Here is a 57,671-nt window from a genome sequence, read left to right as displayed (position 1 = left end):
TTTAATACAATTTTAATAATCAATTTACTGTTAAAGTGCTTTTTTTATGGTATTATAAACATGTAAATGAGAAAAATTTAATCTTTGGAGGCGCCTGTATGCTATTAAATACTTTAGTTAAACCGTTAAAAGAACTAACAACCGTTCGTGAAAGTGTCACACTCGAAGAAGCACTCACAATCTTAGAAGATTCTGGATTCCGTTGTGTCCCAATTTTGGATGAAACGGGCCAAATCTTCCGCGGTAATATCTATAAGATGCATATTTACCGTCATAAATCACAGGGTGGAGACATGTCACTTCCTGTCACTTATCTTTTAAAAAATGCGACTAAATTTATTTCATCTGATTCAGCATTTTTTAACGTTTTCTTTTCAATCAAAGATTTACCTTACATTGCTGTTCTAAATGAAAATAATTATTTTGAAGGCATTTTAACACATACACGCCTTCTTGATATGTTATCTCAATCATGGAATTTTGACGTTGGTAGTTACGTCTTAACTGTCGTCTCTGCCGGAGAACGTGGTGATTTAGTTGAAATGGCTAAGATCATTACCAAATATTCTTCAATCGCAAGTTGTATGACTTTAGACGTTAAAGAAGGCGAATTATTACGTCGTACATTATTCACATTACCAGCTGGTGTCACACAAGAAAAAGTTGATAAGATTGTTGATAACTTAGGACGCAAAGAATTTATTGTTTCCGAAATTGAAGATTTACGTAGCTAAACAAAAAACAGACCCTTTCAGGTCTGTTTTTTTAGTGCATTCTTTTATCAAAATGAATAGCGCGATCTAACACGAGCATAATTGGTGCTGTAATTGTCATAATGATAAATTCAGATAACGCTGTCGTACCATATGTAGGCCAGAATGGTAACTTCGCTGTAACGTTCAACATAATTGCAATTAAAAACATGGTAAATGAGAAAACCACAATATTTAAAAGCATTTTTTGCCACATTGATTTAAATTTTGGACTAACAAAAATGACAATCAGAAGACCCATGATTGTTTGCCCACCGCCAAAAAGAACGTCTAATGGTGAACTGTAAAAGAGATTAAATAAAATAACCCCTAATGAGACACCCCAGATATATTTCTTATTAAACAAAACAAGATGATTCAATCCTTCTGATATGCGAAATTGAATGGCCCCACTGGCCATACTGAACATACCTGGAACAACTGCCAATACGATATAAAGTGCAGCAATTAAACCATTAATAATTACCTGGTTTACACGATTATTTTTTGTCATTATTTATTCATAGACTCCCTTAGTTTTTTTGCGTGGGATGGTTACGAACCACGTTTTTTATTTTCCTATGTTATTTAATGCCTATTTTACTTTATGTATCGCTGAAACAAGCCCAATACTCGTTCTAAGCGCGTTATTAACCTCAAGCATACTTTCTTTCGATAAATGTGCAATACGGTCTTTCAAACGTTGCTTATCAATCGTACGAATTTGTTCCATTAGTATAACTGAATCTTTTTCAATACCTACTTTACTAGCTAAAAGACCAACATGGGTTGGCATTTTAGGCTTTTGGATACGTGTCGTAATAGCGGCAACGATGACCGTTGGACTATAGCGATTACCAATATTATTTTGGATAATGAGAACTGGTCTCATACCGCCTTGTTCAGAACCAACAACGGGAGATAAATCCGCATAGAAAATATCTCCACGAATAATACTATCAACCATTTTACCCCAACTCTCTACATAATTTGAAGATGCAATAACACTTCATCTTCAGATCCTTTAAAATCGTGACATATCTCACTGTTCAATTGCCCCATCTCTGAGTAACCACTGATTAACTCATCCATTGCCTCTTGATGGCTCAAAACCAAATTCAATATGTCTTTGTCCTTCAATAATGCCTCATTGGTGATCGAATAATACGCACAATAATCGGCTATATGATTCATAACTACTTTCTCATTTTTATCCATTTATACTTCCCCCATAAATGATACGCTACCGCCATTTTACCATAGCGACATAAGCAAATAAACATTAATTTAGGTACATACGTGGGATTCGTTCTGAAAGTGCACAAGTAACTTCATAATGAATCGTATCAATATACGTCGCAATCTCCTGAGCCGTGATTACTTTATCACCATCTTGACCAATTAAAGTTACTTTTGTCCCATTCATCATGTCATAGGGTAACCGAATCATTATTTGATCCATACAAATTCGACCAATTATTTCACAGAATTGACCATCGACCAATAATTTAAATCCTTGCATTTGACGCATTAAACCATCTGCATAACCGATTGGCACTGTACCAACCCACTCATCTTCTGTCGCCTGATAAGTAATGCCGTAACCAACAGAATCGCCTGCCTGAATTTTTTTCACGAAACTCAACTCAGAGGTTAAACTCATAGCGGGTTTCAAATCATAAGGCAATGTTAATTCGCCACCAGATGGGTTCAATCCATACATTGAAATGCCCATTCTAATCATGTTACCGTTACAAGCCGCATGCCATAAACTCGTTGCTGAATTGGAAACATGCACATAACGTGGCCTATTAACAACAACTGCCATTAACGCATTAAATTTTGCCAATTGTTTTTTAAAGTAAGTTTCATCAACAGAATCTGCTGTAGCAAAATGAGTGAAAATCCCTTCAAAATCAAACATTTTTTTATGACTTTCTAGAAAATCAATTGCCTCTAACAACGGATCTGTATTTCTAAATCCAATTCGACCCATACCAGTATCCAATGCCAAATGAATAGCTAACGGAGCCAATTTTTCTTGGTTGAGCAACGCATTCGCTTCCTGCAACCAACTCAGTTCTGACACAGTTGCAGATATTTTATTTTTAGCTAATAGTGGTGCATATTTACTTTCCGTTAAGCCCAAAATGAGAATAGGTTCGACAAATCCGGCTTTTCTTAAAGCTAAAGCCTCATCAATTATTGCAACACAAAATCCCCTTGCACCAGCTTCTTTAGCGGCTTTAGCAACTTCAACTAAGCCATGTCCATATGCATTAGCTTTAACAACAGCAAATATAACCGTTGCATCAGTTAATGTTCTTTTTTCAGCAGCAATATTATTCTTGATAGCTGCTCTATCCACTAAAATTTGAGTTGGGCGATGCTTTCCTACAACCATATTGTTATCTCCTAGTCTTTATTTTCTAAAATAACTTCAGTCATCACTAAATTATCTGTATGAGAAATGGAAATGAATCCATTACCCTTGAACGGTTGACGTGTGATAACTGGTTTCCCCGATTTATCATTCAATATTTCAATATTCAAAAAGCCAACTTTGTCACCTATTCCAGTTCCAAAAGCCTTGCTATACGATTCTTTCGCTGAAAATCTTCCAGCAATGAATTCATCTTTATGGCTCCCTTTTAATGCAGCCAATTGGTTACGCTCGTTTGTTGTAAGAATTTTAGTTATAAATTGTTCATGCTGTTTAGCCATCTCTGCTACTCGACTAATATCAGATAAATCAACACCAATTCCATAAATCACATTATCACCTATTTCTTATTTTCATTCATACTTTCAAATCCACTAATAAGTAATTATCATCAGCTCTACTTCTAATCAGTTTATCAAATTTCCGCACTAAAATCACTTATATTCCATCTATCAATATTGTAAGGTCTCTTTCACTGTTAATTAAAGACAAAAAAAGAGGCCTAAATAATTAGGTCTCTTTTCAATCTTCAAATTAATCTTTTGTTCTGATTGTAAAGTTACGTTTTGGTGCGCTGCTTCCGTTTGAACGATTGTCATTCGAACGTCCACCATTGCTACGGTTATCGCTTGAGCGGTTACCTTTATAACCTCCGCCACCATTACCATTGCTACGACGGTCTGAGCTTCCGCCATTACTACGGCGATCGCTACTACTTCCGTTACGACGATCTGAACTTCCACCGTTACTACGGCTTCCGCCACCATTACGGTTTCCTTGGTAGCCACCACCACGACGATTACCGCCGCCATTGCCGCCGCGACGGTTGTTACCGCCACCACCGCCACCCTTACGTCTAGGTAATGGGCGTTCTGGTGTAATCTTAACAGGTACTTGTGATGAATCATTCTTAATAACATCACTAAGCAATGCTGCAACTAAATCAGCAACATCAAACTTAGCCATTAATTCAGTAGCTTGTTTTGCATATTTTTTAGTATCAGTTTTGTTAACTAAGGCTGTAACATCAGCAATTGCTGTTTCAATTTGACCAGCAAATGCTTCGTCATCTGTAGGTGGTGTTAAAGCTACCATACGTTTCTTAGTTAATTTTTCGATTTGACGTAAGTAATCCATTTCATTTGGTGAAACAAATGTTAATGAAGTACCCTTATGTCCGGCACGACCAGTACGGCCAATACGATGGACATAACTTTCAGGATCTTGAGGAATATCGTAGTTAAAGACATGGGTAACCCCAGAAATATCTAAACCACGAGCAGCAACATCAGTTGCCACTAAAATATCAAGTTTACCTGATTTAAATTCACGTAAAATACTCATACGACGTTGTTGTGATAAATCACCATGAATTCCTTTAGCGTTGTATCCACGCATTTCGAAACCTTTAGCTAATTCATCAACACGACGTTTTGTACGACCAAAAACAATTGTTTGTGTTGGGTTTTGAGCATCATACATACGTGTCATAACATCAAATTTTTCGAAATCTTTTGAGATAACGTAGTATTGATCAACTAAGTCAGTTGTTAATTCTTTTGCTTTAACAGCTACCAAAGTTGGATCTGTCATGAATTTTTCACCAATGTGACGAATAGCATTTGGCATTGTAGCAGAGAATAACAATGTTTGACGTTCGTCAGGAACTGTTGTTAAGATACTTTCGATATCTTCAACGAATCCCATATCTAACATTTCATCAGCTTCATCTAAAACTAATGTTTTAACATGACCTAATTTAACGGTACGACGACGAATATGATCTAATAAACGTCCAGGTGTTCCAACTAAAATTTGAGGTGCGCGGCTAAGACTCTTGATTTGACGACGAATATCAGATCCACCATAAACAACTTGAACTTTAGCATGTTTTTCTTTACCTAAACGGTAAAGTTCTTCTTGCGTTTGGATAGCAAGTTCACGTGTTGGTGAAATGATAAGTGCTTGAACTTCATCCTTTGTTGTATCAATTGTATCTAAGATTGGTAAACCAAATGCAGCAGTTTTACCAGTACCTGTTTGTGCTTGCCCAATAACATCTTTTCCTTCTAAAGCCATGGGAATAGTTTGAGATTGGATAGGTGTTGCTTCTTCAAAACCGCTACGTTGAACGGCCTTTAGTAGTTCATCGGATAGTCCTAATTCTGTAAATTTCAAGTATAAATTCCTCCTAATGTGTTTGCAAACTAACATGCTTCACAACACAGTTAAGAGTTCGTCGTCAATTACTGTCTTGTAAAGTTAAATTAATTTAATTCTGACCCTTCATGAGTCACTATTTAAACTATAATAACACCTTAAATAATATTAAGCAAATGCCTAATGAGTTTGTAAAGCCGATAAAACGGTTTCTAAATGAACACCATGGCTTCCTTTAATCAAAATAGCATCTTTTTCGGTGCGTACTTCTAGTAAATCTTGAATCATAGCCTCTTTTTGATCTAAATCATAATAATGAATATGTTGATCATCATATTTTGATTTTAACGACTTTGCTAATGAATCAATTTGATTTCCATAGAGGTAAACACTTTGAATTTTTTTATTATCAAAACTATCAGCTAAACTGATGTGCATATCACTAGATTGCTTCCCTAATTCAAGCATATCGCCCAAGACAACAATTCGGTTACCAACAACATCACTATTTGAAAATGCTTTGATAACCGCTTTTGCAGCCGTTGGGTTTGAATTATAAACATCACTTAAAATAGCTTCGCCCAAATGACCTTTCAACCATTCCGTCCGATTTTTGGTTAAATCAAAATCACTGAGTGCTTTCACAATATTCTCAGTTGATACGCGGTAACGACGACCAACTGAAATAGCAGCCATCGCATTATCCACGTTATATGTACCAATCATTGGAATTGTAAAATTAGCATCAGGTATTTCTCTCACCTTAAAACTCGTCATTGTCTGATTACCAACAACATTTGTAACACTTAAATCGGCACTCTCACCATGACCAAAACCAAATGATTGTTGCTCAATGTTGGCAATCCGTTCTCTTAATAACGGTTCATCCGCATTATAAATTAATAAACCGTCTTCTTTTAAGCCATTCACAATTTCCATTTTTGCATCCGCAATTTTATCACGAGTACCAAAAAATTCAATATGCGCTTCACCAATCATTGTTATTACAGCGACATCAGGCTGTGCGATACGACTTAAAAAGTCTAACTCACCAGGATGATCCATCCCCATTTCGACAACAACCACTTCAGTATTAGGTTCCATACTTAATAACGTCATTGGCACGCCTAAATGATTATTGAAATTAGCTTCCGTTTTACAAACATTGTATTGTTGACTCAAAATTTCTGTAATCATATCTTTAGTCGTTGTTTTACCATTACTACCAGTAACTGCAACCACTTTGGGATTGATTTTATTCAAGTAATATTTTGCCAACTCTTGATAAGCTTTAAGGGTATCATCTACCAAAATAGCCGGAATTTCTGTCGGCATTGTCTCTTGGTGGTCAACTGCCCATAAAGTTGCCGTTGCACCATTATCTATCGCATCTTGGATATAATCATGACCGTCATTTTCGGCCACAATCGGCACAAACAAACTTCCAGCAGTTAATTGGCGACTATCAAATAAGACACTTGAGATATTAACTGGTTCACTACTCATTTCATTTTTGGCACCAACTGCACCTGCAATTTCAGTTAATTGCATTTTCATTATCTAAACCCTCACATTCGTATGACCATTAAATCAATTGTTGGCCTGATTCTTTTTCAACGCCAACTGTAATAATTCTTCAATTAAATTACTATAACTAAGCCCAACAGCTTCCCATAATCTTGGATACATTGCATTTTTATAAAAACCTGGCATAGTTGTGATTTCATTTATATAAATATCTTTATTGGCACTAATAAAGAAATCGCATCGTGCAAGCCCGGAACCATCAATAACTGCGAAAGCCCTTTTAGCAAAATCAACCACCTTAGCGAGCAATTCCTCATCAAGTTCAACCGGAATTTCAGCATCGTGATCTTCTCTCATTGTCAATTTACGATCGTAGATATGATCAAATGACAAGACTTCACCTGGAACACTTGTTGCGATTTCTTCATTACCCAATAATCCAATTTCAATTTCACGCGCAACAATGCCACGTTCTACAATCACACGCGACCCAAACTCAAAGGCTTTATCAATTGCTTTTCGCAATTCTAAACTATCAGTTGCTTTTGTCACACCAATTCCTGAGCCTAAGCTCGCTGGTTTCACATACATCGGGTAAAGTAATTCACCCTCACACCGTACAATCACACTAGATGCATTGTTTTTCCAAGCTTGTGCATCAATCGCTTCGAATGGCACAACAGGAATACCAGCTTGTTTAAAGAGTAATTTACTCATAATTTTATCATTACCAATAGCTGATGCTAGCACACTATTGCCAACATAAGGAATATCCAATGTTTCAAGTAACCCTTGAACCGTCCCATCTTCACCATTTGGACCATGTAAGACGGGAAAAACGACACTGTCTTCAGGATTAAATCCATTTGGTAAAAAGGCCGTTCCTTTTGAATTTTCATGTTCATTGGTTGCTTGATTTTTTTCATCTGCTTCTTCAAGGCGCAAATTATCAGCAAACTTAACAGGTTCTGTCAGCGTCTGACCTTTCAGCCATTTTCCTGTTCTCGTAATATAAACGGGAACCACTGAATAGTATTGGTAATAGATAGCTTGTGTTATTTGAAAAGCGGTCGAAAGCGAAACCTCATGTTCCGCACTCTTACCACCATAAAGTAAATAAACGCGCATTAGTATTATCCTCCATTTTTTGCAACTCTCATTGTATCATGCTTTTTAAATTCAACAAAAAAGATAACATGAATTAATCCCCGTTATCTTTTTAAAACGCTATGCTATCTTCAAAAGCAGCTTGATTTAAAATGACAAAGTGCCAACTTTGATCGACAAAGTAATAATCCAAACTAGCAACTAATTTTGATCCTTCAGTCACTAATGTTGGTTCATGCCATTTCATTTGGTACACGTTATCAATCATCACATAAATAGGCACTGATATTTTCGTGTTATTCACAGTCATTACTGAAAAATCCAATGCGACACCTTCAATAAACAATGGCATTAATTCTTCAATAATATGTTTCGACACTTTTTTTAACGTCATTGGACGCCTTCTAAACAAGCCATTTTTTTCGCGATATGATCGATTAACATGTCTAATAACTGATTTAGAAAAAACATTATAAAATTGGTTCAAATAACGATAATAGATTTTCAATGCATCATTTGGCAATGTCAAAAAAACATAATCATTTTGTAATTTGTAATAAAATGGTGATTGAATATGTGAAAAAGCGTGTCCTAAATATAAGAACTCTGATATTTCTCTTGGTGTGATTAATTCTAAATCGTCTTGACTGTCAAAATCAATCCAATTTTGTTTCACCCCGACAGTCCCCTTATTCAAGTAACGTGCAATATCTTCTTCCCCAGTAACCGTGTTAAATCCCGTCGCGATGTCAATCTCATTTTCATAATCCACTGGATTTAATGACAAAATATTGGTTGGCAATTTGGGAATGCTTGTTATGAAATCTGCCCTGGAAATCCCATAAGATAAAATCAAATGAGAAACCGTTTCAATATGAATATAGACTAAATTGTCTCTCATTAACTATCATCCCCATTTTATAAAATAGTGACTCTACTTACATTGCTTCTAGTCGTGCAATTCTATCTGCCATTGGTGGATGCGTCTGAAATAATCCAGACGTTTTTTTCTTCAATGGATTTGAAATATAAAGTGCGGCACTACTTGGATCAGCACGCTTCATTGGTTCACTATCAGAGATTTTTTCCAAAGCATGGATGAGCCCTAATGGATTACGAGTCAATTCCACAGCTGAAGCGTCAGCTAAATATTCTCTATTTCGAGAAAGTGCAAGCTGAGCAATAGTTGCCGCAATTGGCCCTAAAATAACCAATAGTAAAGATAAAACCATCAAAATAATTTCTAATGATCCGCCACCTTCTCGATCATTACTACTGCGACGACGACCGCCACCCCACCAAAATGAGTTCATCCCAATATTAACTAGCAGTGAAATAGCTGCTGATAACGCTAAAGCAATTGTTGATAACCGAATATCATAGTTACGCACATGCGAAATTTCATGGGCCATAACGCCTTCTAATTCTTCTCGGTTTAACCGGTTAAGTAACCCAGTTGTTGCAGCGACAGCCGCATGTTCTGGGTTATTCCCAGTCGCAAATGCATTAGGACTAGCATCTTCAATAATAAAGACTTTTGGCATAGGAACTTCTCCAACAAGCGCCATATCTTCAACAACATGCCATAATTCTGGCGCATCATCGACTGATTTAATTTCAGTCGCATGGTTCATGCTCATGACCACACTGGTTGACTGTGAAATCATCAAGCCCATATAAACACCAGCAATGACCACAGCCATGATTAATCCAGAAAGCGCACTATTAAAAAAGGCGTAACCAACCGCACTACCAATCGCAATCATTAATAATACAAAGCCAATTAAAACGTAAATCGTTTTGCGCTTATTTTGCGCGATTTGATCATATAACATAGTTATCTCCTAATTCCTTAATCAAATGAAACGTTAGGTACAGCCTTTTCAGCTTCTGGCACTTCAAGATAAGTCACTTTTGTAAAGTGATGAATGCCTGCAACAATATTTGATGGGAATGATTGAATTTTAGCATTCAAACTTGCAGCAGTTGAGTTGAAAAGTTGACGTGAATAAGAAATTTTATTTTCTGTATTTGATAATTCTTCCATTAACTTAGTGAATTCTGTATTAGCTTTCAAATCTGGGTAACTTTCAGATAATGCAAAGATACTCTTCAATGATTGACTTAATTGATTAGAAACTTCCATGGTTGTTTCATGTGAATCAGTTGGCGTTTGTGTCAATTGATTCCGTAATTCAACAACTTTAGCGAAAGTTTCTTTTTCATGAGTAGCGTACCCTTTAACTGTTGAAACCAAATTAGGAATTAAATCATTACGACGTTTTAATTGCACATCGATTTGACTCCATGACTCCTCAGTGCGAACCTTTGCTTTAACCAAACCGTTGTATCCAGTAACGTACATAATAATTAAAACAACTACGATAATACCAATAATAATCATTGTCATAAATTTCAGTCTCCTCTTTAATATAAGCTATCTAATTTTTGTTCTTATCCTCATTCATCATACCAAAGTTAGTCCCTTTTAGAAAGCAACTAAGCTAACGTTTTCATCAATTCAATCAACTGATTTTATTTAATCTGAATATTATGGCATAATAGCCTTATTGAGAAGTTTGTAAAGGAGAGTGTTAAATGATGAACGTATTATTTGTATGTATGGGAAACATCTGTCGATCACCTATGGCTGAGGCTATGTTAAGAAATGAATTAGATAAATTGGGACTTTCTGATCAAGTGACGGTTGATTCTGCTGGGACAAGTTCTGCACAAGAGGGTAATGGTGCCCACGAAGGGACTATCGCAAAATTAGTTGAACATAATATTCCAACTGATGGCCTCATTTCACGTCCAGTTAGTTATTTAGATTTCATCAACAGTGATTTAATTATTGCCATGGATGATATCAATGTTGAACGCCTTGAAAAAGGCGCACCAGCATCTAAGAAAAAAAATATTGTTAACTTTCTTTCTATCGTCCCTGGTAAAGAAAATGACTCCGTACCTGATCCTTGGATTACAGGCGACTTTGACGAAACATATGATTTAATTAGTCTTGGTATGCCTTACTGGGTTGCTAAAATTAAAGCTCAAGTTCAATAAAAAAAGGACCAACAATTTAATTGTTGGTCCTTTTTTGCTAAACATTATTATGAATCATTTTAAAATACGCTTGAACTGTTTTTGGTGCAGATTTATATGTCCATTTTTGTAGATACTTTCCCTGAACCATTAAACGTCCAGCACCAGTATCATCACAAGTAATTAAGGTAACTAGCGTTTTGCCCGGAACATCATCAATCACTTGAACATCTGTTGCTTTAATATATTTCATTTTTGATGTGGTATATTCATAAATATTTTTTGCATCCGTTAAATAGATTTTTTGCCCAATCTCCATTCGAACTAACGGACTAAATAATAAGTCTTTGCGAATCATATGATGTCCAGCAAGGGCATAATTGCCCTCGCCCATTTTCTCATCTTCTTTTAAAGTCCCAGCTGAAAGTGCTAGTGTATTGGTACTAACACCTTTAGCGATAGGTAAATTCAATGAGACGCTTGGAATACTAATTTCACCAAGCAAGACTAAACTTTTTTCATTCGCTTTAGCTTTCAAAACATCCGCAGTATTTAAACTTTTAACTTCACTAAAATCAAAAGATGCTTTTTTATTCTTATTTTTATCAACCAGTGCAGTATCAATATTAGGCTTGGTTTTACCAACCAAGAAATCTTTAATTTGTTCATTAAAAATTAACGAAAGACCTAACAATAATAACAATATTAATAATAGAGTCGTTAGCCGCTTCTTCCAACGACCTTTTTTAGCTTCTTTATTTTTTTTCATCATTACCCCACTTTTCCATTAACCATATTTTACCATATAACTTTTATTCTTGTTTAGTGTTATGATTGTAATTATCGAAACTATTTTTAGGAGGACTTTTTAATTTGTTGACTTCACTAAAATCGACATTTTTCCGTCCTAGACAACCTTGGGAACAAAATTTATTTGTATTATGGTTTGGTACATTCATGGCCGGCGTCGCATTTAGTTTAATCATGCCGTTCATGTCACTCTACATTGATACGTTAGGTGACTTCAGTAAAACCCAATTAAATTTTTATAGTGGTATTACCTACTCATCTACATTTTTAATTACCGCCATTGTTTCCCCACTATGGGGTCGTTTAGCTGATCGAAAAGGTCGTAAATTAATGATTCTAAGAGCTTCATTCGGAATGGCCATCGTCATTGGCTTAATGGGACTTGTCAGTAACGTTTATCAATTAATTGCGTTACGTTTATTACAAGGTGTTTTTTCTGGTTACATTAGTAACTCGCAAGCACTGATTGCAACAGAAACACCTAAGCGGCAAAGTGGTAAAGCACTTGGCATTTTAGTTACAGGTAGCGTGACCGGAACTTTATTCGGGCCACTTATCGGAGGCGCAATAGCTGGTATTTTCGGTTATCGAATCACGTTCTTCATTACAGCTATCATTTTATTCATTGTTTTCTTACTCAGTTATTTCTTTGTTCATGAACATTTCACGCCTATTGAAAAGGGTGACATGCAGACATCAAAAGAAATTTTCAAAGGTCTACATCATCCTAAATTAATTATTGGGATGTTCGTAACCACCTTAATCATTCAAGCGTCAAATTACTCAATCAGTCCTATTCTAAGTTTGTACGTTCGTGAGCTCCTTCACGACGTCGGAAACATCACGTTCATTAGTGGCTGTGTAGCTTCCATTCCAGGAATAGCGACATTGATTGCAGCCCCTCGCTTAGGTACTTTAGGCGATAAAATTGGTACAGAACGCATTTTAAAGATTGCATTAGTTGCTGCCATCTTTATTTTCATTCCAATGTCGTTAGTTACCAACGTTTGGCAGCTTGGTGGCTTACGTTTCCTTATTGGGATAACCGACGCCGCGATGCTACCCGCCGTTCAAACGATTTTAACGAAAAATACCCCTGCAGCATTTACAGGCCGTGTCTTCAGTTATAATCAGTCGTTCCAAGCCATGGGATCCGTTGTTGGTCCTATGATTGGGTCAACCGTTTCTGGTGTCTTTGATTACAAAGGTGTGTTCGTTTCAACTGCTATTTTGGTAGGTATCAACCTTATCTGGGTGATATATGTGACAAAAGGCATGTATATAAAGAAAGCAAAATAGGAACGCTCACAATCAAATGAGCGCTCCTATTTTTTTGCATAAAAAAAGGAACGAAACTTAATAGCTTCATCCCTTTTGAAATAGTTCTTATTTTGCAGCGTTTGCGTCTGTAAGACCATATTTCTTGTTGAAACGATCCACACGGCCATCGGCTTGTGTAAATTTTTGACGTCCAGTATAGAATGGATGTGAATCCGATGAAATTTCGACACGAATCAATGGGTATGATTTGCCATCTTCCATTTCAATTGTTTCTTCTGAATGTTTTGTTGAACCTGAGATAAATTTGTAACCTGAAGTAGTATCCATAAATACAACTTCATGGTAATCTGGATGGATTTCTTTTTTCATAAGTAAGTACTCTCCTTTGCCCTAATCCATCTGCTGGATTAGAGTTATTCTTTATATTACAACATGCACAAGCTTACCACGAATACGTTAATTTTACAATTAAATTTTATTTGCTTGCTTTTGTTAAACCCTTTAAAAATTCGACATTATTTTTAGTTTTCTTCATTTTTTGAATGACTCGTTCTGTGGCAGCAAGTGAATCACCAGACATTGTCTTTCTAATCTGCCATAGTTCCTCAATTGTTTTTTTAGGTAGAAGGAGTTCTTCCTTCCGTGTACTTGATTTTTTCAAATCAACGGCAGGGAAAATACGGCGTTCAGCAAGGTCTCTTGAAAGTTGCAATTCCATATTTCCAGTTCCTTTGAATTCTTCATAAATAACATCATCCATTCGACTACCCGTATCAACCAAAGCAGTCCCTAAAATTGTTAGACTTCCGCCTTCTTCAATGTTACGTGCTGCACCAAAGAATTTTTTAGGACGATAAAAGGCAGCTGGATCAATCCCACCTGACAATGTCCGTCCACTTGGCGGAATCGTTAAATTATAGGCCCTAGCCAATCGTGTAATTGAATCCATTAAAATAACAACATCTTGCTTATCTTCAACTAGTCGCATTGCACGTTCCAAAACCAATTCAGAAACACGCGCATGATTCTCAGGTTGTTGGTCAAATGTCGATGACACAACATCCCCTTTAATTGAACGTTCTAAGTCAGTCACTTCTTCAGGACGTTCATCAATCAATAACACAATTAATTTTACTTCAGGATGATTTTCAGTAATTCCTTGCGCAATTTCCTTAAGCAAAGTTGTTTTCCCTGCTTTAGGTGGTGCTACAATCATCCCTCGCTGTCCAAACCCAATGGGTGCAAATAAATCAGTCAACCGTGTTGATAAATTTTGGCTAGTTGTTTCTAATTTTAATTGTCGATCAGGATATAACGGCGTAAGCGCTGGAAAATGCGGACGTTCTTTGGCTTCTTCCGGATTCTTACCATTAACCGTATCCACATGCATCAGTCCATAATAACGTTCATTAGGCTTAGGTGGTCGGGCTTTCCCGCCAACTAAATCACCATTCCTCAAATTAAACCGATTGATTTGAGAAGCTGAAATATAAATATCTTCTTGTGATGGTCCATAGTTAATTGAACGCAAAAAGCCGAACCCATCCTGATTGGGAATGATGTCTAAGACACCTTCCATCAAAATAAAGCCTTGTTTCTTTGCTTGTGTTCTTAAAATTGCCAAAGACAATTCTTTTTTATTCATTTGGCTATAATATTTTATTTTATACTCTTGTGCATAACCATAAATTTCTTTAAGCGTTTTATCTTTTAATTCATCCATTGTTAAAAAATCGCTCATTTGATCACCTAATCTTCATCGATAATTTCAACATCAGCAGATAAGTTTGTCATTTTTTGGACAACACAATCATACCCACGCAAAATATTCTCAGCTTTCTCAATTATGGTTGTTCCATTAGTCATCAGCGCAACTTCTAATAATGCGGCACCAGCCCGAATTTCATCAGCGTAAACCGTTTGACCGGTTAGTTCAGTTGATTGGTTAATTCGAATAATGCCCTCTTTTGATTCAATTTTAACGCCCATTCGTTGCATTTCGGGAATGTGCTTAACGCGTTCAGGATAGAGCGTGTCAATGATGCGACTTTCTCCTGCTGCTTTAAGCATCACTGCAGTAATAGGTTGTTGTAAATCAGTTGCAAAACCAGGATAAGGTGAGGTTGTCACTTCAATTGGCACAATCTTATCGCCACCAGGAACAAAAATACTATCTTCATTGACTGTAAAAGTAACACCCATTTCACTGAGTTTAGCTAAAAATGAATCTAAATGTTCAGTGATGACATTTTTAACCAATACGCCTTCACCCATTGCAGCTGCCAATGATAAATAAGTGCCCGCTTCGATACGATCTGGAATAATCGTATGCGTATTAACGGCCTTCAAACTATCAACACCTTGAATTCTAATTTCACCGGTACCCGCACCACGAATATGTGCACCCATGTTATTTAAGAACGTCGCAATATCTATAATTTCAGGTTCTTTGGCAGCATTTTCAATAACGGTTGTTCCTTTTGCACGAACAGCGGCCAATAAAATATTGATTGTTGCCCCCACTGAAACAAGGTCCATAAAAATACGGGCACCCTTTAATCCTTCAGGGCCACTCGTGATAATGACGGCATCATCTTCTTCAATCACTTCAGCTCCAAGCGCTTTAAATCCCTTAATGTGTTGATCAATCGGACGTGGCCCAATATTATCACCACCAGGAAATCCGACAACTGCACGACCAAATCGACCTAATAAGGCACCCATAAAGTAATAAGAAGCTCTTAAACTTTTAATTGCACCACCAGGTAATGGTTCGTCTTTAATCATTGTTGGATCTACCATTAAGTTGCCTGCATTAAATTCAGATTTAACATTCATTTGATCTAATATTTTCATTAAGTTATGCACATCTAAAATATCGGGGACACTGTCAAAATGCACAGGTGTATCCGCAAGAATAGCTGCAGGAATCAATGCAACCGTGCTATTCTTTGCGCCACCGATTATTACTTCGCCGGACAGTTTTTTACCGCCTCGAATAATCATCTTTTTCATTTATTATTTCCTCACTTAAAATACTCTCACAAATTAATTATAACTATAATTAATAATAAAGAAAAAGCTTGCGAAATACAATACATATTCATCACTTTATCCAAATAATCAATCTTACATTACTATTTTAGTAAACGTGCCATGTCTTCTGGAAGTTCTGACTCAAAAGCTAATTTTTTACCAGTAAATGGATCTTCAAAACTTAACTTAGCTGCATGCAAGGCTTGTCTTTCAATGCCTTTGTCCATAGGGCCGTCATATAAAGCATCCCCCACCAAAGCATGGTGAATAAAATCAAAATGAACACGAATCTGGTGCGTCCGTCCCGTCACTAATTTTACATCAACTAATGTGTACTCTGGGAATCTCGTCACAACTTTATAGGTTGTTTCTGATGGTTTCCCTTCAGCCATAACAGAACGACGAATTTCGCCTTCCTTTTTACCGATTGGTTCTTTAATGTCGCCTTGATCACTTTTAACATTACCTGTAACAATTGCCAAGTATGATTTTTCTAACTGACCATTGCTCAACTGAGTCGCAATTAAGCTGTGAGCAAAACCATGTTTAGCTAATAAAACTAATCCGCTTGTAAAGCGGTCTAAACGCGTAATGACATGTGGCACCAAGCTACTTGAGCCCGTTGCAATCAAATGGCCCTTAACTCGGTTAACTAATGTTGTGTCTTCATTTGATGGACCTGGCACAGTTACCATCCCAGCCGGTTTATCAATAACTAACCAGTTTTCATCTTCAAAAACAATCGTTAGTGGCTCATTACTTGTATGAATAACATCATTGTTGGGTTCTTCTGGTAACGTCAACACAACTTCATCACCATCAATCAGTTGATAATCCCAATATTCATTCTTTTGATTAACGCGCACTTGGCCTTCGCCTTGTTTAATTCTAGCGATTAATCGTTTACTAACGCCAACCTCAATTAAAAATTTTTTTAAACTAATTGTACCTTCACCATTATTTGTCAGCGTAAATTGCATGTTGTCATCCTTCATTTCTCGTCATAGCGTTTATTCTCTATCTTATCATACTTAGCAGCACATAAAAAAAGGTGATTATAATCGTTAAATTATAATCGCCTTTTTATTTTGTAATAAATAATTGTTTTACCACTTTTCGACACTGTGTAACAACGTTCCAAAAAGAAATCCCCCACGAATATCTCTTATTAATACTCTATGTTATATATTATACCGAAAATACCGTGGGTTGTACTATCAAAAAAAAACATACCATCATTTTTAATGATTGTGCTTTCTAGTCATGTCTAATAATTTTTTTTCAATCTCCAATGTATCACTGTCCCGACCTAATGCTGTAATCACATACTTATCAAGTGCATTATTTTTATAGCTTTTATCCATAAAATTAGTCACAACCATATCGTATTGATGCATAGAGTCATAAGTGCTTACATTAACGCGTAAATTAACGTTCAAATTCTGACTGGTATTTCTAACAAATAACTCTTTAATTCGTTCATTCGCATTTAAATCAATACCAACCGTTAACATTCTTTCTTTTTCGAGTAATTTGGCACTAAAGATTTCAACAATTTCTTCAATAAATTCCTGACGGTAACGTCGATAAAAATCAGACCACTTTTTATCTAATTCTACGTTATCAATCAATTCATCCATAGCTGTTTCAACACGGTGTCGAACCAAATCATTAGAATATTTTTTCCGGAAACTATTCATCATATAGGTTCCTACCGTATCCATGATGCCCCGAAAACAAAATGCTTCGGTACAGAGTGGGTATAATGATTCACTAACGTCTCCACCAATAATTTTAATATCTAATTTAGATTCAAGGCCTTGTTCTAAATATTCAACAACTTGTTGAAGTTCCGTATTATTCGCACGGTTAACTGCAATGAAATCACGAGATAGGTATGCACTTGAAGGAATTGGAATAAACGCCGTCGTCCAAGCGTAGAACGCCGCACTCTCAAAATAAATATCAATTTTATTGGTAAATTGTGCATAAATATCAGTCATTTTTTCTTCTACTTGATCAAATAATGGATTATTTATAATCATGTTTGCTAAAACTTCAGGCACTGTCAGATTATCTTGCGGCTTACTTGTCATTCGATGGACGCTGACTTTCACCCAGATTTTTGCTCTCATCAAATTACCATCATTCGCATTAAAATCAAAATAGTCTTCAAACATTTTGATAAAATCAAGAATAACGCCTGCTTCTGCTGCGTCATCATATTTAAAATCAGTTGCTAAAAACAACGAATAATAAAAGAATCTAATTTGCATTTCAGCGCCAACTATCTCACCATGTGCGATTTGAATATCAAACTCAGACAATAAATTATTTAATTGTTTAATTCGTCTAAAGATAGAAGATTCACTAACATTTAAACTCAGACTTAAACGTTCAACACTATTACTTTCATTATGATAAAAAGCCATCAGGATTTGGTAATTAATTGATTTTTTAACGTACCGATAAACAGCCTCGTAAAAATTCATTTTACCTCTACCCACAAATTGAACACTATTCTTTTTTATAATCATAAATGCTTCGTCGCCTGAATTGAATTCATTATCTAATTGTTGCAACGCGAATCGTAGCGCTGTATCCGAGACATTTAATTGGTCACAAATTGCTTTTCTTGATAAACCACGTTCATTTAACGATAACAATTCAATAATTTCACATATTAAAAGCTCTTGTCGATCTAATATATCTTTTTTGTACATTTATGCCTCCGAGAATTTTCCAGCAATATTAACATGTCAGCTTTTAGTTAGAATAACATACCTCTTATTTTAACATAAAACCCCCAACATAGAATTTCCCCTTTTATCCCCAAGAATTAATCTTAATCCATTAGAATAGCTTAACAAACATAATTTTATTTGTCACTGAATTATTAAATTAAGATTAAAAAATTTATCTTAATTTAATAATTCATTCTTTAAATGCCTTTTTCAATTAATTGCCACATTTGCTCAAAACGTGCTTGATAATTAGGTGAATTCCACGTTTCCTTGAAGTTAGGTAACATAAAAACAGAGAATGCCGCAAGAATGGTTTCCGCTCTTTCCAAATGAGCATCATGATAATCCATCAGCTCATCAATCATTTCCAAGATATCAAAAAGAACCTCTCGAAGAACTAGCGGATTTGAATCTACATAGCGTGTGTTTATTTCAAACATATGCGGATTTTCATTAAATGCTGTCTTTTTAGCATTTGTAAAAGCCCATAACTTGTCATGTAAGACTTGTTTCTTATCCATTCCAGTTTCGATATCAAGCGTCATTTGACTTAAAATAGTTCGTTTAAACCAAGCTTTTGCCACAGCTACCAACAAGTCTTCCTTATTATTAAAATGTTTATATAAGGCACTATGAGAAACACTCAGTGCATCTGCAATTTGTGTCAATTTAATTTCTGATGTATCCATTTGTGCCACTAAAAGTTCAGTCATATTCACAATCATGTCATTGGTTAATTTAGCCATTTGAACTACCTCCATTATGTTTTTATTATATCCTAACATAGCCATAAGTTACATTAATTGATTTTTGTTACTTATTATTTTATACTCAGTTTATTAAAATAGACAAAGGAGACGAATAATTATGAAAGCCGCTCAAATCAACCAATATTCAAAAGAAATAAAAGCAGAAGTGACTAACATCCCAGTTCCAACTATTAACGAAAACGAAGTCTTAATTAAAGTTAAAACAGCTGCCGTTAACCCATTAGAACTACTCATTATGACAGGTAGCGTCAAATTAATTCAAGCTTATAAATTCCCCTTAACAATCGGTAATGAATTAACTGGAACTATCGAATCAGTGGGCGCAAATGTTACTAATTTTAAACCCGGGGATGCCGTTTATTCACGACTTCCACTTGAAAAAATTGGCGCAATCGCTGAATATGCTGCAGTAGCTTCTAACGCAATTGCACCATTACCCACAAATCTTGATTTTGATCACGGTGCAGCTGCGCCACTAACCGGTCTTACGGCTTACCAAGGATTGCATGAAGAATTAGACGCACAACCTGGTGAAACACTTTTCATCCCTGGTGGCTCTGGTTCATTTGGTCAAATGGCAATTCCAATTGCTAAAGCAGCCGGCTTAACCGTTATCGTCAGTGGTGGCTCACGTTCAAAAGAAGCAACATTAGCAATCGGTGCCGATCAATACTTAGATTATAAAACAGAAGATTACTGGAAAGTTCTATCAAATGTCGATTATGTTATCGATACACTTGGTCCAAATGAGTTCGAACACGAATTAGCAATCATTAAACCAGGTGGCCGTTTATTATCACTTGTATCCGGACCTAACAAGAGATTTGCCGTTGACCGCCACTTACCTTACTGGAAACAATTATTATTCACACTAGCTGGTGCTAAATTGGATCGATTAGCAAAGGCAAAAGACGTCGAATATCACTTCATCTTTGTCCGCTCAGATGCTGAACAATTAAGAGAATTGACAAAAATTATTGAAACAAATAACATCGTCCCACAAGTTAACCCAACAGTTTTCTCAATTGATGCTATCAATGAAGCGTTACAACTCGTTTCATCAGGTCATCCTACCGGCAAAGTATTAATTAAATTTTAACTTAAAATTATAGAATGGAGATTGATTCATTATGACTAATTATTCATATATTGATGCGCCAAACCTATCCGTAACGGCACAAGATGGCACGACATTTGCTTATCGAGAAATGGGCGAAAAAACAGGTATTCCCGTTGTCCTATTAACTCATTTATCAGCAAACTTAGATAACTGGGATCCTCGTTTAATGGATTCATTAGCTAAGAAACACTGGCTAGTTGCCTTTGACAATAAAGGTGTGGGTCTATCTAGTGGGAAAGTCCCTGATACCATTCAAGAAATGGCAACGGATGCTCTCACATTTATCCATGCGATGGGCTTCTCAAAAGTTGATATCTTATCACTTTCAATGGGTGGCATGGTTGCTCAAGAATTAGTTGCACAAGAACCTGGATTAGTTAGAAAATTAGCCTTAACCGGCACAGGTCCTCGTGGTGGAAAAGGTATCGATCAAGTCAGCAAGCTAACAAATATCGATATATTGCACGGATTAGTAACCTTTAAAGATAGTAAAACTTATCTTTTCTTCACACGTACAAAAAACGGTAAAATGGCTGCTAAAACTTTCTTAAAACAACTTAAATTACGTAAAGTTGATCGCGATAAATCAATTAGTATTTCTGCCTACCTTCCACAGTTAAAAGCAATTAACCGTTGGGGCAAAGAGGCTCCAGCTGATTTATCTCAAATTACACAACCAACGTTAATCGCAAATGGTGATAATGATCGAATGGTTCCAACACCTAATTCATACGACTTAGCTGCGCGTATTCCTGGCAGCAAATTAGTTATTTATAAAGATGCTGGTCACGTTGGTATCTTCCAACATTATGCTGAATTCAGTGACACACTAACTGCATTCTTAGAAAAATAGTTGTCCCCTATCCTTATTGTAGAAACTAAAAAAAGAGTACCGGAATTGGCTTTTAATCGCCAATTTCGATACTCTTTTTTAGTTTTAAACTTGTTCCATAAATTTAACGAAGGCTTGTTGTCCGTGGTCATCTTGCTTATAGACCCCAGCATCTTCAAGTACTCGCATGAAGACTTTCCCAACTTCATTTTTCACAAGCGCGTTGACTGTCTCTTTAGAGATTGTCCCGTTATCTCGCTTAATCTTATCAGCCCAAGTTTGATGATAAGCTGCTATTGTATTCGGTTGATCAATCAAATAATTCTCAACCTCTGCCATTTCAGTTTTCAAACGGGGTGGTAAGATGGCTAATCCCATGACTTCAATGAGCCCAATGTTTTCTTTTTTGATATGTTGAACATCAGCATGTGGATGATAAATCCCATCTGGAAATTCAGCAGAAGTTTGATTATCACGTAACACTAAATCTAATTCATAGCGCCCATCATGCATTCGAGCAATTGGCGTTACCGTGTGATGTGGTGTGCCATCAGCGTCTTTCGCTAAAATTTGGGCATCAGCATCACTGTAATCTTGCCATGACGTCAAAATCTTGGCTGCTAAATCAACTAATCGTTCTGAGTCTTCACCGTTCAATCGAATAACGGACATTGGCCATTTCACAATTCCCGCTTGAATATCATCAAACCCGACAAAATGCATTTCTTGACTGATTGGTGCTTTAGCCATTGGAAAATCATGACGACCACCTTGATAATGTTCATGCGTTAAAATTGACCCACCAACAATCGGTAAATCAGCGTTACTCCCAGCAAAGTAGCCTGGAAATTGCTTTACAATTTGTAGTAAATCTTCGAATGTTTTTTTATTAATGACCATAGGTTCATGCTTTTCATCCAAGAAAATTGAATGTTCATTGAAATAAGCATATGGCGAATATTGGAAACCCCATGTTGCTTCGCCCAAATTAAATCGGATAATACGATGGTTGCGACGAGCTGGAAAATCTAAACGTCCAGCATAACCTTCGTTTTCCATACATAATTGGCATTTAGGATAACCCGTTTGTTTCATTGTTTTAGCTAGCGCAATTTGTTTTGGATCCTTCTCAGGTTTAGATAAATTAATGGTAATCTCTAAATCACCATAATTAGTTGGCACCTGATAAGCAATATTTTTCGCAATTGCGGCAACCTTAATATAGTCGTTAGCTTGACTCAATTCATAAAAATAAGCTAATGCGCGCTCTGGATTTTTGGCGTACAAATCCCAAAATCTTTTATTAACATGACTTGGAAGCGGCGTAACTAAATCCATTAATTTAGCACCCAAAATATCTTGTTCTGCGACTAAATCATTAATTTTTTCAGTCTTAACTGCTAAATCAAGTAAGGCATCTTTAGCAGCAATCACCGTATTGTCAACTGGTTCAGAAACTTTCATCTCTGACTCGCCAACCAAGTCTAAAACAACGTTCACTAAATAATTTTTATCATCTGTCGAATAAGTTGTTGGATCAAATTGAATGACTTTATCGACAAACTTGGCAATTAATTGATTAGAATCCATATTTTTCCCTCTATCTCTTTATGCTTAATCTAATTTTTTGGCGCCATCAGAAATTTCTGCTAAATAGAAACTTGGTGCATACCCAATTTTTTCTTCGTAAATTTTACCAACTTCTTTTTCAAATGCGTCAACTTGATCTTTAGCAACGATGGCAATCGCACATCCACCAAATCCAGCACCAGTCATTCGTGCACCAAGTACCCCAGGTTGTTTCCAAGCTGCATGAGCAAGTGTATCCAATTCAATCCCAGTTACTTCATAATCAAATTGTAATGACACATGTGATGCGTTGACTAACTTACCAAAACGAACTAAATCTTCATCTTTCAAAGCTTCTTGAGCCATGATTGTTCGTTGATTTTCTGAAACCGCATGACGTGCACGTTTTAAGAGATTTTCTTTTTGAATTAAGTAAGTTTGTAAATCGAAACTTGCATTATCTAAATCACCTAATGACTTAATATCGTTTTTCTCTTGTAATAATGCTAATGCTGCTTCACATTCACTACGACGTTCGTTATATTTAGAGTCTGCCAATTCACGACGTTTATTCGTATTCATAATAATAATAACATTATCTTTTAAATCAATTGGCACTAACTCATAATCAAGCGTATTCGTATCTAACAGGATCGCATGATTTGCTTTACTCATACCAACAGCAAATTGATCCATAATTCCTGAATTGACACCAATAAATTTATTTTCTACCATCATCCCTGTTTTAACAAGGTCTACACGGTCAATCTCTAAGTTAAATTGATCTTCTAAAATAACCCCCATCAACAATTCAATTGATGCAGATGATGATAAGCCAGCACCATTAGGAATATTACCTTCAAGGCAAATATCTAGACCCTTATCAATCACATAGCCTTGTTCTTGCAAATAAACAATCATCCCTTTTGGATAATTTGCCCAATTATGTTCTTTTTGGTATGATAAATCACTTAAATCAAATGAGACAACACCATCATCTTTAAAATTATTAGACATGATATTAATGGTTGTATCGTCACGTTTTGTTGCAACTGCATATGTTCCCAAAGTAATTGCTGTTGGAAAGACATGTCCACCATTGTAATCTGTATGTTCACCAATTAAATTAATCCGACCTGGTGAGAAGTAACTTGCATTTGCATCGACACCATAGACATCTTTAAATTCACTCTTTAAATTATTAATATTCATTATATTTTTCCTCCAATTTATTAACCGCTTTCATTTTACTAAATATTTACTAAAATTACAATCTTTTTACGTTATTCTTTTTTATTATGTTAAACTAATAAGCATAATCACCTATTTAGGAGGCAATTATGGCAACACTTAAAGACATTGCACAGCTCGCTAAAGTTTCCAATGCAACGGTTTCTCGTGTGTTAAATTACGATCAAACATTATCCGTTGGTAATGAAACACGTAAACGCATTTTCGAGGCAGCTGAACGGTTAAATTACTCAAAAAATAAAAAAAAATCACATACAGCCCAAGGTAAAATTGCTATTATTGAATGGTATACCGAAAAAGAAGAACTAGATGATTTATACTATCTTTCTATTCGAATTGGGATTGAACGTAAATTACTTGAGCTCGGTTATGAAATTACACGCTTTTTTCAAAATGATCAATTTGATTCACTAACTGACGCACTTGGCGCCATCATTATTGGTAAATACAGTCCTGCTCAAATTAATGAACTCAAACAAATGAATTCAAACTTAGTTTTTGTTGATATGAATACACTAGACGCTGGTATTAGTTGCGTTATGACTGATTTCAAAACGCCTGTTAAAGCCGTTATTGACCATTTCAACGCACAAGGTCTAACAAAAATCGGGATGATTACAGGGGAAGAAAGTACGTTTGACGCTGTTAATCTAGGCCCTGATTCTCGCTTCACTCATTTTAAAACGTACTTAGAAAGTGCTCATAATTATCATCCTGAATGGGTTTACACGGGCGATTTCACACCAGAATCCGGTTACCAATTAGCTTTAAAATTATTAGCTGAACAATCAGACAGTCTGCCAAACGCCTTATTCATCGCCAACGATGCAATGGCTGTTGGTGCCCTACGTGCCTTGAATGAATCTACAATTAAAGTCCCTGAGCAACTGAGTTTAATTAGTTTTAATGATACCTCGATTGCTGAATACACCTTCCCAACACTCAGTTCCGTCAAAGTATATACCGAACAAATGGGAAAATCTGCTGCAGAATTATTAATCAATCAACTGGCAATGACTGATATTATCCCTCAGGTCATTACGATTGGGACAACCTTAACGCTTAGAAATAGTTCTAAATAAAAATAGGCCATTTCAGAAATAAATTCTGAGATGGCCTATTTTTGCTCTCTTTTAACTGTTGTTTGTGAACACTACAATGTCTAGAACTATTAGAACTATTGAATGAAAGAGTTGGGCTCGCTATATTTAATAAAATAGAATTATTAAGTATGATACAATGCACAAGAAGCGGTTACATAGTTTTTAAATAAGGTCTAAATTAGTATTAAAAATTAAAAGAAGGTGACAATATTGACTAAATTAGCAGCTTTAAATTTAGGAGTACGATTTCTTATAGAGGTAATGACTTTTATTATTATAGTATGTGTTGGCTTTTCTGAATTTAGTATGCCTTTTAATATTTTATTAGGTATAGTTTTACCATTAATATTTGTTGTTTTATGGGCATTTTTTGTTGCCCCAAAATCTTCATATAAATCAAATATAATTGTTAGACTTATAATTGAGTTAGTTATTTTTTCGACAACTACGATATTAATCTACCAAACTGTTTCTATAAAATTAGGAATAATCTATTGTATTTTAGTTCTTATAAACGATATAGCATTTCATCTTTATGATATTAATAATGTATATTTCAATTAAATATTTCTGATTTCCTAGTAATAATGAATTAGTGTTTAGATAACTAAGCATATTTATCTAGACGCAATTATGCTATAAAATAACCGTTATTGGTGACAGACTACTCTGTTCCAATAACGGTTTATTTAGACCTATTTATTTACCTATTTTTATTACGACCAATTAACCAGGCTATCAATCCAACGACAACCATGATTAAACTACCCATTAGCATTGTATTGAATGTCGCACTAATATAGTTATTCACAATATCAGTAAAGACTGATGCTCGATCAGAAACGAGCCCAATCAAGCCACTATATAAAGCAATTGCTGCTCCAATTGCAACTAAGATACCACTCCAAATTGCGCTAGATCCCACATATTTAAGAGGAATAAAGAACGCACGATTAATAACTAATAAAAGTAACACGAAAATAACTGACGCAATTAAACTATCTAAAAAGAATGTTTGAACCGTTGCTTTCGTAGAACTAAACATTGCGGAAACCTTTGATAGATAGGGTGTTTGAATTTGATTCGTTAAATACCGACTGAGATTACTTTTAAATACAGCAATAAGATTAGTGGCTTCTGCCTTAGCCGTTAGATTTGATGTATCTGTTTTTTTCATAACGTTACTAGCAACTTGTTGCGTAATCTCATTTGCATTAATGATTGTTTTTTTACCCGCATAAACATTGCTAATACTTGTTTTTGCGATATCTTTAGCCTGTTGATCCGTTAACGCATTTTTCACAGTTGACGCTGGTATATTATTGTAAGCTGCGATATTTGAAATTTCATCATTCATCTCTGTTGCCACAAGTGAAACATTGGCATCCGTTAAAACTTTATCCTCCGTATATTTTTGATTCAAAACTGTCATTTTCAAGACACTTGTCACAAACAAAATGATAAGACTAAGACTTAAGAAAAACGATAACCAACTATTAAGACCTCTGTGATTGTCTCGACGATTAGTTCCGTTATTTTGACTTTGGAATTCTTCCCGCATTTTTATATCCCCTTTGATAAATTCTGATGTTTTAATAATTACTTTAGTAAATCCAATTATACTCGACGTAATTGAATAATAATAGGCTATAAAAATAAAGCCTCTCATAACCTTTTGGCTACAAAATGCTTTAAATTAAAGTAAGTAGTAATTTATTATAATTTAGATCCATTTGATTTTATTACATCATGATACCAATCAAATGATTTCTTTTTCGTCCGTTTTAACGTTCCTTGATTAAAATCATCTAAATCTACATAAATGAAACCATATCTTTTACTCATTTGCGACGTTGAAGCGCTAACTAAATCAATACATCCCCATGAGGTATATCCTCTAACATCAACCCCATCTTCAATGGCATCGGAAATAGCTTGAAAATGGTTACGAAAATATTCAATTCGATAATCATCTTGAACTGAACCATCCACTTCAACTTTATCATTATATCCTAATCCATTTTCAACAATCCATAATGGTTTATTGTACCTATCATATAAATCAATTAATGATATTTGTAACCCTTTAGGATCAACTTGCCAACCCCAATCTGTAATAGGTAAATAAGGGTTTTTCACACCTGTTGTTAAATTACCGCCCACTTTTTCTCTTTGATCAGCCTCTGAACTTTGAACTATTGACATATAATAACTGAATGAAATAAAATCAACTGTATTTTCTTCCAACACTTTTAAATCATTCAAGCCCATCTTAATATCAAAATAATTATCTTTCCAATATTTAAGAATAAATATTGGATAAATTCCTTTTACTTGTACGTCAGTGAAGAAAAAATTCATTCGATTATCTTTCTGTGCTAAATAGATATCTTCTGGCTTACACGTTTCGGGATACGTCATCGTTTTGGTTACCATACAACCTAATTCACTAGTTGGATAATTTTCTTTTAGGTACCTAGTAATTAAAGCACTTGCTAAAAACTGATGATGCAGAGATTGATAAATTGCTTCTTCAGCTTTTATTTTACTTGAATAATTTTCTTCAATAATACCGACAGTTGTGAACGCATGTCTGAATGCACTATCAATTTCGTTAAAACTCAACCAGTAACGAACAGTATGACTAAACCGATTAATACAGACCTTCGAGTAATGAACAAAAAATTCCACTAATCGTCGGTTTGCCCAGCCGCCATACTCTTCAACTAGATGCAATGGCATCTCATAATGAGATAGTGTCACAATAGGCTCAATGTTGTATTTTTTTAACGTAGCAAATACCTTATCATAATAAGCCAATCCAAGTTCATTAGGTTCTTCCTCATCACCATTTGGAAAGATTCGTGACCACGCTATCGATAATCGATAGCATTTAAAACCCATTTCTGCAAATAAAGCAATATCTTCTTCAAAATGATGATAAAAATCAATTCCATGCCTTTTAGGATACAATTGTTCATCATCAGTATTTCTTGCCGCAATAACATCTTCTGGATAAGTATGCCATTGTGACACATAATCTGCTTTATCAACATTTGGCTTAAATTTAGCTACATCTGCTACACTCATTCCTTTTCCATCAATATTCCAAGCACCCTCTACTTGATTAGCAGCTGTTGCGCCACCCCACATAAAGCCTTCTGGAAATTTACTCATAGCAATCCCTCCTAGTTTGTAGCAACTACATTATCGTCACTAATGGTTATATCAGATACTCTGTTACTATTTGTGACGATAACCATAATTGTTGGATCATAACCATTTTCTTTCAGTGCCTCCAAATCAAACGTCGTCAATAAGTCCCCTGCATTAATCTTTTGACCATCTTGGACCTTTGATTCGAAATATTTACCATTCAAATTAACAGTATCAATTCCAATATGGACAAGAATTTCTGCTCCGTTGTCACCAACTATTCCTATTGCATGTTTTGTCGGAAAAACTGAAATAATTTCTCCACTAATTGGACTGTAAACATTACCTTCTGTTGGTTCGACAGCAAATCCATCTCCTAATGCTCCGCTTGCAAAAGTTGCATCATTAACATTCATTAAATCAATAATCTTTCCTTTAGCTGGTGAATGTAATTCAACTGGCTTCTTTTCAATTTTATCTTCAGTTACTACGACTTCATCTTTATATCCAAATAAATAAGTCAAAATACATGAAGTTATCATAGCTAAGAAATAACAAGCTACTAACCAAGCAAATCCTTTACCAATATAAATTGGGAACGATAGGACACTTCTTGTGGCTACAGATACTGCAGCGGAACCTGCAGCTCCTGCAACTCCTCCAAAAACTGCTCCGGTTAAACAAGCAATGATGAATGGCTTTTTATATTTTAATGTAACCCCGTAAACTGCTGGCTCTGTAATTCCAAACAGAGCACTTATAAACGAAGATAAGCTCAATGACTTTAATTTTGTATCTTTTGTCTTTAAAAATACTGCGAATACGGCTCCTGCTTGAGCAGCAACAGCTGTCATACATCCGGGTCCCAAAGTATCTCGACCATAAAAAGAAATATTATTTGTCATAACAGGTACGAGTCCCCAATGTAGCCCAAAGATAACTAATACTTGCCATAATCCACCAATTGCGGCTCCTGAAAGAATTGGACTAAAATTATAAATAGCCGAGTAGCCACTAGCAATTAATTGACTTGCATAATCGGCAATTGGCCCAACTACCATTAATGTCAAAGGAACCATAATAATCAAACTAAAAAATGGCGTTAATAAATTTACAACACTCTCATGTAAATGTCTTCGAATAAATCTCTCCAAATATGACAGTACCCAAACTGCTAAAATTGCCGGAATTACTGTACTTGTGTATTTTGCTAAAATTACTGGAATACCTACAAAATCTAGACTCATTTTATCTGTATAGGCAGCAACAATTGTTGGATAAATTAAAGAGGCACCTAACGTCATTGCAATAAACGGATCTGTTTTGAATTTCTTAGCAGCTGTATAAGCTAAGAATACTGGTAGAAAATAAAAGAAGGTATCTGCTGCCGCATTTAGTACGATATACGTCCCAGACTTATCTGTTAAGACCCCTAAACTTGTTAGCAGTACTAACACACCTTTAATTAATCCACTACCTGCTAACACACCAAGAGTTGGAGCAAAGACACCAGCAATCATATCTAAAAATGAATTTAGTAGTCCTTGTTTCTTTTTAGGTTCATCGTTTCGTTGATCTGAGTTCCCTAAACTTGAATTATCAACCATTGCTTCATAAACATTATTAACATTATTTCCAATAACAACTTGGAACATCCCTCCAGACTCTACAACTGTAATAACACCCTCTAATGCTTCGATACCGTCTTTATTCGCTAACTTATCATCTTTAAGAGTAAAACGTAACCGCGTAGCACAATGATAAACATTGTCTACATTAGCTTCTCCCCCGACACCTTTAAGAATTGATGCTGAAATTTTTTTATTATCCATTATACGATCTCCTTTTTGTTAGAAAATTAATAAAAAGAATGCGCTTTCTTTATGTATTAAGTATATGTTCTGCACATATCGAAAACAATTCAATTGATATCTCTTCTACAAGGTAGATTTATTGAATAATTAATCAAAAATATTCTTATTTTTTATTTTAAAATTTCTACAATACAATAAAAAAATAACAAGCTATTATTTTGAGTAGTATCATATTCAGCATAAATAATTCTTTTAATCTTTTTTTGATGATAATTAATATATTCATGTAAATTAAATTGTAAAATTTTGGTTGTCGCTTTTTCTTCAACTAAACATATTAATAGCGTTTCATCGCCTATTAATTGAGTTGTTGTCTCTTTAATTTTTGGTAACAAATCTTGATAATTACTAATTTTTTTATATACTTCTATTTTATTGTCATCAACAAAATACTTATCCAAAAGTTGCTTTTTTTTATACTCTCTTAATATTTGAATTCTCTCTACCAATAAATTAGAAAGATTATCCATTTCATTTTCGTCCAACACACTACTTAAAAATATAAATCGTGAATTTTCAAAAATAATTTCTTGCTCTGTTGTTAAAATAACGTCATAATCATCTATATTTTCTGATTGAATTTCATAAAGATAAACCGGTTCTATATTAAATTTTTGCCCTTGATGACCCAAAAGTTCATTAATTTGTACATTTAATGTATTTAAAATGCTAAACGGTTGATTACTAATAATTAACCCTGTCACAGCTTTTTTATATTGTTCTAAAGCTGCTGCTAAATATAAAACGAGATACGCTGTTTCTGCATTATTAGGTTTAATCATAAAATAAGTTGGAAAATATTTTTTTATCAAATGTGTTTCTAATGGATAATTTTGCGCCGTTTTCTTTGCAAAATGATTCATTGCATTATGCCCAGAAGCAATTCTAATTTTCATCTGTTTAATATGAGAAACCAAAAATTCAGATTCTTGAAATAAACTATTAGTTGGTAAATTTAATGTTGAAATTATTTTTTGTTCAAATAATCGAAGTTCAGAATCAATTTGTTCATTTGTATCACCATCACCATAAAGATAGTTGAAGTCCAATAATCGATTTGCTAATGCTTTTTTTTCTAAGCTATCAAAAGATATATCTACTTCATCTTCCATCGCATGAACCAAATAGGTCACAAGAGGTAGATTTTCTGACATCTTAATTTCTTCCGTAATTTTCCATCCAGCGTCTTGCCGTACAATACTGATAATAATGTATCTATTAATTCTCTTAAAATCTTCTCCTGAAACAACATATTTATATCGAATCAAGGTCTCTCTAACAACTTTTTTAATAATTGGAACTAGCTTTATATATAACTGCACTTCATTTTTTTCTAAATGGGCTTCTTCCATAACTTTCTCTGTTCCTACCATTGAGCCAAAAATTCGTTTCATATTTTCTGTAGCAATCATTTTTAACCCATCATTACCAGAAATATCAATACTAATTTCAGAATTCCGGGCCATCCATCTTTGAATTGTTTTTATCTCAATTGAAACTGCAGTCTTAGATAAGAAAAAAATATCAGCTACATATTGCATACTGACATATGCTTTTTGAAACAGTAAAAATATAATAATTGCAGACGCTCTAGCATTCATACTGGAATAACTTTCATATGTTTTAACTTCTTCAATAATATATTTTTTAAAATCATCAGAAATAGATTCGATTCGGTACCCAGTCCTTTTATTGCTTTGAAGAACAACGTATTTTTCAAACTCATTAGTTAATATTTTCATTTCAAATTGAATTGTTTTCTTACTAGTTCCAATATTTTTAGCAATCTTTTCACTAGTTAACCAACCATGTTCATTTACTAATTGCGTCACAATTTGAATTTGCCGTTTACTCATTTCCATAATGTTACCTCCACATTAACCACAGTGTGCTCATTATAACAATAACGACTTGTAATTAAAAAGCCTCTCAATTTTATCTTATAACAAAGTACAAAGTTAAAATTAAGAGACCTATTTATATATTTATTTCAATTTCAGTACCATTAGATGCAATAACTTGCTTGTAATAATTGAAACTATCTTTCTTTTGTCGATGTAAGTCACCCGTTCCATCATTATGTCGATCTACGTAAATGAAACCATAACGCTTCTTCATCTCACCTGTTCCAGCTGACACAATATCAATAGGTCCCCACCACAAGTATCCTAACAAAATACAGCCATCTTTTATCGCCTCTGCCATTTCTCGAACATGCATTTGCAAATAACGACATCTTTCAACATCACTAATTTCATTATTATTATCTGGTGTTTCTGCAAGTCCTAACCCATTTTCAACAATAAACAAAGGTAATTCATAACGATCAGTTAGTTCATTCATAACAAATCTTAGTCCCTTTGGATCGATAGGCCAGCTCCATGGTTCCGGCGATTTTTCTTTTAAAAATGGATTGTCGAATCCATTCGCACCACCAGTATCAACGCGCATTTTTGCTGACTTATCGTAAACTGCACTTCTGTAATAACTAAACGCAATATAATTTGCGGTATTCTCTTTTAAAAGGTCAAGATCACCTGCCAAGATTTCTGGAGCCACATCTTCTTCATCCCAAATTCTATGAATATAACTTGGGTAATGCCCTCTACACATAACATCAGTAAAAAACCAAGATTTCCTACGAAATTCCATTGTGCCAAAAACATTTTCTGGATCTGAATTAGATGAATACGTTGCTAATGCTGAAAAACTACACATGACTCCCATTTTTGCTTCCGAATCAATTTCCGCTAATCTTTTTGTTGCAATAGCATTCGCTAAAAAAAGATGATGACAAGCCTGATAAATTGCTTTATCATCAATATCTCCAAAAGGTTTTTGTGGATCTGTTGGCGGAAATGATATAATTCCAGCTGAAACATAAGGCATTCTAAAGGCGTTATTTATTTCATTAAATGTCATCCAATATTTAACTTTACCTTTATATCTTTCAAAAACCGTTATTGCATATTTTTCAAAGAAATCAACTAATAAGCGATTTGTCCAGCCACCATATTCACCAACCAGTGCAAGTGGTGTTTCATAATGACTTAGTGTAATAACAGGGGCCATTCCATAATCTAATAATGTATCAAATAGTCTATCGTAAAATGCTAGTCCTAATTCATTTGGTTCATTTTCATCTCCACGAGGAAAAATTCGTGACCATGAAATACTTGTCCGGAATGAATTAAATCCCATCTCACTCATCATCTTAATGTCTTCTTCAAATCGATGATAAAAATCAATAGCTTCATGTGATAAGTATGCCATATCGTCTTTTAAATCAAGTTCCCAAATACTTTTTTCCTTATTCCATTTAATACTTGGATTTTTCGACATAATACCAACAACCGTATCTGTAACATTAGGTAATTTACCATCTTCCAACCAAGCACCTTCTGCCTGGTTGGCTGCAATTGCACCACCCCATAAAAAGTTTTTTGGAAATACGTTTTCTGCTTGCATAGTGTCTAACTCCTCCTTGAAATAGATATTTTATGATAAGTTAAATATAACGCTTTCATTCCAACTATTCTATCCAATAAATTTCTCCACCAAAGCTAACTATTTATGTACAAAGTATTTTCTAAGATTAAAAGTATGTTACCATCCTAATTAAACAACACATGTAAAATTAAACTGAAAGGAGTTTAGTATGCAAAATACACTTGGCTCAATCTTACAAGAAACTCGCAAAACACAACACTTATCTCAAAAAGAAGTTTCCAGAGATATTTGTGCACAATCAATGCTTAGTGCTATTGAAACTAATAAATACATGCCCAATGCACAATTATTAATTCATTTATGTCAGAAACTTTCCATCGATTTGGACCAGATAAGCCTTTTAGAAAACTTTGATATTAGCTCAGAAAATCAATTTAATAAACGCGTTAATACTTTATGTAATCAGCACCAATACGCCGAATTACGTAATTTTCTCAATAAAAAATCTGTCATTAGTGATTTAAAAACGGATCAACAATTACAGGCTTACTATTATTATCTCGGTGTTGCCTCCCTACACACTGAAGCCACATTTACTAATGCCGAAAATGCCATCAAACTATCTCTCGCTTCTAGCAATCATCATTTACCTGATACGCTCACTCGACTTGGCACAATTTCTTTAGCTTTTATCTATGCAAAACAATCTTTTAAAGAAATGACCCAGAACTATATTGAGCAAACTTTTAAAAATTTTGCTCAATTACCTTATGAAGAAAATCAAAATATTTTGTTTTATTTAACCTCACTTATTTATTTTGAACGCGCTGATTACACCGCATCCCTTAACTGGATAGACAAAACAATTACCTTTGCCACCGAACACAACTCTCATTATATGCTGGCCAACTCTTTTTATTTAATGGCACAGATTGCCAAAAAAGCTGAAGATAATAATAAACTTTTGGCAGCTACTCAGCGACAACAATTATTAACTGATCTTTTTAACGAAAAAATCTACAAAGAAATTTAAATTATCAGAATACTGATTTTAAGTTTCTTTATAGATTAGATAAACTGAAGCCATCAAATAAAAGGAGGCTTCAATTTATGAATGAATCATTATTCTCAACTATTATTTCAATCGAAACAAGCAAAGAAAAAGTTGCTTTATTTTTACAAAATCCGAAGTTTTTACTCAAATGGGTCCCGGATATTATTCAAGTTGATCCACTTACTGATAAAAAATTTAGTATTCACAGAACGGATTCTGCTTTAAATAAAAATGAACAAATTTCTGTTAATATTGAAAATGATACAATCTTTTACCAAAGTACAGGAGGCAAACTAGAATATACATTAAGTTTCATTTTAACAAGTGAAGGCACTAAAATATTGGTCGAAGAGCGTCTTTACCTATCTAAAAATAGTAACACTCACCTACCCTTAAAATTACTCACACCAATTGCCAAACATGCCTTTAATGCAAACTTACAAGGACTGAAAAAAGTCCTCGAAAATAATTAAGTAATCAATACCCCAGAAAATAATTTGTTTAAATTATTTTAAACCTTAATTAAAAGGTTGTGATTTAAAAAGAAAACGGTTACAATTAATTTGTGGTAAATAATAATTATTAGATATCTTAAGACATGTAACTATTAAATTAGGCAGGATCTGAAGGTGGCTAAGCTAATCAAGTGCAATACAATGCATTCATGACTAGCGATGCTATTTTTAGATCCTTTTTATTTTGCGCAAAATAAAAAAGCCTCACTTCAACTTGAAAGGATTAATACTTATGAATTATACAGATAGTGCTAAGCTAATTATCAAACACGTAGGTGGTAAAGAAAATATTGCTAAATTAATTCATTGTTCTACTCGATTACGTTTTACACTTAATGATTTTGATAAAGCAGATTTAGAAAATCTCAAAAAAGTAGAAGGTGTTTTAGGTGCCGTAATCGCTGCAGGACAATGCCAAGTAATTATTGGAAATGCAGTCGTTGAAATGTACGATGCAGTAATGAGTCAACTTGGAAAAATTAATAATCAACCTAGAAACACCAATTTACCTAAACAAAAATGGTATCAAATTTTACTTGATTTTATTATTGCCATTTTCCAACCCTTAGTCCCAGCCATTGCTGGTGGTGGCGTTTTAAAATCACTGCTAATGTTATTTTCACTTTTTGGATGGATGAGTGAAAAAAGTGATATATATCAAGTTTTAAATTTTGTTGGTGGCGCCCCACTGTACTTCCTACCCATTCTAGTTGCAATTACAACCGCTCAAAAATTAAATGTTAACCTGTTAGTTGCTGTTTCAACTGTTAGTGCACTGGTACTTCCAGATATGGTTACTGCCTTAACTAAAGGTGTCCATTTATTTGGCCTAGAAATTACTAACGTTACTTACTCTTCCCAAGTATTTTCCGCCATCTTAACTGTCTTATTTTATGCCTTACTTGAAAAATATATTACTAAATGGTGTCCCAAACCTGTTCGCATTTTCTTAGTACCTTTGTTATGTATGTCCATTGCAGTTCCTGTTACATTAGTTATCTTAGGACCACTAGGATTCTACTTTGGTCAAGGCTTTGCTGCTATTATCTTATTCCTATTCAAACATTTTGGTTTCGTAGCAACTGCCCTACTAGCTGCTGTTTTACCATTAATGGTTGCTACGGGAATGCATAAAGCGATGATTCCTTACGTTGTTGCTTCAATGAGTTCAATTGGAAAAGAATTACTCTATCTTCCTGCTTCATTAGCACATAATATGTCTGAATCTGGGGTTTGTTTTGCCATTGCACTTAAAACAAAAGATGAAAAAATTCGTGCAACTGCAATTTCTGCTGGTATATCTGCCTTCTTTGGAATTACCGAACCAGCGTTATATGGAATTACACTCCAAAATAAACGTGCTTTAGGTAGTGTTATGGTAAGTAGTTTCTTCTGTGGTGGTGCAATTGGGCTTTTGGGTATTGAAGCTTTTGCTCTTGTTGGTCCTGGATTAGCTAGCCTGCCAATGTATGTCGACAAAAGTAATCCTTCAAATTTAGTCCATGCAGTTTGGATGTTCATAGCTTCATTAATACTCTCATTCATTATTGGGTTCATCTTTTGGAAAGATGATCAAAAAGAAAATGATTTAACTGAAACACTAATTTCTCCAATTAAAGGTACTGTAATTCCACTAACCGAAGTAAATGATAGCGTCTTCTCTAGCGGTATTTTAGGTGAAGGTATTGCTGTTCAGCCTCAAGATGGGACCCTTTTCTCACCTGTTGATGGAAATATTATGATGGTTTATGAAACAGGTCATGCATTAGGACTTAAATCAACCGGTGGTGCAGAAATTCTTTTCCACATTGGTTTAGACACAGTTAAACTCCAAGGGAAATATTTCCATACAAAGGTCACTGAAGGTCAAATAGTTAAAAAAGGCGATATTCTGATTCAATTTGATTTAGACGAAATTAAAAAAGCCGGATTTGATCCGACCGTCATGATGATTGTCACGGCTTACAACGATGACAAGCTTAATTTTCCTACAGTAACTCAATTAGCATAATAATAATAATAAATAATTATATAAAAGGAGTAATATAAATGGGATTTAGAAAAGATTTTTTATGGGGTGGCGCGATTGCCGCAAATCAATATGAAGGTGCTTGGAATGCTGATAAAAAAGGCTTATCAGTCGCAGATATTGCCATGTATCAACCAAACGTTGATGTAAAAGATTATAAGAAACAAGTTGCCATCAATACAGAAACAATTAAACAGGCAATGACAGATAAAACCGACGCACGTTATCCTAAACGCCGTGGTATAGATGGCTATCATTACTATAAAGAAGACATCGAATTATTCGCCAAAATGGGATTTAAAACATTACGCTTTTCAATTGCTTGGTCTCGAATCTTCCCAGAGGGAGACGAAAAAAAACCTAATCAAGCAGGTATTGAACACTATCAACATGTCATTAAAGAATTAAAAGCACATAATATTGAACCTTTAGTCACATTATCACATTATGAGATGCCATTAAATTTAAGTTTAAAATATAACGGTTGGACTTCTAAACATGTTATCGATGCTTTTATTAAATTCTCTAAAGTTTGTTTTGAAAGCTTTTCTGATGTTAAGTATTGGTTAACTTTCAATGAAATTGATAGTGTTACCCGTCATCCATTTACATCTGCCGGTATCGTTCCTGACAAGAGTAAGAATTTAGAACAAGATGAATATCAAGCACTTCATAACCAATTTGTAGCCTCTGCAATGGTAACAAAATTATGTCATGAAATTATTCCTAACAGTCAAGTTGGCTGTATGCTCACAAAATTAACTACGTATTCAGCTACTGCTAAACCTGAAGACATTCTATCAGCATTGAATAAAAATCTAATGAATTATTATTGTGCTGATGTTCAAGTTAAAGGTAAATATCCTAAATTAATTCTTCAATTTTTCAAAAAAAATAATATTCAATTAATAATGACTGATGAAGAATTGGCGCTCATTAGAGATAATCCCGTTGATTTCATTTCATTTAGTTACTATATGTCAATGCTTGCTGCTGGTGACGAAAGTGGGTTAGAAATGACTAGTGGTAATACTATCGTTGGCGGTAAAAATCCTTACTTAAAATCAACAGACTGGGGTTGGACTGTTGATCCAGTTGGCCTTCGCATTTCATTAATCGAACTTTATGATCGCTATGAGAAACCTTTATTCATTGTTGAAAATGGAATGGGTTCTCGTGATATACTGGAATCAGATCATCAAATTCATGATCAATATCGAATTGATTATTTCCAAGCTCATTTATCAGAAATGAAAAAGGCAGTTGATGCTGGTGTTGATTTATTGGGATATACAAGTTGGGCTCCAATTGATCTCGTTAGCGCTAGCACCTCACAAATGAGCAAACGTTATGGCTTTATATATGTTGATTTAGATGATGAAGGCCATGGTAGTGGTAAACGATATCTTAAAGATTCATTTGATTGGTATAAAAATATAATTGCTTCAAATGGAGCTGACCTATAAATTAATATTCTGGGGGTGGAGAGACAATGAATTTAATTATTAAAAAAGTTTTAAATTCCAGTGTCGTTTTAGCCCAAGATACTAAAGGTGAGGAAGTAATTGTCTTAGGAAAAGGTATTGGTTATGGAACAAAAGCTGGTTCTGAAATCAGTAACGAATCTATCAATCAACTATTTGTTCCTGTTACCAATCCTGAAATTCAACAGATGGAAAATTTACTGTCCAGTATTCCAGAAAGTATCGTTGATATCACTCAACAAATTGTTAAATATGCTACCACTCAAATTGCAACACCACTTAATAAGACCCTTACGTTCTCATTAATGGATCATATTAATTTTTCTTTAGAACGCTTAGAACAAGGACTATCCTTTAAAAATAAACTTTATTGGGAAGTCAAAAGTTACTATCCAATAGAATTTAAAATTGGCGAAAAAGCAGTTAGTTTAATTAATAAAAATTTTACTGTTAAATTACCAAAAGAAGAAGCAGCTAGTATAGCCTTTCACATTATAAATTCTGAACAAGATAGTCTCAATTCAGCAAATAGTATAGAAATTACTAAATTAATAAATGAAATAATGACTATTATTTCTATGGGAGGCCAACTTGAATTATCTCAAAATTCAATCAGCTACCAACGACTATTAACCCATATTAAATTCTTTGCACAACGAATCCTTAGTAATAAACAATTGGACACTGATGACACTATTATGCACAATCATTTAGTTTCTGCCTATCCAGCAGCTACAAAGATTGCAATTAAAATATTGACGTTTTTAGATGCCCATTATCATTTAAAAGTGACTAGCGAGGAACTTACCTATCTAATTGTTCACATTCAACGAAATATGTCTGCGTAATAAACATAAAAGTGGCCAGAACTTCTTATTTTAGAAGCTCTGGCCACTTTTTAAATATATGTCATTATTTAAATCTAAGTATTAAATTCATCATTTATGCCATTTTTCACCCATTACTCACAATAAATTTATGATACAAATACGCCGTCCCAAAGAAGTAACAGCTCGCAAAAAATGTAGCTAACGGCAACGATTGGAACATAGCGTATGGCAGAATGACTGCCAATAATGGAAAAGCATAGGCAGCTGGAATTTTAACTTTGAGTAATTGTAAAATGATAAAAACAATTGGCAACATGATGAGTATCACAATTAAGCGTGACTCAATATACGTATATGCCACAACACTAAGTGCCGCTACGGCTGTCAACGCAATTATTTGTTTAATCGCCATTTTACCAGGATACATTGGTTTTTGTAACACCTCGAAAAAGACAACGAATACTGGTGGAATGGCAGCCATTTGTGGGTGTCCTAAAATCGTCACAATAAGCACCCAAATAACCGCTAACATCAAAAATATAAACATATTTAACTTATTAATGACTGGTTTTACAGCAACTTTAGGTGATATTCCTCGCAACCGAACGACTACCATTAAAATAAAAGTGAAGATTAAAATCGATATCATAAATGAATAGTGCGTTGCGTTAACAATAATTGGTAAAAGTCCGGTCGCAAAAGCTGGTGCGAGCACACTTTTAGCAACAATCAACAAGATAACCATCAATAAAAGTAACATTAAAATCTTAAAACTATAGGGTAATAACAATCGATTAAGTCCAAATCCAATCAAGGCAGTTAAAGATGGAATGAAGAAAATTTTCTTCGGTTCATTCACCCAATTTTGCTCCTTATAAATCCATAACCCAACTGTCAACGCCCCGATTTCCGGTAAAATAACTTCCGAATCATGTAGAACAGTTGCGGATCCGACCATAATCAAAATAAATATGTAGCCAATTAAATAGTCTATTACTAATTTTTTCGTCAATTTCAAAAGTTAGCCCTCTCCTTAAACATCTTTGAATAACAATCAGTAAACTATACACTAATTTTTGCATAAAAAAAAGTCATATTATTTTGACATAATATGACTTAAATCCATGATTTAATCGTTCAAATTATAACGTAATTTCATTTGTTCAGAACCAGAAATAACCATCTCACCTAACAATTGTGTTTGACGTTTTAATGATTCAGCAGCCAGTTTAGCATTAGCTGCTTCTAGGAATGTCGAACTATTTGATTGCGTAGCAAGTGCTTTATCAGTTGCATTTTGAATTTCATGGTAAGCACTCATTGCTTCCAATTCAAATGTATTTCGCATATCCACGTAGAAATCGTAATTCGTATCGCCTAATAATGCTGTCGTACAACTAAGCCAATACATATTGTTTAAATCGAATTCGCCAGTCGCATTTTTGTATGAGGCTGGTGTATCATTAACGTTCGCGTAAAATGGCACAATTGTGTTAAACGTATTAGCGCCATAAGCTAACCAATGAATCCCAGCAATTTCATCAGGGACATCATTACGAACTTGTAATAAATGAACATTATGATTACGGTTAATACCGATGGGACGGAAACGTGTTTTAATCGCCTCAGGTGCACTTCCATAAGGATCATAATCTGTGTTTTCAAAATGCGCACTCAAGACAAATTTTACATCTTCAATTGTGATTTTACGGTTCGCACGACAAATGAATGGTAAGTCTTGATCCATTGGATCTTGTTTAATTTCAGGATTGAAATATTGTTGACCATACCATGTGCGAGGATTGTTATAAACGGTATCTTTAATTGATGAACTACCAAAGATATGACGTAAATTATAACCATCAAAATCAGGATTCAAATGATTATTATCAATCAAAACTTGTAAGTCTTCAGAACAAAGAGTATCTTCTGAATCGAAATCAAACGTATCGATATTTCGACGGTTAGGTGCAACCACGTAAGCATCATCTGGAATACGAACAGCAGCCCAATGATGACCACCAATTGTTTCAAGCCACCAGATACTGTCGTTATCAGAAAATGCGATACCATTAGGTTCATAAGTACCATGTGTTAAAAGTAAATCACCTAAACGTTCTACCCCTTCTTTAGCACTATGAATGTAAGGTAAAACAAGTGTTACAAGGTCTTCTTCACCAATTCCACCAGCAACATAGGGATCAAGTCCTTGGATTCGGGGATTAGTCGTAATTGTTTCCGTTGCAGACATGGTTACGTTATCACTATTAATACCAGCTGCAGGCCAGATACCATTCGTTAAAAGTGAGTTTGGAATTGATGTGTAGCGCATTGGATTATCTGGTAATTCCACCTTCACACCACTAATAACAGCTTGGTAATTACGAGGTTGGTCTTCGGGTTGTACCACGACAAAACGTTGTGGATCTAAGGCTTCATGCCCATCATCATTTCGAGAAATCATTGTTGATCCGTCGATTGAAGCCTTCTTACCGACTAAAATTGATGTACAAGAACCTTGAATTCTATTTTTCATTTTCCAAACACTCCTTATCGATTTAATACTAATAGTATAGCGGTTTTGACTGGAAAATAACAGTTTCTATCTACCACCTTAGTTATTACCCCGTTTCTCTTTTCTTCTCATTCATTATTGATCCATTTTGTGCCGAATTTCACTTTGCCACTGATTTAATAATTCATTTAGCGAATTCAGATAAGCTTCCGATGAATCTATCGCCACTAATTTATACTTTTTAGAAGCCAGCTTAACAGATAACTGTCGTCTATCAACCAGCTTCCTCATTCCTGCCATAGGAATGAACTGATTTTTTTTGATGTCTTTCTTTAAAATAACTTGTTCAACTTTATTAATAATAAGTTTAAAATGAATAGCATCTACGTCTATCATTTGAACATTTTTACGCCAAAATCGAATAATGATTATGTTAATTATTAAATAATTAACATAGGGGCCAATTATTAAAATATATGCAGCAATGCGTAACTTGAGTTGAAATGGAAACAAAAAATCATCAATCACCAACTCAACTAATAACATTAAAATGGCTAAAAAAATAAGCATTATAAAAAATAATTGATTGTGCCGTATCACAGTTAATCTGTGCTCTGGGTTTCTTTCTTCACTTTTAGCAATTCCTTCAAGTGTCGGTTTTATCAACTCAATAGTGTCCATATTTTGAAGTTGTTTATGCATATATTCAAGCTGACCATCGTTTGATTGAATTGATTGAAAAAAATATTGTTGCTTATCCAACTTGAATTTTAAATTTTCTTTTTTTCGAATAAGACCTTTAGTTTTAAATTTAATGTCCGTCAGCTTTTCTGCGTGTACGGGAATCTCTTCGCTATCCCCTATTTTGAGTACACCATATACATCACTATATACCGCTAAATTAATATTTTTTGTGAATAATTGACGTTTTATTTTCAGCAACACCCATACGCCAAACCAAGAAAAAAGAATCTCCCCTAGCAGCCACACTAAATACCAATTTGCGTATGAATATTTTATAATTACATTTACCATTATTGAAAAAATCAGTCCTGGCAGAGTTGCCACCACAATTACGCCCATACTAAGTATTAAAAATAGACTATTTACAAAAAAAGGATGTCTTAAACTATATAATTTACTTTTAACATTACCTTTTAATTGACTGGTGCCATATTGATTTTGCATCCTAATCCCCCTTATTTAAAGCCCTCCATACATACGATTTTACCATTTAATATCGGCAAGTTCTAAAATTAATTCGAACAGAAATTAAAAAAACTCAAAGTAATCTCGTAAAATGGTAGTAGCTTAATCCAACCAAAAAAGGAGATATTACTTTGAGTACTTTTACTTTAACACAATTTCAACGTGGACAACTAGACCAGCTTTAGCTTTAAATAACGCCTTTAGGAGTTTTATGAAAACCTTCGGTTCACAAGTAAAGTCAATTACAGTTGATCATGGTAAAGAATTCTCAAAATATCGAGCTCTTGAAAAGAACCATAAAATTGATGTTTATTTTTGTCATCCTTATTCACCATGGAACATGGCAGTAACGAATATTTTAACCGCAGATTACGATAGTTCTTTCTTAAAAAGACTAATTTCAATCAAATTACAAACGATGTTTTAGATAGAAGCTCTAGATTTAATTAATCATCGGCCACTAAAAGTTCCATATTTTCAAACTGCCATTGATTATTTTAGAGTTTGTTCGAATTAAACTTGTAATTTGCCACGTATTAATCAATATTCAGAAAAATATTAAAAGTACTTAAATCTTAAAATTCTAGATTTAAGTACTTTTAATTAATAAATATCTTTTAAATCCATAATTTAATATTAGTCATTTTTAGAAATAAAATGTCCTGCCCCAACTATGAATGCCCGTATAGTCAAATACTGATAAATTAAACCCTGATAAAGCATAGCTACTAAACATAACTATTGCACCAAACCAAATCATAAATAGACTAATTTTTAACCAATTATGTCGTATATATTCAAACATTTTATACGCCCTCCTTTAATCTTCTTTTTAGAAATTTACCTAATAAACGCATTAACCCTACTGAGAATCTCATTAAATATCTGACTGAATACCAGGCAATCGGCACTACTAAATTGCCAATACCCAGCATCAAAAAGCCTAAGCCAAATTGCATTAACCCAATCATAAATCCCTGATGAATACCCACAAATGGTGATAAAATTAAGCTACGGCTACCATCCCAGACAAATGATGCGGTAAAAATACTTAACCCTACTGGAACTAACCAGATAAGCGAATATCCCATAACCATTAAACTAATTTTGCTTAATTTATGCCATATAAACCTAATCATTTGATGCAACGACCTTTGATTCTCTTCTAAATAACCGATTTAACCAATGTGTCAACCTAACTGAAACTTTAATTAAATACTTGGTTGAAGACCAAGCCATTGCTGCGCAAAGAATACCAACACCCGACATCACAAATCCAAGTCCGAATTGCATCAATCCAATCACAAATCCCTGATTAAAAACCACAAATGCTGATAGGACCAAACTAAGACTACCTCCAAGAACGAATGAAAAAGCGAAAATACCCGCAAGTGTTGGCACTAACCAAATTAAAAAATAACCCGTAGCAATTAAAATACCAACCGTCAGTACAAGACTCCCCCATAATGGTGATCCTAAAATAAGTAAAACAACAATAAATGTTTTCGATAAGGACGAGACCTTTTTTTGTATCTCAGGTTGTTCTGTTTGCCCTAAACTCATCGCAATTTGACTTGGCTTTTCCAAACTAGCCATAATGTCAGTTTCAGATTCACCAGCCTCCACACGGTCATCAATCATTTCATCGTAATAAGCAATCGTCTTAACAATATCCGTTGCCTGATAATACTTAAGTTCTTCCCCTAGCTCTTTAATAAATTTACTTTTATTCATTAGTTAGCTCCTTTTATGTAATTATAGACAGTCATGACCTGTTGCCAGTCATCCAAAAATGTTTTAATATCGGTTAACCCTATTTCAGTTAAATGATAATATTTTCGTAATCGTCCATTATGTTCAACACTGTAACTTTCAATAGCACCCTGCTTTTCTAAACGCTTTAAAATAGGATAAAGAGTTGAATCTGAAAGTTCAATCACGCCTGATGTATCTTTAATAATCTGATAACCATACGAATCTGATGTCCTTAATGTCGCTAGCACACAAAATTCTAACAGTCCTTTTTTTAACTGACTATTCATCAACTCACTCCTTTCAAAATTAATACTATACGTTACATAGCATAATGTCAAACGTTGTATTTGTTTCCAGACAAAAAAAGCCTCAAAAGTAGACACTTTCAAGACTTTCTATCACTTAAAATTATTTTATATCTTTATTTAAACCGTTTAAAACTAAGCGTAATTCGTTTCGTTTGCATGAAGTATTGGCACACGCCTGCAATTAAGAGCGGTAAAACGATTTGAGTTAATAATATAATAGGTATAGTATATGGCTGGTTAAAATTAAATTTTCCATCATTTCCTAAATTAACAAAGTCCATAAATTTTCCCCATGTAGGTGCTATAATCATCCACACAATAAAAAGTAACCACCAAATTTTGTGTTCAAATAATGTCACAAAGCTACTAATTTCAATTGCTCCAGCCATTACACTCCAAATCACAACCAAAATTATAGCTACCAATTGAAAATCAAACATATTCATATCAATATTAGGCCGAGCCATCTTTACGATAAGTCCCACAAGTGGATAAAAAATAGCAAATGTCACTAATTGACTCCCAAAAAGACTAATCAATTGTGTAGTATAGCTGACTTTTCTAGAAATACCGTTTAGAATACCAAAATTAAATGGCTTACGCGTTGTTGTAAATGACAGAATCATTAAAGTTATCTGCGTCACAATTAAGCCACCAGCCGCCAAACTAATACCTAAAGTACTCGTTAGTACTGAAACATCAGCAATTTTAATACTTAAAATAACCTCAGTAATAATCATAGCCCCTTCTACAATCAGATATGCAATAATCAAATTCCGCCAGATAGTTGCCAATCGATATTTCAACATTGCTTTAAACATATTCCTCACGCTCCTCTTCAGTTAATTTAATAAAGCTATCTTGTAAGTCACTATGCTTAATCACAACGTTATCAGGAATCACGCGATCTGCGGGAAGTTCAGTATAGACGTAACACGTGTATAACGTTCCAATTTGGTCATCATCCAAAATATGAAGTCCCTCACAATACGTCTGAACTAATTCTTTAGGACCACTAATTTGGTAACTTTTAGCCAGTAAGCTTTCTAAATCAGTATCAACAATGATTTTTGCGCCTTTTAAAATGAGCACGTGCTCGACTAAATTAGCAATTTCTTCAATCAAATGTGTTGAAAGGACAACCGTTCTTGGGCGATTGTCATAAGCTTTTAAAATAAAGCGATACAACATGACACGGTGATTAGCATCTAGTCCTAGAATAGGTTCATCTAAGAAAACATATTCTGCTGGCACACTGAGCGCAACAATTGTTTTGAAAATAGTCCGATACCCCGTTGATAATTGTGTTACTTTTTTCTTGGGATTTAATTTAAAGGCCTTCAACATCTCGTCAGCAAGTTCTTGATCAAAATTGCCTTGTAATAAAGCCGTCTTTTTCATAATTGATTTCAGGCTATCTGACTTATCGAAAAGATTATGTTCTGACATTAAGTAAAAGGCTTGCACAGGATGATCATAATCAGTTAATTCTTTATCTTGCCAAACAACCGATCCACTAGAAGCGAAAATATGATTAGCTAAGATACTCAGTAATGTACTTTTACCCGCACCATTTCGACCTAACAACGCATATATCGTGTTGGGCTTTAGACGCAAATTAATATCATCCAATACCATTTGATTACCAAATCTTTTTTTGAGATGGTTCGTTTCTAAATTACTCATTGTCATAACTCCTTTCGATAAGTGCCATTAATTCTGATTTAGTTAATTTTAATTGTTGTGCTTCTTTAATGAATGTATCAACATAATGATTAAAAAATTCTTCCTGTCGTTTAGCCGTAATCTGCTCTTGTGCCGTTTTAGTTACAAACATCCCAAGTCCCCTTTTCTTTTCAATTAATCCATTAGCTACCAGTTGATTCATCCCTTTTAAAACTGTTGCCGGGTTAATATTGAATTGTCGTGAGATTTCAGTTGTTGACGGTACTTGACTCTCAGACGGGAAAATACCAGTAAAAATACCTTCTTCAATCTGTTCAGCAATTTGCCGATACAGAGGTGTTTCATTATCAAATTCAAAAAACAAAATATCACCACTTCCGTTAATTTGTTTATTAGTTAATTACTTATGTAGTTAACCTTACCATTTCTTATTTTTAAATGCAACTACTATCTTTTTAATAACTTAAATACAAAAAAAATCTCTCATGTTGTCTAGCAACATGAGAGATTCAATGTGATCAAGCTTTTCTTCCAATCTGGTTTGTTCGTTTAATCATGTAGTACACATACATAGCGGAGTTAGCAACCGTTATAAAACTCGTTGCTATCACAATGTCTGAAAAGTGATTAAATTGTAGGCTTATTAATAAGCCTACAATGGTTGTCGTTGTAAAAAAGCCAATGACTTCCTTCCCCAATCGTAAATGTTTTTTATTATATGGGCTAGTTAAAAATAGCCCCAGATAAAATAATCCTATCCCAAAATATAAACATAATACTGCAAATTTTTCTGGAATCTGAACTTCATTAATAAAACCTAATGCAATAGTCACTAAACTTAATCCAAACAGAATAAAATAATGAACATAAATTAAGCGAATACCTGTTTCACCAGAGCGATTCTCTTCTATATAATGATCTATTTGCGTAATGTAAGTCATGAAAAGGGCTCCCACAATGATAAAAATGAGCAACGAATAAAAATTAAACGTTTTAACAGTAAAATATGAGGCAATACTAAGAATCGTTTCGCCAAAAGTAATAATGGTCAATAAAGTTAGCCGCTCTAATATGTGTGGAAAATTAAGTGGGTGAAGCTGCAACACTGAGCCAACAAGAGCAGGGACTACCCAACTCACCGCAATCCCAATCAAGAACACCACAATCCCCATATTAAGTGGTAAAAATGCACTAATAAACACTAATATTGTCCGCACTGCAACAATCATCATCATCAATTTAGCAATTTTTTTATCAGTGCTTTTGGCAGCCGTGCTATATACCGTGCCGTATTGAACGACTAACACGACTGATAGTAAGCCTGTTGCGATTGAAAAAGGTTGGAACCAATTCTGAATATCTCCTTCAAATGCATTAGACATATAAAGTAAAATTGCCATATCAATCATAAAAAGAATAATATCAGTAATCGAATTCGTCCCATAACGATTAATAAAGACACTTTTAATCATCCATGTATTGATAAATACAATCATAACCACTGAAAAGATGATAAATGCTTTAATAATATCCGCTGTGCTTCCCTGAAAATGATGAAGCAAATTGGTTGCCTGTGAAATTGCGTAAGCAAAAACCAAATCATAAAATAATTCTGGTAATTCAACTTTCTTTTTTTCCATCTTCTCTGCCATACTGATCCTCCTGAAAGATAATTTATTTTTTCCACACCATTAGATAGTCTTTTTCATTATTAACTGTATCCATAGATTCTGATTTAATTTTAAAATTTTCTCTTAAATAAAAATTTATCGCCCGTTTATTTTTTTGGTAAACGGTCAAACTTAATTCTGTTTTCTTCTTTTTAACCTCATCCAATAGCTCTTTTCCAATTCCGTTAGACTGTGCATTGGAAGAAACAAATATGCCTGAAATATAAGTGTTATCAAGCCCAATAAAACCAACTATTTTGCCTTTTTGCTCATAAACATATAGTTCTGCAAGAGGCAGCATTTTTTTAACGTCATCAAAATGACTTGTCCAATAATCTTTGGCAATAAAATAATGTGCCTCAATATTTACCTCATACCATAATTGAATAATTTTTTCTATATCAGCATTAGTTGCTTGTCTTATCACTTCTTTGATCCTCTCTTTTCCTTTTCCAAATAGATCCACACACATAGATCATAACAATTAACCAACTAAACATGGTCACCCGAATAGCCCATTTTTGAATAAAAGTCTTCTTATAAAGTAGCTGATAGGTCACTTTACCGGGCATTATTTTTGCCGCTACAAACCCATGACTTGCATATGTCGGAATCTCTTGATTTTTATTTGTCCGCACCACATACCCTTTATAATAAATTTTTGGAAAAACAACACTGGTTGTTCGTTTAAAATTAAAGGTTCCTGAACCCTTTTGTTCATGTAAAGCTTTATAATCGACGCCTTTTGGTAAATAATCTAATCCACCACCAATGCCTGACTTATATTTTTGAACGATCGTTTTATTTGTCAGTGTTAAATTATTATTCGCTTGAAAATTATTTAAAACAGAAAAATTAAACGAAATAGCTAGCGATAAAATTAAAAAAATGACTAACTTAAAGTGCCTATGATTATTAGTTTCAGACAGTTTTGCCAAAAGTAAACTGCCAAACAAGGTCGCAAAAATCAAGAGTCGCCATTCAAATTGAATATTAGCGAACCACGTATTTTTAAGAAGCGGCCACAATAATAAATTAGTTGAGCTAACCAAAAAAATGATTGTGATAATGAGTAGTCGTTTGATCAAGAGTGAACTCTTTTGATACATAAATAGCGTCATCACCACGACCACTAACAGAAGTGGCCCAACATTAGGTGAACTATTATTCCAGACCCCTGCCGAATTTTCCATTGAACCATAAATTAATTTAGACAAAGAAAAATTTAATCCTACACCCCATAATGAACTATGCACCATAAAATTATATTTTTCATGCGCCATTTGTTCTAATATTGGTAACACTGTCGCACACGACAAAATGATTGCGAATAGGTAAGCATCAAATTGTCTTTTCATAAAAGCAATCGTACTTCTCTTTTTTATTATTAAATAAATATTAGTAATCCCTATGATATAGACACAAATCAAGGTTGTCATAGGATGAATGCCAGTTATTAATCCCAAGCCAATCGCTAATACTAAGATGCCTTTTTTCTCATTTTTGTAAACCATATGGAAACCCAATACGACTAAAGGCAGAAAAATAAAAGCACCAATTTCCCCCAGATCGCCACGAATAAATAGATCCATTAACCGATAGGTGCCGCAAGTGTAAGCAATTGTCGCCAATAACGCCGTTCGCCTATTTCTAAAGAAATGTTGTGCAGTATAAAATCCTATGATTAAAGTGGCTAACGTATATGTCGCTAGCAATAAATAATAGGCTTTTATAAAGCCAAATCCTAAATAGTAGAAAAAGACAAAAGGCAACAAAATATAAGAAGGGTAAAATAAATCAGCCGCATATCCATATCCTTTAGCCATACTTCCAAAAATCATAGGATGTAGATTCTTATTCACCACAACTGAATGATAATAAGCCAGTAGTCTATTTTTATGAAATAAAAAATCATCATTAACATAAATTTTATTGGATAAAACAAACGGTAGTATAACAAGTATTGAAATACCTAAAAATAACAGTATCATCAAAATTTTATTTTTACGTGACATAAAAGCTCCTTTAAAATTTAAGTCTAACAATTAACATTATTCTTAAAGTATATTATACATTCAAAATTAAGACAAAAAAATCAAATAAATACTATTCAAAAAATAGTATTTATTGTATACTGTCTGTGCAGTTAAAATAGGTACACTAGAAATGGAGCGAACTAAAATTAATGAACTCTCAACTTAATAAAGGTGTTTTAGATCTAATTTTATTACTTCAACTTCAATCACAAGACGATTACGCCTACACTATGTCAAAATTTGTCACAAAATCAATTGGGGTTACTGAAGGTGCTGTGTATCCCGTTCTTAGACGCTTAGAATCCAAAGATATGATTTCTTCTTATGATATTCCAAATGGAAAACGTAGTCGAAAATATTTCCATCTCCTGCCTGAAGGAGAAAAATATCTAAAAACTTTACTTGAACAATGGCAGGATATTTCAACTATTATTAATAAACTGGAGGCTTCACAAGATGCTGACTAAAGAAAAATATTTACAATCACTAAAAAATAACTTACTAAATTTTGGGATAAATAAACAACAAGTTAGCACCATTATTGCAGACTATGATGATTATTTTGAAGCAGCTTATGATAATAACGAAGTAGATACTGACATCATTAAACATTTAGGCCCTACCAAAGCACTTGCAGAACAACTATCAAATAAGGAATCAAACACTAATAACACTATCCCTACTATTCAATTAAGTGGCATCCTACTTTTTCAACATCCTTCACTTATTCTACCGATATTTTTATATACTTGTTTACTTTTAATCATTTATTTATTGCAAGCCTTTGAAATATTCTTTATCTTTTCACCTTTAATTTTATTAATTGGCTTACTACTAAGGTTTCCCGTTCAAGGTGGCGTGCTACTTCAATTACTAATTTCAGTAGCCATGATGGTGACTGCCTTAGCAGCATTCAAATATACACAAAAAGGAAAATTAGCATTAAATCTTATTTTTAAAAAGAATTTATGGCATAAAATTTCGTAAGGAGGAAATAACGTGGAATTAAAAAATATAACAGTTAAATATGGGAAAAGAACCGCTTTAAAATCTATTACTATTTCCTTAGCTGAAAGGGGTAAAATAATCGGTTTTCTCGGTCCTAATGGTGCAGGTAAAACAACTTTAATTAACTTATTAGTTGGCAACATTAATACCTATTCTGGAAACATTAATCTTTCAGAAAATACAATTGCATATTGCCCCGATAACTCTTTTTTGTATGAAGGAATGACCATACAAAATTCTATTGATTTATATTCATCTGTCTATCCTGATTTTGATAAAGCTAAAGCTAAAACCATTTTTTCAAAATTAGCATTAGATTTAAACATGAAAATTCATGATGGTTCTAAAGGAATGCATGAACAAATTCATATTGTATTAACATTAGCTAGAAAAGTCGGTTTTTACATTTTTGATGAACCTTTAGCAGCTGTTGATCCATTAACACGTGATATTTTATTAAAAATTATATTAGAAAATCGACCCAAAGATAGCAATATTCTAATGAGCACACACTTAATTCAAGATATTGACTACATTTTTGATTCCGTTATTTTCATTAATCAAGGCCGTATTTTATTGCATGAATCTGTTAGCGACTTAAAAGAAAAATACAACGAACCATTAGAAAAAATATTTAAGGAGGTAATGAGCAATGACTCGGCTCATTTATATAATAACTAAAAAAACAGCATTTAAAGTTTCTATTCCCTTTTTCATTGAACTCATTTTTCTAATTATCTCATTGTTTTATACTTCTCAAAATATAAGTTTAGTCCATTCACTTTGGTTTACTGTATCAGTCACAATTTTGACGTTATATTTAGCTTATGACTGCCTAAATTTTTACTATCTAGGAAATGATTCTTTACTACATATTATGCCTTTTTCAAACGAACGGTTATTAGCCATTAAAAGTTGTATTGCCTTAATTATTCTTTGGTTATACTCATTTGTTGGTTTTCTAGAAATTAATCTTGGAAATAATCAATCCGCTTTTACACATTTTTCTTATTTTGGCATACCTAAGTTGGTCTCACTTGCATCCTTTTTTATGCTTTTTAGTTTATCTCTTCTATTGATAAAGCCACTCAGAACAGCCAAGGTAGGTCTTATCCTATGCCTTCTAATTAATTTAACCTTTATGTTCATTACTTTTTTCTCATTTATGTCAATCTACGGTAATAAAATTCAACACTGGATTATCGGTCTTAGCTCTTCACATTTAGTGATCCCGATATATACTAATATTTTACAAATTGAGTTATTTACCCATATGAATATCTTTGTTTTATATACGACACTATTCAACTTTTCTAGCTTCATTATGTGTTTATTACTTTTCATCATTATTCACAAAAAAAGCACCATCAATTATTTAACATTAACTTTAGACTAAATAATAGTTGAACTCGTTCCCCTATTATGAAATCACAAAAAAGGTGTTGTCCTCTTATGACAACACCTTTTTACATATCTTTAGTTTAGAAGTAAGTTATCATCCCAAAATCATCATTACAGAATCCTTTATATCTTTAGAAAAATATCTTTTTTCCTAATTAATACTGTTAAAAATGAGAATATAATTACTACTACTATCATTAATAGTATTCCATTATCGAACGTTATCAAACTATTATTGTAACTCACCCTAGATTCCCCTGACACAACAGAGAGACTGTACAAATAAGTGGTTGGTAATAGATTGGCTACTGCCTGTAATGGTTCAACTATTGTCGTTAATATTTCCGTCCCAAGTATGACTAAAATAGATACTAATAGAGCACCCATTTTATTTCTTAATAAACTGACTAAAAAATAAGTAATAATAGTTATATTTGATAAACATAGCCAAAATAAAATAACTGATTTTAAAAGAACTATCCATATTGGTACATAAACCATCGAATTATTAGCTCCATATTCAAAAATAGGAAAATTAGGACTATCAAACCCTGATGCTATTCCTGCAATTAAAAATGATGCAGCAACCGTTATCACTAACAAAATGGAAAGAGCACTAAATCCAGCTTTTATTTCAGTTGTCGCATTAATTACACTAGAACCAGGTAATAATTTACTTTTATCTAATTTATTATAAAATGTTTTTGAAAAATTCTGTACTAGCAAGAAAATACTTATTAATACAAATAAAATTGGAATGATATATTTAAATAATTCCGTTGTAAATGAAAAACTTTTAGTGGGATATGATTCTGGTTCGTAGTTTATCCTTGCTTTTTTAAACGCTTTAAGGCGAATTCCTTCTTTTTTTATGGCAGTCATTGTTTCTTTATCACCACTGTCTGTATTCTTGAAAGAAGCAAGCATCACTTTATTTTGTTTTGTTAATATACGGTAAAGCTCATCAATTTTATTATTTCTTTTTGCTTTTAACAAAGTTTGATCTTCTTTAAATTGAAGCTTAGCCAATTTTAAATCAATTTTGGCGGATTTCACATCTGCTAACGAACTTTTAGAACTATTAATTATTTTTTTGTTCCCAGTTATCGTTTTTTTGACAGCATTCATATCAGAAGATACTGTATTTTCTAAAGAGACCGAAGGCTTTGTTCTTACATTTTGAACAAATACAAAAAACACCGTAATCAGCATAATTAAAATCATGCTAATGGTCAACTTATCTTTTATTATCTTTTTTATTAAAAATTTAAAATAATTCATTATTTATATTCCTTTAATTTAAAATTTTCTATTGTCACTATTTCATCAGCAATAGCTTCCATCTCACTTTTATAATGAGTTGTAACTAAAATAGTCTTGTTTTTTTTCACTCTATTCAAAAAAGAATATAAAATATTTCTAGATTCTTCATCTAAGCCATTATTTATTTCGTCCATTAAAAAATATGTTGCATCACTTATTTCATACATCGCAATTAATACTCTTTGTTTCATGCCTAAAGAATACTTTTTAATAGGTTTATTATAATAATCATCCATTTTGAATTCTTGAATAACATGCATTATATCAATAGATGACTGCCACTTTTTCTTAGTGAATTCTAAATAGTCCATTGCTGTTAAGTTTTTATCAAACCAATCAGTATTCTCATAAAAGAATATAGCATTTTTATTTTTTGTTAAGTTCTTCCCGTCAAATAAAATTTCATCACTCGTTGACGGTATTAAATTAAGCAATGCCCTTAATAAAGTTGTCTTACCAAGACCATTTTGCGCCACAATCAAATTCAACCCATCATTAAAAGTATAATCAGTCGAGTCTAATATTTTTAAAGTTTCAGTACGTATAGATAAATTTTTAATCGTTATCATTTTTCCTCCAAATAAAAAAAACAGAAAACCACACTAATAGAGTAGCCTTCTGCTTTATAAAATTAATCGTCGCTCAAAATACTAATTAAATAAAAGGTCTTCCACCTGCAAGGATAAGTCCTAAAACCCCTACAACTATGCAGCAAATAACAACTGCGTAGATAATCCCCTTGTTTAATTGATTTCTATTCTTTCGAGCAAAAGTCATTTCAACTAACCCAATAAATACGAGGGCACCAATCAGTTTAATGACTGTCAAAATTGGATTATCCTGCCATGCATATCCTAGTAGCATAATCCCACTAGCAATCGAAACCAGATAACCTAGGCGTGTAATCATTTGATAAATTTTTGTATTAGAATTTGTAAAGACTGTAAGTAACACTAAAATTGCTATCACAACCCATGTAATAAGATGTATCCATAACCAAATCATAATGAGCCTCCTTATATATTAATAACAGTATTAGCATATCATTATTTGTTATTAAAGCAAGAAGCCAAAAAATAGAAGGACTACGCTTCAACAGCTTAATCCTTCACTCTATTCACTTAATTATTTTGTTCTATACTTTTGAGTGTTGATGAGAAATCATCGGCACTATTTTTTTGCTTTATCAACGCTATTTGACGTAGAGCCATTATTTTACGGCATAAATTGTGATCTTGATTGTATTAATTTCATAATTTTTCTGGTACCCCTATAATGTATTTACGGACAAATTTCTTTCGTTCTGTATAATAATCTATAGAGGTACTTTTATTAAAGCAGCATTAATTAAAGTTGTTTTTCCAGCTCCATTTTTTCCTAATAATGCAACTTTATCACCTGCATTTATTTCAATTATTTTATTTTGGAAATCAATTACTTTTTCACTATCTAATTTTATTTGTAAATCTTTGATGAAAATTACTGGTTCCATATTAATCTCCTAAAATAAGACATTGTCAATTCTGCCGATATCTTAAAAATTTATCTGCTAACAATCATATCAACGATACCATATGGCTACAATCCTAACTTACTTAATACCAGTGATACTATTTATAATTGTATAAAATATACTTATATTTACTTATGTATTAATACTGCCCGAAACTTAGGATCTATAATTATTAATACTACTGTTAAAAGAGAGGCCACACCAATATAAACTAATAAATCTATTAATAAATTTTGTGAGCTTCGTCGTATTAATTTCATTATTATTCCAGTAACAATCATACTTATCGTAACTACTACACCTAAATACTTTATCATTATTTGTTTCTCCCTTAGTAAAGTCACAATTTTTTGTCGATTATAAGTCTTATACTTTTTTCTATCGAATACCATTAATCCACAGCTTCACATACTAAATAAGTCATTTGAATCATGATTCATTACAATCGGCATCCAAGATCTGCTCCTATGATATATTTACGGACATTTTTTTCTTTCGTTCTGTATAATAATCCATGGAGGTACTTTTATGACAAAAAATTATGATCAAAACTCCAAAAATTCGATCGTTAAAATGGTAAATGATGGTGGCAATCCTAAGGATTTAGCTGAAGAATATGGCCTCATTATCAAACTATCCTTAATTGGGTTAAAAAATCTAAAAAAAGTCATTCATCAGAAAGTGAATTAGAAAAAGCCAATAAAAGAATTAAAGAACTTGAACAGGAAAATGATAGCTTAAAATCAGCCGCGATAATTTTTGCCAAATATTAAAAGCTCGAAAACGTAGTGGAATGCTCAAGGTGATCAATTTCAATCTACACAGAGGGTTATCGTATTTCCATGATTTTACGGGTACTTAAGGTCCCTCGTTCAACTTATTACAATTGGTTAAAGTGGCTGCCAAGTAAACAAGAAAATCAGCATGAATATTTGCGTCAATTAGTCGTTAAAACCTGTTGTTAAAATCCTAAGGGCTTGTCCAAATGTTGCAATGATTCATAGTGATATGGGAAGCCAATATACAAGTCAGTTGTTTGAAATCAAACGGGATTGAACCTTCATACTCATTAAAAGGTCATCCATATGACAATTCATATATTAAAGGATTCCATTCACTTTTAAAAAGAGAATGGGTTTATCAACAAAAATTCAAGTCAATTGAACACGCTATTTTATCAATGAATCAATATATTAATTGGTTCAATAATGAGCGATTAAGTTATCAACAAATATTTTCAAAAGTTAGTTAAATTTCAACGATATTTTTGTCCAGATATTTGACATAGGAGTACTTATATTTTTT

Annotated in this window: 60 protein-coding genes, 1 pseudogene and 1 riboswitch (1 of these 62 only partly in view); of the genes and pseudogenes, 18 read left to right on the top strand and 43 right to left on the bottom strand. The window is 33.7% G+C overall.

Going from position 1 to position 57,671, the window contains the following annotated elements; genetic code table 11:
• Positions 1–98: 98 nt before the first annotated feature.
• Positions 99–734, top strand: coding sequence for a cyclic di-AMP binding protein CbpA (cbpA, locus tag ACVQ8P_RS06395; protein ID WP_462298345.1), 636 nt, complete (start codon positions 99–101; stop codon positions 732–734).
• Positions 735–765: 31 nt separating this feature from the next.
• On the opposite strand, the gene ACVQ8P_RS06390 is transcribed toward cbpA, so the two are convergent.
• The 11 genes from ACVQ8P_RS06390 to ACVQ8P_RS06340 all read right to left on the bottom strand — a co-directional run bounded on the left by ACVQ8P_RS06390 (position 766) and on the right by ACVQ8P_RS06340 (position 10,399).
• Positions 766–1,266: a QueT transporter family protein gene (locus ACVQ8P_RS06390; protein ID WP_462298344.1), complete on the bottom strand. Its 501-nt coding sequence runs from the start codon at positions 1,264–1,266 to the stop codon at positions 766–768.
• A gap of 13 nt (positions 1,267–1,279) precedes the next feature.
• Positions 1,280–1,324: riboswitch (PreQ1 riboswitch) on the bottom strand.
• Between the two features lie 23 nt (positions 1,325–1,347).
• A complete protein-coding gene (locus ACVQ8P_RS06385; protein ID WP_462298343.1) occupies positions 1,348–1,719 on the bottom strand; it encodes a type II toxin-antitoxin system PemK/MazF family toxin in 372 nt (123 codons plus the stop codon).
• Between the two features lie 14 nt (positions 1,720–1,733).
• A complete protein-coding gene (locus ACVQ8P_RS06380; RefSeq protein ID WP_462298341.1) occupies positions 1,734–1,970 on the bottom strand; it encodes a hypothetical protein in 237 nt (78 codons plus the stop codon).
• 64 nt (positions 1,971–2,034) lie between these two features.
• Complete coding sequence (alr, locus tag ACVQ8P_RS06375) at positions 2,035–3,156, bottom strand: alanine racemase (protein ID WP_462298340.1); 1,122 nt, start codon at positions 3,154–3,156, stop codon at positions 2,035–2,037.
• An 11-nt stretch (positions 3,157–3,167) separates the two neighbouring features.
• Complete coding sequence (acpS, locus tag ACVQ8P_RS06370; protein WP_462298339.1) at positions 3,168–3,527, bottom strand: holo-ACP synthase; 360 nt, start codon at positions 3,525–3,527, stop codon at positions 3,168–3,170.
• Positions 3,528–3,729: 202 nt separating this feature from the next.
• On the bottom strand, positions 3,730–5,373 hold the full coding sequence (locus ACVQ8P_RS06365; RefSeq protein WP_462298337.1) for a DEAD/DEAH box helicase: 1,644 nt from the start codon (positions 5,371–5,373) through the stop codon (positions 3,730–3,732).
• 162 nt (positions 5,374–5,535) lie between these two features.
• On the bottom strand, positions 5,536–6,912 hold the full coding sequence (locus ACVQ8P_RS06360; protein WP_462298335.1) for a UDP-N-acetylmuramoyl-tripeptide--D-alanyl-D-alanine ligase: 1,377 nt from the start codon (positions 6,910–6,912) through the stop codon (positions 5,536–5,538).
• Positions 6,913–6,945: 33 nt separating this feature from the next.
• Positions 6,946–8,010 carry a D-alanine--D-alanine ligase family protein gene (locus ACVQ8P_RS06355; protein WP_462298332.1) on the bottom strand — a complete coding sequence of 355 codons (1,065 nt, stop codon included), beginning with the start codon at positions 8,008–8,010 and terminating at the stop codon, positions 6,946–6,948.
• Between the two features lie 91 nt (positions 8,011–8,101).
• On the bottom strand, positions 8,102–8,890 hold the full coding sequence (locus tag ACVQ8P_RS06350) for a hypothetical protein (protein ID WP_462298330.1): 789 nt from the start codon (positions 8,888–8,890) through the stop codon (positions 8,102–8,104).
• A gap of 37 nt (positions 8,891–8,927) precedes the next feature.
• Positions 8,928–9,824 carry a zinc metalloprotease HtpX gene (gene htpX / locus ACVQ8P_RS06345; RefSeq protein ID WP_462298328.1) on the bottom strand — a complete coding sequence of 299 codons (897 nt, stop codon included), beginning with the start codon at positions 9,822–9,824 and terminating at the stop codon, positions 8,928–8,930.
• Between the two features lie 17 nt (positions 9,825–9,841).
• The gene (locus ACVQ8P_RS06340) at positions 9,842–10,399 is read right to left on the bottom strand and encodes a LemA family protein (protein ID WP_462298326.1); all 558 of its coding nucleotides are present in this window, start codon (positions 10,397–10,399) and stop codon (positions 9,842–9,844) included.
• Positions 10,400–10,587: 188 nt separating this feature from the next.
• Here ACVQ8P_RS06340 and ACVQ8P_RS06335 point away from each other — a divergent pair, with 188 nt between their 5' ends.
• Positions 10,588–11,055: a low molecular weight protein-tyrosine-phosphatase gene (locus ACVQ8P_RS06335; RefSeq protein WP_462298324.1), complete on the top strand. Its 468-nt coding sequence runs from the start codon at positions 10,588–10,590 to the stop codon at positions 11,053–11,055.
• 37 nt (positions 11,056–11,092) lie between these two features.
• Here ACVQ8P_RS06335 and ACVQ8P_RS06330 read toward each other — a convergent pair whose 3' ends face one another.
• A complete protein-coding gene (locus tag ACVQ8P_RS06330; protein ID WP_462298322.1) occupies positions 11,093–11,806 on the bottom strand; it encodes a class A sortase in 714 nt (237 codons plus the stop codon).
• A 101-nt stretch (positions 11,807–11,907) separates the two neighbouring features.
• Between ACVQ8P_RS06330 and ACVQ8P_RS06325 the strand changes: the two genes are divergently transcribed.
• A complete protein-coding gene (locus tag ACVQ8P_RS06325) occupies positions 11,908–13,143 on the top strand; it encodes a multidrug efflux MFS transporter (protein ID WP_462298321.1) in 1,236 nt (411 codons plus the stop codon).
• An 87-nt stretch (positions 13,144–13,230) separates the two neighbouring features.
• On the opposite strand, the gene ACVQ8P_RS06320 is transcribed toward ACVQ8P_RS06325, so the two are convergent.
• The 6 genes from ACVQ8P_RS06320 to ACVQ8P_RS06295 form a co-directional block, all read right to left on the bottom strand.
• Positions 13,231–13,494 (bottom strand): type B 50S ribosomal protein L31, encoded by a 264-nt coding sequence (locus tag ACVQ8P_RS06320; RefSeq protein WP_409021601.1) that lies wholly within the window; start codon positions 13,492–13,494, stop codon positions 13,231–13,233.
• Positions 13,495–13,600: 106 nt separating this feature from the next.
• Entirely contained in the window at positions 13,601–14,866 is a 1,266-nt protein-coding gene (gene rho / locus ACVQ8P_RS06315) for a transcription termination factor Rho (protein ID WP_462298320.1), read from the bottom strand.
• A gap of 8 nt (positions 14,867–14,874) precedes the next feature.
• On the bottom strand, positions 14,875–16,140 hold the full coding sequence (locus ACVQ8P_RS06310) for a UDP-N-acetylglucosamine 1-carboxyvinyltransferase (RefSeq protein WP_462298318.1): 1,266 nt from the start codon (positions 16,138–16,140) through the stop codon (positions 14,875–14,877).
• A gap of 122 nt (positions 16,141–16,262) precedes the next feature.
• Positions 16,263–17,156, bottom strand: coding sequence for an RluA family pseudouridine synthase (locus tag ACVQ8P_RS06305; protein WP_462298316.1), 894 nt, complete (start codon positions 17,154–17,156; stop codon positions 16,263–16,265).
• Positions 17,157–17,402: 246 nt separating this feature from the next.
• The gene (locus ACVQ8P_RS06300; protein ID WP_462298314.1) at positions 17,403–18,884 is read right to left on the bottom strand and encodes a helix-turn-helix domain-containing protein; all 1,482 of its coding nucleotides are present in this window, start codon (positions 18,882–18,884) and stop codon (positions 17,403–17,405) included.
• A gap of 218 nt (positions 18,885–19,102) precedes the next feature.
• The gene (locus tag ACVQ8P_RS06295) at positions 19,103–19,651 is read right to left on the bottom strand and encodes a TetR/AcrR family transcriptional regulator (RefSeq protein WP_462298312.1); all 549 of its coding nucleotides are present in this window, start codon (positions 19,649–19,651) and stop codon (positions 19,103–19,105) included.
• Positions 19,652–19,772: 121 nt separating this feature from the next.
• On the opposite strand from ACVQ8P_RS06295, the gene ACVQ8P_RS06290 reads away from it, so the two are divergent.
• Positions 19,773–20,774: an NADP-dependent oxidoreductase gene (locus ACVQ8P_RS06290; protein WP_462298311.1), complete on the top strand. Its 1,002-nt coding sequence runs from the start codon at positions 19,773–19,775 to the stop codon at positions 20,772–20,774.
• 31 nt (positions 20,775–20,805) lie between these two features.
• A complete protein-coding gene (locus ACVQ8P_RS06285; RefSeq protein ID WP_462298309.1) occupies positions 20,806–21,648 on the top strand; it encodes an alpha/beta fold hydrolase in 843 nt (280 codons plus the stop codon).
• A gap of 84 nt (positions 21,649–21,732) precedes the next feature.
• On the opposite strand, the gene galT is transcribed toward ACVQ8P_RS06285, so the two are convergent.
• The gene (gene galT, locus ACVQ8P_RS06280; RefSeq protein ID WP_462298308.1) at positions 21,733–23,217 is read right to left on the bottom strand and encodes a UDP-glucose--hexose-1-phosphate uridylyltransferase; all 1,485 of its coding nucleotides are present in this window, start codon (positions 23,215–23,217) and stop codon (positions 21,733–21,735) included.
• A 24-nt stretch (positions 23,218–23,241) separates the two neighbouring features.
• Positions 23,242–24,408: a galactokinase gene (locus ACVQ8P_RS06275; RefSeq protein WP_462298306.1), complete on the bottom strand. Its 1,167-nt coding sequence runs from the start codon at positions 24,406–24,408 to the stop codon at positions 23,242–23,244.
• Between the two features lie 128 nt (positions 24,409–24,536).
• On the opposite strand from ACVQ8P_RS06275, the gene ACVQ8P_RS06270 reads away from it, so the two are divergent.
• Positions 24,537–25,529 carry a LacI family DNA-binding transcriptional regulator gene (locus ACVQ8P_RS06270; protein ID WP_462298305.1) on the top strand — a complete coding sequence of 331 codons (993 nt, stop codon included), beginning with the start codon at positions 24,537–24,539 and terminating at the stop codon, positions 25,527–25,529.
• A gap of 231 nt (positions 25,530–25,760) precedes the next feature.
• Positions 25,761–26,114 (top strand): YrdB family protein, encoded by a 354-nt coding sequence (locus tag ACVQ8P_RS06265; RefSeq protein WP_462298303.1) that lies wholly within the window; start codon positions 25,761–25,763, stop codon positions 26,112–26,114.
• Positions 26,115–26,253: 139 nt separating this feature from the next.
• Here ACVQ8P_RS06265 and ACVQ8P_RS06260 read toward each other — a convergent pair whose 3' ends face one another.
• The 5 genes from ACVQ8P_RS06260 to ACVQ8P_RS06240 form a co-directional block, all read right to left on the bottom strand.
• Positions 26,254–27,111: a hypothetical protein gene (locus ACVQ8P_RS06260; protein ID WP_462298301.1), complete on the bottom strand. Its 858-nt coding sequence runs from the start codon at positions 27,109–27,111 to the stop codon at positions 26,254–26,256.
• Positions 27,112–27,266: 155 nt separating this feature from the next.
• Positions 27,267–28,727: a glycoside hydrolase family 1 protein gene (locus ACVQ8P_RS06255; protein WP_462298299.1), complete on the bottom strand. Its 1,461-nt coding sequence runs from the start codon at positions 28,725–28,727 to the stop codon at positions 27,267–27,269.
• An 11-nt stretch (positions 28,728–28,738) separates the two neighbouring features.
• Positions 28,739–30,538 carry a beta-glucoside-specific PTS transporter subunit IIABC gene (locus ACVQ8P_RS06250; protein WP_462298297.1) on the bottom strand — a complete coding sequence of 600 codons (1,800 nt, stop codon included), beginning with the start codon at positions 30,536–30,538 and terminating at the stop codon, positions 28,739–28,741.
• A gap of 152 nt (positions 30,539–30,690) precedes the next feature.
• Positions 30,691–32,442, bottom strand: coding sequence for a BglG family transcription antiterminator (locus ACVQ8P_RS06245; protein ID WP_462298296.1), 1,752 nt, complete (start codon positions 32,440–32,442; stop codon positions 30,691–30,693).
• Positions 32,443–32,557: 115 nt separating this feature from the next.
• Positions 32,558–34,048 carry a glycoside hydrolase family 1 protein gene (locus tag ACVQ8P_RS06240; RefSeq protein ID WP_462298295.1) on the bottom strand — a complete coding sequence of 497 codons (1,491 nt, stop codon included), beginning with the start codon at positions 34,046–34,048 and terminating at the stop codon, positions 32,558–32,560.
• A 190-nt stretch (positions 34,049–34,238) separates the two neighbouring features.
• Between ACVQ8P_RS06240 and ACVQ8P_RS06235 the strand changes: the two genes are divergently transcribed.
• The 5 genes from ACVQ8P_RS06235 to ACVQ8P_RS06215 all read left to right on the top strand — a co-directional run bounded on the left by ACVQ8P_RS06235 (position 34,239) and on the right by ACVQ8P_RS06215 (position 39,960).
• On the top strand, positions 34,239–35,063 hold the full coding sequence (locus tag ACVQ8P_RS06235; protein WP_462298294.1) for a helix-turn-helix domain-containing protein: 825 nt from the start codon (positions 34,239–34,241) through the stop codon (positions 35,061–35,063).
• Between the two features lie 77 nt (positions 35,064–35,140).
• Entirely contained in the window at positions 35,141–35,557 is a 417-nt protein-coding gene (locus tag ACVQ8P_RS06230) for an SRPBCC family protein (RefSeq protein ID WP_462298292.1), read from the top strand.
• Between the two features lie 274 nt (positions 35,558–35,831).
• Complete coding sequence (locus ACVQ8P_RS06225; protein ID WP_462298291.1) at positions 35,832–37,610, top strand: beta-glucoside-specific PTS transporter subunit IIABC; 1,779 nt, start codon at positions 35,832–35,834, stop codon at positions 37,608–37,610.
• Positions 37,611–37,648: 38 nt separating this feature from the next.
• Positions 37,649–39,094, top strand: a complete 1,446-nt coding sequence (locus tag ACVQ8P_RS06220) for a glycoside hydrolase family 1 protein (protein WP_462298289.1) — start codon at positions 37,649–37,651, stop codon at positions 39,092–39,094.
• A 26-nt stretch (positions 39,095–39,120) separates the two neighbouring features.
• Positions 39,121–39,960, top strand: coding sequence for a PRD domain-containing protein (locus ACVQ8P_RS06215; RefSeq protein WP_462298288.1), 840 nt, complete (start codon positions 39,121–39,123; stop codon positions 39,958–39,960).
• Between the two features lie 106 nt (positions 39,961–40,066).
• Here the strand turns inward: ACVQ8P_RS06215 and ACVQ8P_RS06210 are convergent, their stop codons facing one another.
• From ACVQ8P_RS06210 to ACVQ8P_RS06200, 3 genes are all read right to left on the bottom strand, one after another.
• Positions 40,067–40,960: a hypothetical protein gene (locus ACVQ8P_RS06210; protein ID WP_462298286.1), complete on the bottom strand. Its 894-nt coding sequence runs from the start codon at positions 40,958–40,960 to the stop codon at positions 40,067–40,069.
• Between the two features lie 111 nt (positions 40,961–41,071).
• Positions 41,072–42,478: a C69 family dipeptidase gene (locus ACVQ8P_RS06205; RefSeq protein ID WP_462298284.1), complete on the bottom strand. Its 1,407-nt coding sequence runs from the start codon at positions 42,476–42,478 to the stop codon at positions 41,072–41,074.
• Positions 42,479–42,592: 114 nt separating this feature from the next.
• Positions 42,593–43,645, bottom strand: a complete 1,053-nt coding sequence (locus tag ACVQ8P_RS06200) for a hypothetical protein (RefSeq protein ID WP_462298283.1) — start codon at positions 43,643–43,645, stop codon at positions 42,593–42,595.
• A 193-nt stretch (positions 43,646–43,838) separates the two neighbouring features.
• On the opposite strand from ACVQ8P_RS06200, the pseudogene ACVQ8P_RS06195 reads away from it, so the two are divergent.
• Positions 43,839–44,183: pseudogene (locus ACVQ8P_RS06195) on the top strand (IS30 family transposase); the annotation flags it as partial.
• Positions 44,184–44,312: 129 nt separating this feature from the next.
• On the opposite strand, the gene ACVQ8P_RS06190 reads toward ACVQ8P_RS06195, so the two are convergent.
• The 10 genes from ACVQ8P_RS06190 to ACVQ8P_RS06145 form a co-directional block, all read right to left on the bottom strand.
• On the bottom strand, positions 44,313–44,471 hold the full coding sequence (locus ACVQ8P_RS06190; RefSeq protein ID WP_462298281.1) for a hypothetical protein: 159 nt from the start codon (positions 44,469–44,471) through the stop codon (positions 44,313–44,315).
• A gap of 1 nt (position 44,472) precedes the next feature.
• Positions 44,473–44,805 carry a hypothetical protein gene (locus ACVQ8P_RS06185; RefSeq protein ID WP_462298279.1) on the bottom strand — a complete coding sequence of 111 codons (333 nt, stop codon included), beginning with the start codon at positions 44,803–44,805 and terminating at the stop codon, positions 44,473–44,475.
• A complete protein-coding gene (locus ACVQ8P_RS06180; RefSeq protein ID WP_462298278.1) occupies positions 44,798–45,400 on the bottom strand; it encodes a DUF1700 domain-containing protein in 603 nt (200 codons plus the stop codon). Before ACVQ8P_RS06180 ends, ACVQ8P_RS06185 begins: the two co-directional genes overlap by 8 nt.
• Positions 45,400–45,708 carry a PadR family transcriptional regulator gene (locus ACVQ8P_RS06175; RefSeq protein ID WP_462298277.1) on the bottom strand — a complete coding sequence of 103 codons (309 nt, stop codon included), beginning with the start codon at positions 45,706–45,708 and terminating at the stop codon, positions 45,400–45,402. The genes ACVQ8P_RS06180 and ACVQ8P_RS06175 overlap by 1 nt, the downstream gene beginning before the upstream one ends.
• Positions 45,709–45,842: 134 nt before the next feature.
• The gene (locus ACVQ8P_RS06170; protein WP_462298276.1) at positions 45,843–46,550 is read right to left on the bottom strand and encodes a hypothetical protein; all 708 of its coding nucleotides are present in this window, start codon (positions 46,548–46,550) and stop codon (positions 45,843–45,845) included.
• Positions 46,543–47,415: an ATP-binding cassette domain-containing protein gene (locus ACVQ8P_RS06165; RefSeq protein ID WP_462298275.1), complete on the bottom strand. Its 873-nt coding sequence runs from the start codon at positions 47,413–47,415 to the stop codon at positions 46,543–46,545. The genes ACVQ8P_RS06170 and ACVQ8P_RS06165 overlap by 8 nt, the downstream gene beginning before the upstream one ends.
• Positions 47,408–47,779, bottom strand: a complete 372-nt coding sequence (locus tag ACVQ8P_RS06160) for a GntR family transcriptional regulator (protein WP_462298274.1) — start codon at positions 47,777–47,779, stop codon at positions 47,408–47,410. Before ACVQ8P_RS06160 ends, ACVQ8P_RS06165 begins: the two co-directional genes overlap by 8 nt.
• Before the next feature lie 154 nt (positions 47,780–47,933).
• A complete protein-coding gene (locus ACVQ8P_RS06155) occupies positions 47,934–49,067 on the bottom strand; it encodes a low temperature requirement protein A (protein WP_462298273.1) in 1,134 nt (377 codons plus the stop codon).
• 22 nt (positions 49,068–49,089) lie between these two features.
• Positions 49,090–49,512 (bottom strand): GNAT family N-acetyltransferase, encoded by a 423-nt coding sequence (locus tag ACVQ8P_RS06150; RefSeq protein ID WP_462298271.1) that lies wholly within the window; start codon positions 49,510–49,512, stop codon positions 49,090–49,092.
• Positions 49,493–51,100, bottom strand: coding sequence for a YfhO family protein (locus tag ACVQ8P_RS06145; RefSeq protein WP_462298270.1), 1,608 nt, complete (start codon positions 51,098–51,100; stop codon positions 49,493–49,495). Before ACVQ8P_RS06145 ends, ACVQ8P_RS06150 begins: the two co-directional genes overlap by 20 nt.
• Before the next feature lie 170 nt (positions 51,101–51,270).
• Between ACVQ8P_RS06145 and ACVQ8P_RS06140 the strand changes: the two genes are divergently transcribed.
• From ACVQ8P_RS06140 to ACVQ8P_RS06130, 3 genes are read left to right on the top strand one after another with little or no spacing between them, the layout of a single operon-like run.
• Positions 51,271–51,588 (top strand): PadR family transcriptional regulator, encoded by a 318-nt coding sequence (locus ACVQ8P_RS06140; protein WP_462298268.1) that lies wholly within the window; start codon positions 51,271–51,273, stop codon positions 51,586–51,588.
• Positions 51,578–52,108, top strand: coding sequence for a DUF1700 domain-containing protein (locus tag ACVQ8P_RS06135; RefSeq protein ID WP_462298266.1), 531 nt, complete (start codon positions 51,578–51,580; stop codon positions 52,106–52,108). Before ACVQ8P_RS06140 ends, ACVQ8P_RS06135 begins: the two co-directional genes overlap by 11 nt.
• Before the next feature lie 12 nt (positions 52,109–52,120).
• Positions 52,121–52,810: an ATP-binding cassette domain-containing protein gene (locus ACVQ8P_RS06130; protein ID WP_462298264.1), complete on the top strand. Its 690-nt coding sequence runs from the start codon at positions 52,121–52,123 to the stop codon at positions 52,808–52,810.
• Between the two features lie 843 nt (positions 52,811–53,653).
• Here ACVQ8P_RS06130 and ACVQ8P_RS06125 read toward each other — a convergent pair.
• The 4 genes from ACVQ8P_RS06125 to ACVQ8P_RS06110 all read right to left on the bottom strand — a co-directional run bounded on the left by ACVQ8P_RS06125 (position 53,654) and on the right by ACVQ8P_RS06110 (position 56,345).
• Positions 53,654–54,811 carry a hypothetical protein gene (locus ACVQ8P_RS06125; protein WP_462298262.1) on the bottom strand — a complete coding sequence of 386 codons (1,158 nt, stop codon included), beginning with the start codon at positions 54,809–54,811 and terminating at the stop codon, positions 53,654–53,656.
• Positions 54,811–55,422, bottom strand: a complete 612-nt coding sequence (locus tag ACVQ8P_RS06120; protein ID WP_462298260.1) for an ATP-binding cassette domain-containing protein — start codon at positions 55,420–55,422, stop codon at positions 54,811–54,813. Before ACVQ8P_RS06120 ends, ACVQ8P_RS06125 begins: the two co-directional genes overlap by 1 nt.
• A gap of 85 nt (positions 55,423–55,507) precedes the next feature.
• Complete coding sequence (locus ACVQ8P_RS06115; RefSeq protein WP_462298258.1) at positions 55,508–55,858, bottom strand: DUF1516 family protein; 351 nt, start codon at positions 55,856–55,858, stop codon at positions 55,508–55,510.
• Positions 55,859–56,168: 310 nt separating this feature from the next.
• Positions 56,169–56,345, bottom strand: coding sequence for an ATP-binding cassette domain-containing protein (locus ACVQ8P_RS06110; protein ID WP_462298257.1), 177 nt, complete (start codon positions 56,343–56,345; stop codon positions 56,169–56,171).
• 549 nt (positions 56,346–56,894) lie between these two features.
• Here ACVQ8P_RS06110 and ACVQ8P_RS06105 point away from each other — a divergent pair.
• The gene (locus tag ACVQ8P_RS06105) at positions 56,895–57,056 is read left to right on the top strand and encodes a hypothetical protein (protein WP_462298255.1); all 162 of its coding nucleotides are present in this window, start codon (positions 56,895–56,897) and stop codon (positions 57,054–57,056) included.
• Positions 57,057–57,369: 313 nt separating this feature from the next.
• Complete coding sequence (locus ACVQ8P_RS06100) at positions 57,370–57,618, top strand: integrase core domain-containing protein (protein WP_462298253.1); 249 nt, start codon at positions 57,370–57,372, stop codon at positions 57,616–57,618.
• A gap of 42 nt (positions 57,619–57,660) precedes the next feature.
• On the opposite strand, the gene ACVQ8P_RS06095 is transcribed toward ACVQ8P_RS06100, so the two are convergent.
• On the bottom strand, positions 57,661–57,671 hold the final stretch of the coding sequence (locus tag ACVQ8P_RS06095; protein ID WP_462298251.1) for an ABC transporter permease. Its footprint extends 763 nt past the window's final position; 11 of the gene's 774 nt are visible here — the last part of the coding sequence; its start codon lies off the right edge, out of view — the gene reads right to left on this strand; the stop codon is at positions 57,661–57,663.

The organism is Dellaglioa sp. BT-FLS60, assembly GCF_054941065.1.
Note: the sequence above shows the minus strand (reverse complement) of the source record. Positions and strands in the feature narration are given on the sequence as shown.

Coding starts and splice junctions, on each gene's coding strand:
- ACVQ8P_RS06140 (WP_462298268.1), top strand. CDS start 51,271: ATGAACTCTCAACTTAATAAAGGTGTTTTAGATCTAATTTTATTACTT.
- ACVQ8P_RS06145 (WP_462298270.1), bottom strand. CDS start 51,100: ATGTCACGTAAAAATAAAATTTTGATGATACTGTTATTTTTAGGTATT.
- alr (WP_462298340.1), bottom strand. CDS start 3,156: ATGGTTGTAGGAAAGCATCGCCCAACTCAAATTTTAGTGGATAGAGCA.
- ACVQ8P_RS06240 (WP_462298295.1), bottom strand. CDS start 34,048: ATGCAAGCAGAAAACGTATTTCCAAAAAACTTTTTATGGGGTGGTGCA.
- ACVQ8P_RS06385 (WP_462298343.1), bottom strand. CDS start 1,719: ATGGTTGATAGTATTATTCGTGGAGATATTTTCTATGCGGATTTATCT.
- ACVQ8P_RS06255 (WP_462298299.1), bottom strand. CDS start 28,727: ATGAGTAAATTTCCAGAAGGCTTTATGTGGGGTGGCGCAACAGCTGCT.
- ACVQ8P_RS06310 (WP_462298318.1), bottom strand. CDS start 16,140: ATGAAAAAGATGATTATTCGAGGCGGTAAAAAACTGTCCGGCGAAGTA.
- ACVQ8P_RS06215 (WP_462298288.1), top strand. CDS start 39,121: ATGAATTTAATTATTAAAAAAGTTTTAAATTCCAGTGTCGTTTTAGCC.
- ACVQ8P_RS06335 (WP_462298324.1), top strand. CDS start 10,588: ATGATGAACGTATTATTTGTATGTATGGGAAACATCTGTCGATCACCT.
- ACVQ8P_RS06300 (WP_462298314.1), bottom strand. CDS start 18,884: ATGTACAAAAAAGATATATTAGATCGACAAGAGCTTTTAATATGTGAA.
- ACVQ8P_RS06235 (WP_462298294.1), top strand. CDS start 34,239: ATGCAAAATACACTTGGCTCAATCTTACAAGAAACTCGCAAAACACAA.
- ACVQ8P_RS06330 (WP_462298322.1), bottom strand. CDS start 11,806: ATGATGAAAAAAAATAAAGAAGCTAAAAAAGGTCGTTGGAAGAAGCGG.
- ACVQ8P_RS06125 (WP_462298262.1), bottom strand. CDS start 54,811: ATGAATTATTTTAAATTTTTAATAAAAAAGATAATAAAAGATAAGTTG.
- ACVQ8P_RS06135 (WP_462298266.1), top strand. CDS start 51,578: ATGCTGACTAAAGAAAAATATTTACAATCACTAAAAAATAACTTACTA.
- ACVQ8P_RS06305 (WP_462298316.1), bottom strand. CDS start 17,156: ATGAAGGATGACAACATGCAATTTACGCTGACAAATAATGGTGAAGGT.
- ACVQ8P_RS06175 (WP_462298277.1), bottom strand. CDS start 45,708: ATGAATAGTCAGTTAAAAAAAGGACTGTTAGAATTTTGTGTGCTAGCG.
- ACVQ8P_RS06350 (WP_462298330.1), bottom strand. CDS start 8,890: ATGAGAGACAATTTAGTCTATATTCATATTGAAACGGTTTCTCATTTG.
- ACVQ8P_RS06360 (WP_462298335.1), bottom strand. CDS start 6,912: ATGAAAATGCAATTAACTGAAATTGCAGGTGCAGTTGGTGCCAAAAAT.
- cbpA (WP_462298345.1), top strand. CDS start 99: ATGCTATTAAATACTTTAGTTAAACCGTTAAAAGAACTAACAACCGTT.
- ACVQ8P_RS06110 (WP_462298257.1), bottom strand. CDS start 56,345: ATGGAACCAGTAATTTTCATCAAAGATTTACAAATAAAATTAGATAGT.
- ACVQ8P_RS06340 (WP_462298326.1), bottom strand. CDS start 10,399: ATGACAATGATTATTATTGGTATTATCGTAGTTGTTTTAATTATTATG.
- ACVQ8P_RS06380 (WP_462298341.1), bottom strand. CDS start 1,970: ATGGATAAAAATGAGAAAGTAGTTATGAATCATATAGCCGATTATTGT.
- ACVQ8P_RS06270 (WP_462298305.1), top strand. CDS start 24,537: ATGGCAACACTTAAAGACATTGCACAGCTCGCTAAAGTTTCCAATGCA.
- ACVQ8P_RS06155 (WP_462298273.1), bottom strand. CDS start 49,067: ATGGCAGAGAAGATGGAAAAAAAGAAAGTTGAATTACCAGAATTATTT.
- ACVQ8P_RS06225 (WP_462298291.1), top strand. CDS start 35,832: ATGAATTATACAGATAGTGCTAAGCTAATTATCAAACACGTAGGTGGT.
- galT (WP_462298308.1), bottom strand. CDS start 23,217: ATGGATTCTAATCAATTAATTGCCAAGTTTGTCGATAAAGTCATTCAA.
- htpX (WP_462298328.1), bottom strand. CDS start 9,824: ATGTTATATGATCAAATCGCGCAAAATAAGCGCAAAACGATTTACGTT.
- ACVQ8P_RS06205 (WP_462298284.1), bottom strand. CDS start 42,478: ATGAAAAATAGAATTCAAGGTTCTTGTACATCAATTTTAGTCGGTAAG.
- ACVQ8P_RS06120 (WP_462298260.1), bottom strand. CDS start 55,422: ATGATAACGATTAAAAATTTATCTATACGTACTGAAACTTTAAAAATA.
- ACVQ8P_RS06190 (WP_462298281.1), bottom strand. CDS start 44,471: ATGTTTGAATATATACGACATAATTGGTTAAAAATTAGTCTATTTATG.
- rho (WP_462298320.1), bottom strand. CDS start 14,866: ATGAGCGATTTTTTAACAATGGATGAATTAAAAGATAAAACGCTTAAA.
- ACVQ8P_RS06320 (WP_409021601.1), bottom strand. CDS start 13,494: ATGAAAAAAGAAATCCATCCAGATTACCATGAAGTTGTATTTATGGAT.
- ACVQ8P_RS06295 (WP_462298312.1), bottom strand. CDS start 19,651: ATGGCTAAATTAACCAATGACATGATTGTGAATATGACTGAACTTTTA.
- ACVQ8P_RS06165 (WP_462298275.1), bottom strand. CDS start 47,415: ATGAGTAATTTAGAAACGAACCATCTCAAAAAAAGATTTGGTAATCAA.
- ACVQ8P_RS06180 (WP_462298278.1), bottom strand. CDS start 45,400: ATGAATAAAAGTAAATTTATTAAAGAGCTAGGGGAAGAACTTAAGTAT.
- ACVQ8P_RS06230 (WP_462298292.1), top strand. CDS start 35,141: ATGAATGAATCATTATTCTCAACTATTATTTCAATCGAAACAAGCAAA.
- ACVQ8P_RS06220 (WP_462298289.1), top strand. CDS start 37,649: ATGGGATTTAGAAAAGATTTTTTATGGGGTGGCGCGATTGCCGCAAAT.
- ACVQ8P_RS06245 (WP_462298296.1), bottom strand. CDS start 32,442: ATGGAAATGAGTAAACGGCAAATTCAAATTGTGACGCAATTAGTAAAT.
- ACVQ8P_RS06285 (WP_462298309.1), top strand. CDS start 20,806: ATGACTAATTATTCATATATTGATGCGCCAAACCTATCCGTAACGGCA.
- ACVQ8P_RS06260 (WP_462298301.1), bottom strand. CDS start 27,111: ATGCGGGAAGAATTCCAAAGTCAAAATAACGGAACTAATCGTCGAGAC.
- ACVQ8P_RS06115 (WP_462298258.1), bottom strand. CDS start 55,858: ATGATTTGGTTATGGATACATCTTATTACATGGGTTGTGATAGCAATT.
- ACVQ8P_RS06390 (WP_462298344.1), bottom strand. CDS start 1,266: ATGACAAAAAATAATCGTGTAAACCAGGTAATTATTAATGGTTTAATT.
- ACVQ8P_RS06250 (WP_462298297.1), bottom strand. CDS start 30,538: ATGGATAATAAAAAAATTTCAGCATCAATTCTTAAAGGTGTCGGGGGA.
- ACVQ8P_RS06290 (WP_462298311.1), top strand. CDS start 19,773: ATGAAAGCCGCTCAAATCAACCAATATTCAAAAGAAATAAAAGCAGAA.
- ACVQ8P_RS06170 (WP_462298276.1), bottom strand. CDS start 46,550: ATGTTTAAAGCAATGTTGAAATATCGATTGGCAACTATCTGGCGGAAT.
- ACVQ8P_RS06185 (WP_462298279.1), bottom strand. CDS start 44,805: ATGATTAGGTTTATATGGCATAAATTAAGCAAAATTAGTTTAATGGTT.
- ACVQ8P_RS06200 (WP_462298283.1), bottom strand. CDS start 43,645: ATGCAAAATCAATATGGCACCAGTCAATTAAAAGGTAATGTTAAAAGT.
- ACVQ8P_RS06275 (WP_462298306.1), bottom strand. CDS start 24,408: ATGAATATTAATAATTTAAAGAGTGAATTTAAAGATGTCTATGGTGTC.
- ACVQ8P_RS06105 (WP_462298255.1), top strand. CDS start 56,895: ATGACAAAAAATTATGATCAAAACTCCAAAAATTCGATCGTTAAAATG.
- ACVQ8P_RS06355 (WP_462298332.1), bottom strand. CDS start 8,010: ATGCGCGTTTATTTACTTTATGGTGGTAAGAGTGCGGAACATGAGGTT.